Genomic DNA, 57,671 nt, shown 5'->3' with positions numbered 1-57,671 from the left:
TTATCAGGAATATCCTTAGTTACTATTGAGCCTGAACCGATAACGACATTATTACCGATTTTAACGTTTGGATTAATCACCACATTACCACCAATCCAAACGTTATTACCAATCTCAATTGGTTTACCATATTCGTACCCTTCTGTTCGAATCACAGGATCAATTGGATGACCAGCTGTATAAACTCCAACACGAGGACCAAACATGACATTGTCACCAATCTTTACTGGTGCAATATCTAAAAGGATTAGGTCGTAATTAGCATAGAAATTCTTTCCAATAGTCGTATTGCAACCATAGTCTGTATAGAACGGTGGTGTTATATAAGGCTTTTCGCCAACTTCTTTGAATAAATCTTGTAAAATTTCGGTTCTACGTGGAACCTGTTCTTCATCAGATTGGTTGAATTCCTTTAATAGTTTCTTAGCTTTTAAAAAATCCTTTTTAAGTTCTGGATCATGTGCAATATATAAGTCGCCAGCTAACATTTTTTCTTTTTGTGATCTCATCGTCATATTCCTCTATCCTTAAAAATTCATACATCAAGAATAACAATTTTTTGTCAAAAAAATACCCATTTACAAAAGCAAATAGGTACAATTCTTATGCTATCTAAAAACAGGTTTACTATTACGATATTGAATATCGTCTACTCCATCCAAAACGTTGCTATATCTAGCTGCGGCAAAGAAGTAGTCAGACAAACGGTTAACAAATTTAAGCACATAATCATTGATTGGTTCCTCTTGCATCAAGGCAACAATCTCTCGTTCGGCTCTTCTAGTTACAGTTCTTGATAAGTGTAAATTAGAGGCTGTTTTCGAACCACCAGGTAAGATAAATTTTTGAATGGCAGGAACTTTAGCAGAATAATCATCAATTTTCTTTTCTAACCAGTCAACCGCTTTGTTATCCTCTGTAAAAATAAATTCATGCTTTTTATCAGTAGCTGAAATTGCCAAATCAGTTCCACAGTCGAACAACAATTGTTGGATTTCCTGTAATTCATCTTTTAAAACTAAATTTTTCTCAGACAAATTAGCAATCACTACACCAACTAAGGAATTCAATTCGTCAATTGTTCCGTACGATTCAATTCTTTGGGCTGATTTATATAAAACATCATTACCAATAATTCTAGTTTTACCTTTATCTCCAGTACGTGTATAAATTTTCATATTTGATAGTCCTCGCTTAATAATTATTCTTCTTAACAACTATACCAAGAAATAATGTTTAAAAGATGACTATTCTTAGCATTCTCAACTTTATCTAGATATAATCAATTTATGCAACCGATATCAATATGGATGGGAGGTAAGTTTTATGCATGACAGTTTAACATTACAATTACTCGGGGAATTCATTGGAACACTAGTATTAGTTCTACTAGGTGATGGCGTTGTTGCCGCAGTTAGTTTGAAAAAATCTAAAGCTGAGGGTTCCGGTTGGATTGCCATTTCTCTTGGTTGGGGATTAGCCGTAACCTTAGGTATTTATTGCTCAGCCTTTCTAAGTCCAGCACATTTGAATCCCGCTGTAACTTTAGGAATGGCTATCGCAGGCGTCTTCAATTGGAGTTACGTAGTTCCTTACATGATTGCCCAAATCTTAGGAGCAATCGTTGGAGCCGTGATCGTCTGGATCAATTATTACCCACATTGGCAAGAAACTAAAGATTCTAAAGCTATTTTAGGCGTTTTCGCCACAGGTCCAGCTATCAGAAACTATCCAATGAACTTCATCAGTGAATTTATTGGGACATTTGTCTTAGTCTTTGCCCTATTAGCCTTTACTAGAGGTAAATTCACTCAAGGATTAAATCCAATCGTTGTAGGACTTTTAATCACTGCTGTTGGATTCTCACTTGGTGGAACTACTGGTTATGCTATTAACCCGGCCAGAGACTTAGGACCAAGAATAGCACATCAAATTCTACCAATCGCTAACAAAGGTGACTCTGATTGGAGCTACAGTTGGGTACCAATTCTCGGACCACTAGCTGGTGGAGCTATCGGTGCTTTAGCATATCTATTGATTCCTTAGTTCTGGTATTTTTAACATTACAAATATAGAAATTTTAAATCAAAAAAACAGCCTCCATTAAGTATTCAAGACTTTGCTTGAATACTTTAATAGAGGCTGTTTTTATTTTACTAGAACAAATCACCTTACAAAATTACGTATTTACCTCAAGTAAAATAATCAAAATACCATTTAGTCTGGAGTAAGAATTGGAAATGTGTTCAGCTATGACATTATTGTTAGCGGCTTTGCCGCTTACAATAAGGCTGATCTTAGAGATCCATAATTTTGCCAAAGGTAAAATTATTAGCTTCAAGTCACGCCCATAGTGTTCCAACGCATTTCCAATTCTTGCGGAAGACGGAAATTTAAGTATATTCGTACCTTTAATTATTAGTTATTATTCTTAAATAAATCATACTTTTGTTGGTAATTACCAAACAGCTTAATCCAACGCTTACCGACTAATAATAGTAGAACGGCAGTAAAGATAGCATGAACAACATCGAAATAAAAACTTGCTGCCAGAGAAGCCAAAATGCTCTGCCAACTAATTGGGTTCACAAAACCAATAATATAGTAAATATCCATAATCCAGCCCATAATAAAGCCTGATAAAAAGCCCCAGAGGACTAACTTCCAAGTAGAAATATCTTTTTTCAACATCAATCCTGATATCAAACCAATCAAACCTAAGGCAAACATTTGCCATGGAGTCCATGCGCCTTGGCCGAAATACATATTCGATGTTAAAGCGATGATTGTTCCCATCAAAAAGCCCGTTTCTGGTCCACTGACAATAGCTCCCAAAATTAAAATAAATAGTTCTGGTTTAACTGCTGGGATAGCCGCAAAGATAATTCTTCCCACTACCGCTAAAGCACAGATAATTGCTATAAAAACAATTTCCCGTGAAGTATGAGGTGACTTCTCAAACTTCCAGAAGTAAATACCCAAAGTTAAGATTAAAAATCCAAAAGAAAAGAGTAAATAGTTTTTACTCGAAAATACAGCCATTAAGGCTAATACTAAAATTGCTAAACCTAGCAATGAAATTGATTTACGATTCACTTCGTTTAATATCCTCCCACGATAAGGCTAATGGAAAAGTTTCCCTTAATGCCTTGTTAATTTCTGTTGTATAGAAAAACTTATCCTTGAAAAAGACCGTTGGCGTTGTGAATTGACTGATCTTACCATCAAACATCATCGCTATTTGATCGAAGAATCTTGCCGCAAATAATAAATCATGACTATTCACGAATACTGTCCCGCCAGTCTTTTGAAACTGATTCAACATTTGACCCAATTCTAATTTCTTATTAGGATCTAATCCTTTAGTGGGTTCGTCCAAGAACAATATTTGAGGGTTCTTGATGAAACCTAGAGCCAAAGCTAAGAATTCTTGCTGACCACCGCTCAAGTCATAAGGACTCGTCTTCTCCAAACCTTTTAGAGAAAACTTTTCTAACACTGCTTCAAAAGTAGTGTCACGCCTACTCAATTGTAGTTGATATTTGATTTCCTCAGCTACCGTATCCTCCATAAACAGGATAGCCGGATTCTGTGGTAAGACGAAAACTTTCTGATAGAAATCATTTTGAACCTTATGACCAGCAAACAAAATCTTGCCCGATTGAGGCTTCAATTGTTGCGTCATCGTCTTTAACAGCGTCGTCTTCCCCATCCCATTAGGCCCAATGACACAATAGGATTGACCTCTTTTCAGCTCAAAACTAACATTGTTGATAATCTGTGGACCATTGAAGTCAAAGCGAAAATTCAAACGTTTGATCTCCAAAATATTTTCAGCGGTAGTGTCGACCAAAATTTTGCGAGGAACACTCTTTAATGATGTCCTGTGCTGATTTATTAGGAGCCCAACCTCTTTATTGCTCAAAGGCAGTTGTTGGTCTGTAGGAAGATTCAGCTCCAAAATCAAACGATCAACTTGAGTCAAATAATTTTTGAGATGAGGATTTTGATAGATATCACGCAACCCTTTATCCACCGGTGCATCCTCAATCAAGCTGCCCTCTTCCATGACTAGTAATCTGTTGGCATAGCGAATTGCACGATCAATCTCATGCTCAACCAGTAATACCGTGACATTCAACTCTTCATTAATTTTATGTACCACCTGTAATAGCTTTTCAGCTGCAATGGGGTCTAATTGTGAAGTCGGCTCATCCAATAACAAGACCTTCGGCTTCAAAATTAAGGCACTAGCCAAGTTGACTAATTGCTTTTGACCACCAGAGAGACGTTTTTCATTGATATCCAACAAATCAATAATTCCTAAATAACTGGCAATTTCCGTAATTCGTAACTGAATCTCATTTTGACTGCAGCCTTGATTATCTAAGACAAACTTCAATTCATCCCGCGGGGTTTCCATGACCATCTGATTGTCAACAAATTGTGAAACATAGGCAAAATTATTATTGTTCAATGACAAGTCAGTCACCAATTCACCTGATAGAACTTTTCCCACCGCTAAATCAGCTAACATTTGTTTCAATAAAGTACTTTTGCCACTACCAGTTTCACCAATTAATACGACAAAATCCCCCGTTTGAACGGAGAAATCAATATTTTTTAACGATACTTTTTGACTGTTGTTGTATTTGAAGCTGTAATCTTTGAAATGTAAAATTTCCACCATAAGTAATTTACCCCTCCAAATATAACTGGTAATAAAATTAAAATCATGTTGATCAAAAGTAAAATAAGTTCTGAATTAGTAAAAATCAGTTGAACATCGATTGAGCCCAAATTAATGACTCCAACTTTACCAATAACCATCACAATATCAACAACCAAACCCGACACCATCAAAATTGATAACAGAAAATCGGCACCTCTGTATTCCAGCTTACCAATACTTTTTTGATGATTATTGAAACCACGCAAAATTAATGTATCTGAGACGTTCATAAAACTAGCGACAGCTTTATTCAAAATAATCTCCATTAGATCCATCGTCGACTTTAATTTAGATTGTTGTACCTCATTTTGAATTCGAAACTTTCTAATCGACTTCGTTTCATTATAAATTTGAATGATCCGTGGAATGAATTGAATCGTCAAAATAAAGATCAATGCTACATTTTTCAACAAACTAGACAACAACTCAAAGACTGTTTTTACTCGAATCAGAGCATTATAAATATAAAAAGCCCACAACAAATTTACAAAAGATATACCCAAAATGAACCCATTAAGCAGTGATTCTTGTGTGAGCTGAAACGAATAAAACTTCCAAAGTACATCTTCTCCACGTTGATTCAAAATTAGATTAAACGCAAAGGTCACAATAAAAATTACGCAAGAAAATTTAAAATATGTTTTTATTTTCTCACGGTTAACCAGAATAGCCATAAAGATTAAAGCTATTAAATTGATAAGAGAAATAATTGGATTATTAAAGAGGAGTGCTATTAGAATAATTCCCAGCAAGTAGACAAAAATTGTCACACTATTGGTTCTTTTTTGAAAGTTTAAAATCAGCTTATTCATCATCGCACCCCTTTTTCAATATTCCTATTTTAACTTATTCACGAAAAAAATCTATTTGATTCATTTGGATTTTTCTTTGTTATAATAAAAATCGTTGTACAAATCGAGGAGGAAAATAATGAAAAAGATTACAGCATTTTTATTGTCATTATTAATGTTACTAGGGGTATTCGCTCCAGCAACTGCAACAACCGTTCAAGCTAAGGCTTCCAAGAATATCAAAGTTACTTACACTTTGAAGAAGAACAAAAAGAAGATTGCCAAGAAAACTATCACATTGAAAAAGAATGCCACTGTTACTGATGGTCTTAAAAAGGGCTGGAAAGTTAACGACAAAGGCGGCTTTATCTCAGCTATCGACGGTCACAAACAAAATAACAAGAAGAAAATTTACTGGACATTCACTGTTAATGTCAAACAAGTTAACGTTTCAGCTGACAAAAAGAAATTGCACAACAAAGACAAAGTTGTTTTCAAATTATCAAAATATAACGGTTAATGATTAAATTGAAATATGAGATGAGGATAAATTTAATATCTTCATCTCATATTTTTTTGTGGAAATAAGCAATTTATTAAGTTAAGTTTTCTTAATAAAGATAATAATTCTCTTTCATTATATTAAATAGTGCTATTTTATACTTGAATAATATATTCGGAGGGATTAATTATGAATAAAAAGAAAATTGTTTTAGCCTCAACACTTGCTGTTTTATTAGCCCCATCTATTCTTAATAATTTACCTACAAATCAAACTGTTCATGCTGCCAATACTCAGCTAATTGGAACTGTCAGACGTGGTGGTGCCGCCACGGTTAATGCCAATGGTAATTACGTTCGTGGTGGTTACTTAGGGAATTTCACTTCATGGAGATTAGGTCAAAGAATCACTATCGGTGGCAATCCTTATTATGAAGTCGCAACTAACCAATACGTTGATGCCACAGCCATGAATATCAGCAATGGTACTCAAGTAATCAATCCTGTTCAAAAAGAAGTTTCCTATGTTAATGCTGTTAAATCTATCACTGACAATAATGCTACTGTAGTTAACGATAATGGTTACAGCTTAGGAGTTACCCTTCCTAATGGAACTTCATGGAAAGTCGACCAATACAAAGTTATCAACGGTTACCCATACTACCGTGTCGCTACTAACGAATGGGTCAAAGCTTTGAACTTCACTTCTGACAACAACGGTACAAGTAACACTAACAATACTGTTGCCAATACTACTGCTCAAAAGACCATTACTCTTCGCACTAATTCAGTCATCTACAATGGCTTAGGTCAAAACATGGGTAGAACTTTACCAACTAACAGTTCCTGGAAAGTAGCTCAAGAAAAAACTATCAACGGTCATCAATATTACCAAGTAGCTACAAATGAATGGATTCTAGCTACCGAAGATAAGAACACTTCTATCTTCAGTAACGGTGCAGCTACTGGTACTTTAACTAAAAACGTTCAATTATATAACACCGCTTCAAACTCCATGACTAGATCACTTTCAGCTGGAACTTCTTGGAAGATTTCTAGCGTTGTAGAAAATAGTGCCGGTTACTACTTTGCACAAGTATCTAACAACGAATGGATTCCATTAGGCGGATCAATCTTCAGTGATGGACTACTTCAACAAGAGTTAGCCAACTCAGCTACTTACGAACCAAGTTTTGCTATCAGTCTTTTCAAATAATAATCGCAAAAAAATAAGGCAGCCGTTTGGCTGTCTTTATTTATGTTCAATTTTCTCTTGGAGCTCATGATTGTTTAATACATCTGCACAATAAAAAGCTCGATTCTTATATAACTGTTGTTTAGCTTTATCATCATCCGCTTGATAGACTAGATAAAGATTGTAATTCAACTCATCTATAAAATAGGATAAATAATTATCATTGGCAAATTTCAGACCACGCTCCAAAATACTTTTTGCCGAATCAAATTGCTTTATTTGTAAGTAAGCCTTACCCACCATTTTGGCAAGAAAAATCACCTCTAAACCACTGGCATTATTAACATTAAGATTCTCTTTCAAAGAATTACTGATCAAGCTGAGATAATAATCAGCTTCACCGAAATGTTCTTGACGATAATATATCTTACCTTTGAATAAATATGACATCAAAGTATAAATATTATCTTCATCCGTCTTAGTTTCTCGCAAAACTTTATCAAAATGGAAAGAACTCAATTCAAAATTACCAGCTTTGAATTTAACAACGCCAAGAATAAAGTCACACTGTGCTCTATCTTTAGCTTTAATTTTATCTTGAATCAAAGCAATTTTGTCTTCAATCGAATCTAAATTACCTAAAAGAACATCTTTTTCGATATCATCCAAAATAAAAGTTTGTTCAGGTTTGGAATCACTGGAGAATTCACTAAAAATATCATTCAGAGAAAGATCCAAACGCTGACAAATTTTTATCAAGACATCCATTTGAGGTGTCATATTATGCTTTTCCATTTTGCTAATAGTATTTTGATTACACAAACCACTAGCCAAGTCGCTTTGAGTTAGATTCAAACTACGTCGTTTATCATAAATTACTGATCCTAAGAACACGTCTCTACCTCACTAATCATTATTACAAGTTAGTATAATTGTACCATTTGGAATTATATTTTACCTTTTAACGTAATTTCTTAATAAAGAATTTTTATATGATATACTACGTTGTTTGAGATTTTTATAAGAAAGGAAAAAAATATGTTTGACTCTTTACAAATTTTAGCAAATTTCGATTTACTCAGAGATATGAGTCACCATTAAATATAAAGTAAGGAGAATTAAAATTGGAACAATTTATAATACCGTCTTGGTTAGTTCTTGATTTTTCAAATACTTTATTAATGTATATATCAATATTTCTATTAATTCCTAACTTATACTCAAAAAGAAATGTAATATTATCTTTTTCTTTGAGTTTACTGTTTACTTTTATTGATTTTTATTTTCCTAATGCTTCGTTATTGCTTACTTTCTTTACATACCTCTTATTTTTAAAACACTCAAAATTGAATATAAATTTACCAATTCAAATCATTTTATTCTTGGTATCTTTTTTATTAACTTCCCTCACCCAAGGAATAGCTAGTTACTTTGTAATAAAAGTTTTTAACTTGGGATTTAGTGTTTATTCATTTACAACTTTATTAGGAACAATTCTACTAACATTAATAAACTATACTTTAACATTACTAATTATTATCATTCTAAAATTTATATTGCATTTAGACACTATTCAAAATATTATTCATAACAAGACAGTAACTAAAATGGCTCTTTTATCAACTATCGTAATAACCGTCTCTTATGCATCATTAATATTAATGTCTAGACATGAATTTAATCAATTAACCTATTTAAAAACAACATTATTAGTCAGTTTAATGTCTACTATATTTATAGTAATAGGAAGCATCATGTTGGTAATGGGATACATGAAAGAAGTGAGATCCAAATATGAAATTAGACATCTGAAGGAAAGAAATTTATACATTGAGGAACTTGAACGAAAGAATACTGAATTGAGAAGATTCAAACACGATTACAAAAATCTCCTTACATCATTATCGGTTTCATTAAGATCTAACAATTCTAATAACGATTCTATTCAACGGCTTCTTGATTATGCAGATAGTAATGTTGATATGACTTCAACCGTTGAAAATGCTAATTTATATCATCTTAATGACGATCTAGTTAAGGGAATTATTATTACAAAATTAGTAGCTGCAAAAAATAAGCATATTGAAACCAACTTTGAAGTAGATCAAAGTATCCTCATTCCTAAAGCTTTATCGGTTGAAATAACTCGTATTCTGGGAATTCTTTTTGATAATGCTATTGAAGCATCCCTATTAACTAACAATCCTGAAATAAGTTTTGCTCTTGTTGTATTTGATGGTTATCTAGAATTCATTATAAAAAACAATATTGCCTCATCTGAAAAAATCAATTTGGATCAAATTTACCAAACTGGTTATACATCTAAAAAAGATCATAATGGTTTGGGACTATCGACTGTTAATAAAATCATTCATTCAAATAGTAATCTACTCTTACAAAACAAAGTTAAAGACGGTTACTTTTCAACAATCCTAACTGTATTGGAAGATAAATAATGCTACTTAATATAATAATTTGCGAAGACGACAGAACCCTTAGAATGTACTATCAATTAATAATCAAGGATTACATTAAATCTCATCCGGACATTGATATGAAAATTATGTTATCTACTGGAAATCCTAATGATGTAAATATTTATTTAGACAACAATCCAAAAGAGATGAAATTCTTTTTACTGGATATTGAATTTCCTAATTCAAAAATAAGAGGTATAGATTTAGCCACTAAAATTAGAAAAAATGATTTGAACGCTAAAATTGTCTTCATTACGACACATGAAGAACTGATGCCAATGATTTTTGAACGAAAAGTAGAACCTCTGGATTATATTACTAAGGAAAAAGGAATTAATAATATTAAAAGAAAAATATACACTGATTTAGATATCACTGTTGAGCGATTAGTCAGACCACAGAATAAGCGATTAAAAGAATTTAATTTCCGAATTGGTTCAAAACAGTATAATTTCGATATTGATAAAATTAATTATTTTGAATCTCTAGAAAATACAACCAACGTATTCCTACATGCAATTAATCAAAATATCGAATTTCCCGACACATTAAAGGCTATTTCAAACAAAGTTCCTTATTTCTACCGGGCCCACAAAAGTTTATTAATCAATCCTGACAATATTCAGTCCATAAATAAACAAGAACGTAAGATTTACTTCAAAGATGGTTCATCTTGTGATATATCAAGAAGAAGGTTAGTTGATTTTTCTCGTGAACATCCGGATTTAATTGAAAGATAAAAAAGTCCAATTGCTTCTATACAGTAATAGAAACAATTGGACTTTTTGATTAAGCCAAACTAGCTTTTGGCAAAATATTAATAATGTATAGCAAGATAACGAAGACAACGAACAATCCGTACATAATTGGATTAATTTCTTTTCTCTTACCTGCGGCTAACATTGTAATTGGATAAACTAGGAATCCGAAAGCAATTCCGTATGAAATGTTATATGTTAGTGGCATACCAACGATTGTTAAAAATGCTGGTAATGCAATTTCGAATCTATCCCATTGAATTCCACGCATTGATTGTGCCATCAAAGTACCAACGATGATTAGTACTGGTGCTGTAACATTACTTGTTACGACTGACAACAATGGTGAGAAGAACATTGATAATGCGAACAATACTCCGACAGTGATTGATGTTAACCCAGTTCTACCACCGACAGCAATACCAGCTGATGATTCAACGTATGCTGTTGGAGGAGTTGTTCCAAAGACGGCACCACTGACCATTGAGATAGAATCAGCCATCAAAGCATGACCAATTCTTGGCATTTTACCATCTTTGTCTTGCATGACATCAACTTGTTCAGCTAATCCGATCAAAGTACCAGCAGTATCAAAGAAAGCTACTAATAGGAAAATGATAACTACGGCCCACAATTGAGGTTCCTTGATATCAACAATATGTGCCACACCAACACCAAAGGTTGGTTTCAAACTAGGTATTCCTGAAATAATATGTGCTGGTGCTGGAATTAATTTTGTTACCAAACCGGCAACTGTTGTGAAGACCATTCCGATAAAAATTGATCCTGGAACCTTACGTGCCATTAAGATTGCTGTAACTAATAATCCGGCAATTGTTAACAATGTGGTTGGGTTAGTAAATGATCCAATCGCAACAAGTGAATCTTTACTTGCTGTAATCAATCCCCCACCTTGTAAACCAACGAAGGCAATGAAGATACCTAATCCAGATGCAACCGCCAACTTCAAATCCTTAGGAATTGCGTTGATAACTACTTCACGAATCTTCATCAATGAAAGTACTAAGAAAATCAAACTGGCAACAAATACTCCGGCCATAGCTGTTTGCCAAGGGATTCCCATCGCAATAACAACTGAATAACTAAAGAAGGCATTATCACCTAAACCTGGGGCAATGGCAATCGGATAATTAGCCAAAATTCCCATTAAAACTGAACCAACTACGGCAGTTAATGCGGTAGCTGTGAAAAGTGATCCTTTGTCCATCCCTGAGTCTCCCAAAACTTGAGGATTAACAAACAAAATGTAAGCCATTGAAACAAAAGTAGTTAAACCAGCTAAAATCTCTCGTCTAACGTTCGTTTTGGCTTCTTCCAAGTGAAACAAGCGCTCAAGTAAGCTCAAGTTTCCCCTATTATCTAATGAATTCAATATAATTCGCCCCTTGTAAAATAATAAACTTTTGAGAACTCATATAGTATTACAGACTTTAAGTACTTTTTCAAGCTAAATAAAAACTTTTATATAGTTTTTCACTAATATTGTTCGTATTCAGTAATAATTTTATTTATTTATACTATTAATAAACATACTAAGGACCATTTTTCTTAATATTATCAGTTAAATTCAAAATATTCATTTCATGAACTATATCATGGATATATGAATATCTAATACGTATTTTACCGAACGATTAAGTTTTTATTAACATGGTCTATTTATTAAGTTAAAAAAATATGGTAGTGGTAATTTGTAATTGGATAATACATTAATTATAGGGAGATTAATTATGAATAAGAAAAAAATTGTTTTAGCTTCTACTCTTGCTATTTTACTTGCTCCTGCTGCCTTAAATACATTACCAACTACACAAATCGTTCATGCTGACACTCAATTGATCGGTACCATCAGACGTGGAGGTGCTGTTGCCGTTGATGGTAACGGTCACTTTATCAATGGTGCTGCCTTTGGTAACTTTACTTCATGGAAACTTGGTCAAAGAATTACTATCGGGGGTAATCCTTACTATGAAGTGGCAACCAACGAATATGTTGATGCCAGCTCTATGGATATCACACAAAATGGAAAGTTACTCAATCCAATCAATAATCAAATTTCCTACATCAACCGTGTTGAAACCGTTGGTAGTAAAGCTGCTACTATTGTTAATAATAATGGTGCTGCCACAGGCGTAACTCTACCCGCAGGATCAGCTTGGAAAGTTGATCAAGTTAGATACTTTAATAGTTATCCATACTACCGTGTCGCAACTAACGAATGGGTCAAAGCACTAGACTTTAATGTTGCATCTTCAGTAAACAATGATAGTCAGACTGTTACAACTACACCAACAGCACATCAACCAATTACATTACGTACAAACGCTACTCTATATAATGGTAATGGTGTTAGTCTAGGAACAACTCTACCAAAGGGTTCTTCATGGAAAGTTGCTCAAGAAAAGACCATTAATGGACATCAATACTATCAAGTTGCCACTAACGAATGGGTCCTAGCTACTGAAGATAAGAATACTTCTGTATTCAGTAAAGGTACTGCTACAGTTACTTTGGCTAAACCAGTTCAACTTTACGATACTTCAAGCAATTCAATGACTAGAACACTTCCAGCTGGATCATCATGGAAAGTCAACGCTACTGTTGAAAATAGTGCTGGTTACTTCTTTGCTAAAGTTTCAAACAACGAATGGATTCCACTAGGTAGCTCAATTTTTACTGACAATGTCTTACAAGAAGAACTAGCTAACTCATCTGCTTACGAACCTTACTTTGCAATTAATCTTTTTAAATAATTGAATTGAGATGATTGAAGTTACAAAACGTCTCCTTAATTGGGAGACGTTTTTTATTTTTCTTTTAAAATTAATTATTAAGTCTATAATTAAATTAAAATAATTATAATTATAAAGGAAATACTAATGTTATTATCAAAATACTTTAAGCTGGCCAAATCTAAATCCCTCTTTTTACTAATTCTGATTCCAATTGCATCGGCCATTGAGATTTCCGTTTCATATCTACTTCAATTAATTACCGATACCGCTACCGGTAAAGGATTTTTATCCTATATCAACCTAGTTTCCGTCGTCATTATTTATATTATTGTTGATGCCTTAGTCTATTTTGCTTCATCATATCTTGAGCAAACGACCTTAAACGACATTATCAGCGCTATCAAGAATAAATTACTCTCAGCCATGTTTCGACAAAATACCGGTGTTGGTCACGATGTTAAAAAAGTAACTACCGACTACTACAACGATTTTACTTCCACCACTGACATTCTTCGTTCTGACTATCTTCAAGGCAGTATCAACTGTTATAAAGAAATTTGTCAATTTGTTATTGCGATAGTCTTATCACTAATGATCAAACCAGCTTTGAGTTTCGTCATTATCCTGCTCTGCATCCCCGGACTCTTCTTACCTTTCTTTCGACAAAAAAGTCTGAAAAAGAATAAACATCAATTGATTAATATCTCTGAAAAATATACTGGACGTTTACAAGATATCACCAATGGTTTGCGAACCATTCAGTTATTCAATCTCCAAAAAATTCTTACTCATATCTTTCAAAATCAAAACTCCGAACTATTAAAAAGTCAAAACAAAGATCAGTTGACCCGTAAACAGATTGGCGGTATCAGTCAACTTCTAGATAACTTCTTGTACCTAGGAACTTGGGTTGTAGGTATCTACTTCGTCCTCCAAAAGTCGATCACTTTAGGACAATTAGTTGCCTTTTCTCAACTGATGATCTTCATTTCCGAACCAATTCAATCCGCATCCGGTTTAATCGGTGACGTTTTAGGAGGCAAAGAAGCCGCTCAAAAAATCAATTCAAAAGTAAATGTTTCACCTGAGAAAAATAAATTCCTGACACTTCCAAAATTGAAATCACTCAATTACGATAACGTCTCCTTCAGTGATCAACAAAAGAATATTCTGAAAAACATTTCTATAAATTTTGATTCCACTAAACATTATTTACTAGTTGGTAAAAGTGGCAGTGGAAAATCTACCCTAATCAATCTGCCACTTAGTCATACTAACTTTATCGGTAGGATTCTTCTAAACAATTATCCCTTGAACCGTTACAGTTTGATTGATATATTTGAACAAATCAACTTACTAGAACAAGTTAGACAAAAAAAGTACCGTTACAACGTTCGTAACGGTACTTTTTCATTATTTAGCTTCAGAAATTTTAATAGTCCCATCAACTAAATCAGCTTGTAAATTCTTTACATCAAGATGATCGAGATAGTATTCAGCAACTTTATCTCTAATCTGTTGTTCGATAACTCGACGTAATGGTCTTGCTCCCATGGCTTCATCGTAACCTTCATCAATCAACCATTCCTTAGCTTCAGGAGTAATCTTCAAAGTGATATTCTTCTTAGCCAAGTTGGTATTCACATCATCAATCATTAGATCAACGATTTGATTCAAGTCGTCTTTGGATAGATGAGTAAATTCAACGATACCATTGAATCTATTCAAGAATTCAGGTTTGAAGTATGGTGCCAACTTATCCATCAACTTCTTATCTTTATCAGTATTATCACTGAATCCAGCATTGGAAGTTGCGATAATGATTGTATTCTTGAAATCGACCACGTTACCTTGACCGTCAGTTAAACGACCATCGTCCATTACTTGTAGAAGCAATGTTAAAACTTGTGGGTTAGCTTTTTCAATTTCATCTAATAATACGATGGAATATGGATTACGACGTACTTTTTCAGTCAAAGTATTGCCGTTATCTTCATAACCTACATAGCCAGCAGATGTACCGATCAATTTAGATACAGCGGTTAAATCAGAATACTCACTCATATCCAAACGAACGATAGCATTCTTATTACCAAACATATCTTTGGCCAACTGTTTTACTAATTCAGTTTTACCAACACCGGTAGGTCCGACAAATAAGAAACTACCAATTGGACGATTGCCATCATCAAAACCAGCACGGTTACGACGAATGGCACGTACAACCATATCTACGGCTTCGTTTTGTCCAATGACTTTGTCTTTTAATCTCTTACCCATTCCCTTTAAATGCTCAATATCATTAGCACCCATTTGAGAAACAGGGACACCAGTCAATCTTTGAACTGACTCTGCAATATCGTTAACTTTTGCTACTGGCTCATCAGAATTTTCGTCACCCTTATTGAGTTTAGCCTGAAGATCTTCAATTTGTTTCTTCAAACTAGCGGCCTTTTCATAATCTTCTTTCTTAGCAGCTTCTTCCTTATCCTTCTCAGCTTGTTTCAATGACTTTTCCAAACTTACTTTGTCAGTAACCGGATTTCTAGCTGCCAAGTGAGCAGCGGTCATATCAATCAAATCAATTGCCTTGTCAGGTAAAGATCTTTGAGGAATATATTGAACTGAATAATCTACAGCAGCCTTTAAAACTTCATCTGATAATTTAACATGATGATGATTTTCGTAGGCTTTACGTAGTCCCTTCAAGATAGCCAATGTTGCTTCTTTACTTGGTTCATTGATTGTTACATCGTTGAATCTTCTTGCTAGAGCAGCATCTTTCATGATTGTATTACGATACTCATCTTGAGTAGTTGCACCAATAATGGAAATTTCACCACGGCTCAAGGCTGGTTTAATAATATCAGCCAAACCCTTACTACCGGAATCAGAGCCTGAAGATCCGGCACCGATAATTTGATGAATTTCATCGAAGAATAATACTACATTGCCTGCCTTTTTAACTTCTTTCAGCAAATTTTGAATATTTTCTTCGAATGATCCACGATACTGTGTTCCAGCTTCAAGAGATGATAGATCAATTGAAATAATCTGCTTATCCTTGATTGCTTCAGGTACGTCACCTTTTACAATGGCCTGTGCTAAACCTTCAACTACCGCAGTCTTACCAACACCCGCATCACCAACTAAAATTGGATTGTTCTTAGTTCTACGACTTAAAACTTCTGCTGTTTCTTGAATCTCTTTATCACGACCAATAACTGGATCAAGAAGTCCTTGTTGAGCTTCTTTAGTCAAATTACGACCGAGCTTCTCTAAAATGGTACCTTTTTTATTTTTACTATTATCACTAATTGGAATATTTTGTCCTATAGTTCTTGCCTCTTGATATTTTGCTAATTCTTCTGGAGTCAACTCATGACCATTCACATAATACTTAGCCTGCGAATTACCGTTTTGTTGATTCATCAATCTATTAAATATTTCGTCCATATTATCGTTAAATGGATCGTCGTCCCAAAATGATCTTGCCATATATAAAGCCTCCTCACTTCAGATAATGCAACTCCAATTCACGCAGAACTTTCCACATTTCCGTATCCTGCGCCTTGGCAATTGCCTCTATATCGCGCAAATTGAGCGGTGTGGCGGAAGATTGTTTCTTATTAAAGGATTTATGCAAAGTCGTGTAACCATACCCACTTTTCTTTGAAATTACATAAATTGTTAAATGATTATCTTCTAAGTATGATTTTATATCTATTTGCATATCCTCAACCTCCACAACTACATTATAGCACGTTTGTGATATAGCACAAGTGTGAAGTACCACAAATGTAACATATTTTCAATATTTTTTTATTCCTGACCAAACGGTTCTCAATTCCTTATATATCAACAATTTGTTAGAATGAGGTTAATGAGAGGTGATTTAATGAAAGAACTATTAAGCACTCTAAGCCGATTAAATCATGTTTATGAACAACTTGATTTACTTAATTTCCGTGCCCACAAGGATCTGCCTTTGACTTTCAACAAGGCCGACAGCAAACAACTTTTACCTAAGAACAAACGTCTTCAATTCAGTTATTCTTACTTAAATAAAGAAAAAACACGTCTGACCAACCTTCTTCTGAATCAAGTGATTGATTTACGTGTTCCTGAATTCTCTTTAAATAAAACGATTCATCCTCAGCTGATCGATAAAGCTTTAAAACTCAAAAATATTGATGAAAATCACACTAAGCAAAAATTGAAACAACCTTCTCGAAACAGAAAGGTCAATAAACTCAAACAATTGATCGACAAGATTGAAGATGAAAATCTCAATCTCTGCCATGGCTATTTAAATCAAATTTATGTCATCCTCTTAATTCACCATCTCTTACCGATTGAACTACGTAAGCAACCTTACCAGGCTGGCGAATTGTTGCATAATAACGATTTTCGAACAAAATTGCTTCAATTTGATTATGACCGTTATCTTTATCAGGAATTTAAACCTGAAAATTACCTACGTTTTCTTATTTACACGCGGGTACGCCGTATGCTGGATTATGTAAAATCTTACGATGCGCGTGACATTATTCCCGAGGCGACTGAATGTGGTTTCTCCGGAATTGCTTATGAGATTTCCATTGATGGATTAAAGGAATGCTACGTTACATTCAAGGGAACCGAAGTTAATGTTGATTATACTGTCAGTTCTCGTAGCAAGCGTTTTGAAAAAGCCATTTTAGAAACCTATAAGGATTGGGATTATAATGTTAATGCCATTCTAGTTGGTAGCGACAAGAATCTCAGTCAACTAAATGTTGCTCGTGATTTCATGCGTTATGTTGAGGATAATGTTGCCTCACAAACTTTGATTTATGGACTAGGTCACTCTTTAGGCGGACATTTCGTGCAAACTTTACAATTGATGGATTACTGTTTCGATGGCGGCTACACGCTTAATTCAGCTCCTGTCAATTTAAAATTGATTCAGCATGTGAAACCAACACTTTTCTCTGATGATGTTTGGAAAAAAATATTTGCGCTGACAAATGATGATGATAATGTCAAATTTATCACACCTGAATTATGCCAACAGATCAATCGCCTCTTGCCACATGACTATTCACAGATTATCAATGAAGTTTTCGAACAAGACATGACACAAGTCTTTTACGAATTACCTTTCACTATCTGGATTGGTCAAAAATGGGAATACAATTTAAGCAATTGGAAATATCCATTCAAAAATCATCCTCGGGCATACCTAAACAGTGGTGAAGTTCATGCCTATCAGAATTTCTTTGAACAGTTATTTGCCTACCTATCCAGTTCAAAAACAAGTCGCCAAGTTTTAAGAAATAGTGTCAGTTTTATCCGTTTACGTACTAAAATTCTACGCAACAATATTAACGATCCGCAGACGGCTAAATACTTTTTCGACTATTCTAATTATCTTTATCAGTCTGGTGCTTTTAAAGATCAGCCCCAAAAGGTTGGTCAAGAATTTATTGAACAAAATAATTCCGTCATCCGAGGTTCGTTACGCGAATGGCCTTTCTTAAAGAGCATAAACACTGATATGTTCAAGTTAGCAACCTACTTCCACGTTATAGATGGCGCTAAACATTTCCTTAATCGCACGCCTAATAAATTATAATTCTTATAATAAAATTAGAAAAATACTTGATATTCAAATTATGAATGCCTATAATACAGTCATTAAACGTTGAAGAAAAAAGTAGAAATCCTGAATTCGCTAAGTGAGTCACGTTAAGTGCAAAGTGACCGTAACAGGAATTTCGAAAATCATTTCCGAGTTCGAGGCCGAAATGTAGGTTTTCGTGGTTGCCACCATTATCTGGCTAGCGGATGACTGTCCGTTAAGTGAGTGAGTATTTTTTGAATACTCAAAAAAGGTGGTACCGTTCTACTTGAGCCCTTTTCCTTAGTTGGAGAAGGGCTCTTTTTTTATAGTCTCTTAGTGGCTTTGCCACTTTAGAGACTATTATGGGGGCATCCAAAGATGCCCGTATTCCTTTTATAATCTTTTAGTGGCTTTGCCACTCTAGAGACTATTATGGGGATATCTTTAGATATCCGTATTCCACGCCTTTTGATTTCAAGCATTTAAAGGCAACCCATAACGTAGAAAGAAAATCTTCATTCCAGACATCTATATTATTCAAAAAGGGGCGTGTATCACATGCAAGACGATTTTAATTATAATTTTTCAGGGGAAACTAAACCCAAACATAAAGTTTGGCATCTATTGATTGTCAGTTCATTGATCTTTGGAATGTTCTTTGGATCAGGTAATTTAATTTTTCCAATTCATTTAGGACAACTTTCTGGTAATAACTGGTTCCCGGCAGCTTTGGGATTTGCTGTTTCTGGGTCTTTATTCCCACTACTAGCCATCTTGGCGGTCGTTGTTACTAAGAGTGACGGCCTCTATGATTTGGCTCGACCAGTTGGTAAATATTATGCTGCTATTTTTTTAGTTCTTGTTCATTTAACAATCGGACCATTCTTCGGAACACCAAGAACTGCTGCTATGGCCTATGAAATGGCGGCTAAGCCGTTCTTACCCGCAAAATTCAATACTATTGGTATGTTCTTATTCACAGCCCTTTTCTTCGGATTAGCTTACATTTTAACGGTACATCAGAGTCAATTATTAAAATATGTTGGAAAATATCTCAATACGATTTTCCTAGTTTTATTAGCAATTATTTTCATCGTGGCTTTTCTAAAACCTATGGGTGGCTTGAACCATATGCCAACCTCAGCTTATCAAACTAATCCTTCCGTCAATGGTTTACTTGAGGGTTACAACACCATCGATGCTGTTGCTCTGTTAGCTTTAAGTGTTACCTTTGTTCATGCCGTTAGAGGTTTAGGATACAAGGATAAAGAGATGTCTCGTTTAACTGCTAAAGCTGGTTCTTTAAGTATCAGTTTAGAAATTTTAGTTTATTTCGGATTAGTACTACTAGGTGCCTTTAGTTTAAATAAAATGAACTTATCAGCTAACGGTGGAGATGCCCTCTCAGGTATTGTTAATTATTATTTTGGTAGCTTCGGTACAGCCTTTCTCGGTGTTTTAGTTACTTTGGGAGTTTTCACCACGGCTATGGGATTAGTTGCTTCATTCTCACAAGATTTCCACAAGTTATTCCCTAAAGTCAGTTATTTAGCTTGGTTACGAGTTACAACTTTCCTATCATTTATCGTCGCTAATGCCGGACTTGATAACATCATTGCTTGGTCATTACCAGTACTGATGCTTCTGTATCCTTTATCATTGGCTCTAATTTTAGCTTCCTTAACTGTCCACGCTAAACCATATGCTGGTGTAGTATACAAAATGACCATTGCATTCACTATTCTACCTGCTATCTTCGATATGTTGAATGCCTCACCTGCAGCTGTCACTAACCTAACTTTTGTCAAATTGGCTTTGAGATATTATCATCAATACATTCCATTGGCAAATTTAGGATTGGGCTGGGTCACATTGACATTGGCTGGATTCGTATTAGGATTAGTTGTCGGAAAATTGGGTAACTTAGCAAGCATCAACAATACCGTTGAAAGTCGAGATTAAAATGAATTTTGAAATAGTCAAAACCAATCAACAAACTGATTTTAAAGCCATCAAGGAAGTTTATTATCAGACTTGGAATTACGCATATATCGGTATCGTTCCACAATCGTTTTTAGATCACTTAACAACCGATATCTGGCATCCTGAAAAACGTGTCAACAATACCTTAATTGCTATCGTCAATGGAAAAATAGTCGGTGTCTGTAGTTATGGACCTGCACGTCGGAAAAATTATGTCGGTTATGGGGAAATCTATTCAATTTACGTCTTACCTGAATTTCAACATCAAGGCATTGGTCAAAAGCTCTTCCAATCTGCCCTAAATATCTTACAAAAGGACTTCAATAAATTTTATCTGATTGTTCTAAAAGATAACCTGATTGCTCAAGCTTTTTATGAAATGTTTGGATTCGAATCTACTGAAGAAAAATTGGTTGAACATACTGCTTATGGAAATTTGGATGAAATAATCTTTACAAAATAAAAGGAATCACTATGACGTTTAAATTTCATAGTGATTCCTTTTATTACATCCTGGTCCCGGCTACCATAATTGTTCCTAGTACAAGAGCAATGAATCCAATAATTCCAAATGGAATTGTTATTCCACCCCAAGCTGGTTTATTAGCAATTGCCCGAATTTTAAAACTAATCGTGGCAATACCCGCAAAAATGAAACCTATAGCAAATATTCCAATACCTATATTCAATAACATATTAATTATCTCATCTGCTTTCTTTTTGATAATTATTTTTACGATACATCAATGGCGATATTCCAACTTTCTTTTTAAATTGTTTGGAAAAGTCATTCAAATCATAGAATTTCAATTTTTCAGCAATTGTTTGAATTGAATCATCCGTATCGCGCAATAACTTTTGAGCAACACTGATCTTTTTAGTACTAATGAATTCACTTATTGACATGTTCATTTCAGCTTTGAAATCTCTCTGGGCTCTGGCTGGATTACAATATTGATTAGCATGAATCAAAACATCTTTTACAGTAACTTTATGATAAATATTAGTATTAATATAATAAATAATATCCAAAGTTGGTTCCAAGCGGCTTGAGAAAGATAGATTATCCACTCTCATCAATAAACTAAAGTCATATATTATTCTCTGAACCCACTCCAAATAGTCCTTCACAGGCTTATTTTGCAATAAACTATGATACTTCTGTTGCAATTCTAAAAATGGATAAATTTCAACATGATTCTGAATACCTTCATGTGCTAAATCATCGACAAAACTATGCATTTGAGCAGTTATTTGAGTTATGGTCAAATACTTCATTAAGTCAGTATTTCTTTCAAAATTTTCTTTTATAAATTTAAATCCATCTATTAAGTCACCTCGACGATAATATCGAAGAAAATCCCTTTGAATATATCCCAACAATATAATCGCTTTCTTTTCAGGTCTCTGGTGAACATACGATTTAAGATGACCTAAATATCGCGTATAAACCAAATCATCCATCGTCGCAATCTCCCCTTCCATTTATAGTAATTGTATTTTACAAGTTTACTGAGGCTTAAACCAGAACCAAGTTTACAATCAAGCCAAAAGTGTTTGCAAAGAGGAATTATACCGAGATGAAATATTCGTGTAGCAATTTTAGTATCAAATAGACAAAAGATAGCTAAAATTTTACTAAGAATTATTGGTCGACAAAAAACCTCACATCTTTCGACGTGAGGTTTAATTAATTTAACTTATAAAATTATAGTCTCTTGTTTAATTCTTCGCCAAGTTCTTCATAACCAGGACGGCCAAGTAGACCAAACATGTTCTTCTTGTATGCTTCAACACCTGGTTGGTTGAATGGGTTAATACCGTTCAAGTAACCAGAAATACCAACAGCAATTTCAAAGAAGTACATCAAGTAACCTAAGTTATAAGCATCTTGTTTTTCAATGTGAACTGTCATAACTGGAACGCCACCGTCAGTATGTGCAAGAACAACACCTTCGTAAGCCTTCTTGTTAACAAAGTCCATTGACTTGTTTTCCAAGTACTTCAAACCATCAAGGTTATCTTTTTCAGCAGGAATCTTAACATCATGTCTTGGTTGGTCAATCAAAACAACTGTTTCCATAAGGTTACGACGACCTTCTTGGATATATTGACCTAATGAATGCAAGTCAGTTGAGAAGTTAGCTGATGATGGGTAGATACCCTTTTGATCTTTACCTTCAGATTCACCCATCAATTGCTTCCACCATTCACCAAAGTATTGAACGTTTGGTTCGTAGTTTTCTAGCAATTCTGTTGTGTAACCTTTACGGTACAAGATATTTCTCAAAGCAGCGTACTTGTAAGCATCGTTCTTTGTTAGATCAGCTGATGAGTAGTCTTCACGTGATTGTGCAGCACCTTCCATCAACTTATCGATGTCAATACCAGCAACGGCGATTGGCAATAGACCAACGGCTGTAAGAACTGAGAAACGACCACCGATATCATCAGGAACAACGAATTCTTCGTAGCCTTCAGCATCAGATTCTGTCTTCAAAGCACCCTTAGCACGATCTGTTGTAGCGTAGATACGGCCCTTAGCACCTTCAACACCATACTTTTCAATCAACTTAGCTTTCAAAATACGGAAAGCGATTGAAGGTTCTGTTGTTGTACCAGATTTTGAAATAACGTTAATACTGAAATCACGGTCACCGATAACATCAAGAAGATCAGCTAGGTAATTTGGAGAAATTGAGTTACCACAGAAGTAAACTTCTGGAACATCTTTTTCATTCTTAACGTTATAGAATGATGAACTTAAGAAATCAATTGCAGCACGTGCACCTAAATATGAACCACCAATACCGATTCCAACAAAGACTTCTGAGTCTGATTGGATCTTCTTAGCAGCTTTCTTAATACGGGCAAATTCATCCTTGTCATAGTCAACAGGCAAATCGATGAAACCACGGAAGTCAGCACCAGCACCAGTACCCTTACGTAATTCATCGTCAGCAGCTGTAACAAGAGCTTGCATTTCGCCAACTTCATTCTCATGAACGAATTTGTTCAATTTTGAATCATCAAATTTAATTTGTGTCATTTTCTCTCCTCCATATATATCGTCAAAACTAGATTAATCATTTTTGAAGAAAATTTCAAATTTTTATTAGCTTTTTTATCCATTTTCCTACAAAATATAAAAAATATCCTACCGCAGCGCCGAGAGTATTAAAGATAACGTCATCAATATCCGTTACACCAGTGTTCAAAATAAACTGAAGCGTTTCAATCGAAGTCGAGATCAAAGCGCCAATTAGGACAACTTTTAGAAATCCAAAGTGTCTTTCTGTAAGCGCAGGTATAAATATTCCCATTGGTACGAACCACACAATATTACCATATAAATTATAAAAAAAGTCGACTAATGATTGACCATTTAATAATTTTATCGTTTCTACTAGTGGAATTATATTAATTTGGGATAACGGCCGATGCCAATAAAACTTGAATTGCCAAATGAAATAGCCATCTCGAAAGACTGTTAAAGCAAAAAGTAGGAGAACATAGAAGACAAATACAGTTAGGCCAAATTCACGGCCAAAGGTTGTATTTTTCTTTTTAACTTTTACCCATATATACCTAAGGATAACGAAAAATAAGGTATATAATATTGCTTTATCCACAGCATAAAAAGAAAGCCTAATCAATGGAAAATGATTGAATCTTGACGCATACTTTTCAAAAATGTATGTATACAACGGTCCTAAAAATATCATTTTTCTTATTCTTCCCCACTTTTTACCTATAACGTATTATACTAACAATTAAACAATTTATTTAGTACTTAAATAGATTTTATTAAAGAATTTTTACAAATAAGGAATTATCAATGAATAGATTAAAAAATTTCTTGAGTAAACGATTAGGTTTTCTAACCCTTTTAGTCTTTACTCTCTGGCTCAAAACTATTATAGCTTATTATACTGATTTTTCTCTAGGCGCAACGGACCCGTTACAACATGCGATTTTGATTTTTAATCCTATCGCTACCTCCGTTATCTTACTCAGTATATCGTTGTATGTCACTCGCCCAAGAATCTCTTATATCGTTATGGGAGTGATATACGTTCTTGAATCAGTTCTTCTGTATGGAAACGTGCTTTATTACCGCGAATTAAGTGACTTCTTATCTTTCAACACTATCACCAGTGCTTCAAAGGTTTCTAAAGGCCTTGGTGGCAGTGCCACCAGTCTAATCCAAGCTCACGATATCCTTTATGGTTTAGATTTTATTATTATTGCTATTTTGTTATTTACTCACTTTATTAAAATTGATCCTCGTCCCATGAAAAAATTGACTGCTGTAGCGACGACTATGTTGGGTATTTTCTTATTCTCATTCAATTTAACCGTTGCGGAAAGCAATCGTCCTCAACTATTAGGAAGAACTTTCGATCGTTCTTATATTGTTAAGTATTTAGGCTTAAATACTTTTTTAGCCTATGACTCAATCAAGACAGTTCAAAATAATCAAGTCCGTTCCGAAGCCGTTGGTACCGATATGGATGATGTTTTAGCTGATGTTCAAAAGAATTACGCTAAACCGAATAAAACTTATTTTGGTAAAGCTAAGGGTAAAAACATTATCATTATTCACTTGGAAAGTTTCCAACAATTCCTGATTAACGACAAAGTTAACGGTCAGGAGGTAACGCCGTTCTTAAACAGTCTTTATGACGATAAAAACACAATGTCATTTGATAACTTCTATCACGAAGTAGGACAAGGACGGACTAGTGATGCCGAGAATATGCTAGAAACTGGTCTCTTTGGTTTACCAGAAGGATCACTCTTCACCAAACTAGGAAGTGACAATACTTTCCAAGCTGCCCCGGCTATTTTGGGACAAAAAGAAGGCTACACTAGTGCTGTCTTCCATGGTAATGTTGGAAGTTTTTGGAACCGTAATTCCGTTTACAAAAATATGGGTTATAATTATTTCTTTGATTCCAGTTACTTTAATAAGAGTGATGATTCAATGTTGGGATTCGGTATGAAAGATAAATTAATGCTTTCAGAAAGTGTGAAATATCTTGAGCAATTGCAACAACCGTTTTACGCTAAATTTATTACTGTAACCAATCATTATCCGTTCCAATTAACTGATGAAGATAAAGACGATTTTACTCCACCGGATACTGACAACAGTACTGTTAATGGTTACTTTGAAACAGCTCACTATTTGGACAATGCCTTGAAAGAATTCTTCAACTATTTAAAGAGCAGTGGAATTTACGATAATTCAATGATTGTACTTTACGGTGACCACTATGGATTATCTGATAGTCAAAATACTGATCTAGCACCTGTTTTAGGAATTGATTCGAAAGATTGGACCGACTTCAATGATTCACAAATGCAAAAGGTGCCTTTCATGATTCATATGAAGGGACTCAAGGGTGGTATTAACCACACTTATGGTGGTGAAATTGATGTCTTGCCTACACTACTTCATTTAGCCGGAATCAATACAAAACAGTATGTTCAATTAGGAACTGACCTACTTTCAAAACAACATAATCCTATCGTAATTTTCCGAAACAAGAATTTTGTCACCCCGCACTACACTGTCTTAAAAGGCAATAGTGATCAGCCTGAGGTTTATCGGAATAAAACTGGTGAATTAGTCGACCTCAGTCAGAATCCGATTCTCAAGCAAAAGGTTAAAAAATGGCAAGAATATGTCAACGTCAAACTTAAACTTTCAGATACTATTAACAATAAGAATCTTTTGAGATTCTACACGCCAAGTGGATTCACACCGGTTAACCCTAAGAATTATGATTATCAAAACGAAATTCAAAAACTTGTTCAAACGCGTAATGACTTAGGTCTAAAATCAACCAGCGTCTATTCGCAAAATAATAATAAGTCGACAACTAGTCTATATACCACCGATGCACCTGAATTAAACGGTGATCGTACTTATATTGATAGTTGGTCTAGCATCTTAAAAGAAGATTCTGAAAATAAGAGCAACAATTCTACCTCCAACAAGTAAAGTCAGCTTAGAGCTGGCTTTTTTTATTGGTCCAGATAAAGTATTATTACGTAGTGAACTAATTATGTTATGAGGAACTTTTATGAAAAAAATTAAATCCGTACTAAATACTAGATTAGGATTTATGACCTTTTTAATTCTTTGTCTATGGTTAAAAACCATCGTTACTTACTATCTCGATTTTTCTTTAGGTATCGAAAACTTTTTACAGCACTTTTTATTAATTGTTAATCCATTCGCTACGCTGGTTTTATTGATGAGTGTCGCGCTCTATTTCAATAGAGGAATTTTATCTTACATTGCCATGGGGATTATTTATATTGCTGATTCAATTTTTATTTACAGCAATGTCTTATACTTCCGATCATTTTCTGATTTTATTTCCTTCAATTCCATTACTGGTGTCGGTAAAGTCGCCAAAGGTCTTGGTACTACAACTTTAGGTGTTGTCCAAGCACGTGATGCCATCTATCTAATTGATATTGTCATTATTGCACTTCTGTTTATTTTCCACTTCATCAAGGTTGATCGTCGTCCTTTTAGAAAATTGAATGCCGTAGCCACAACTTGTTTGGGCTTAATGCTATTTTCAGCCGATTTGGCGGGTTCTGAAGCTAATCGTCCCCAATTATTAGGAAGAACCTTTGACCACTCTTATATCGTTAAATATTTAGGAATAAACGCATTCCTACCATATGATTCGATTAGATCGGCTCAAAATGACCAAGTGCGCTCAACTGCTACTGAATCAGAGATGGATAAAGTCCTTGATTATGTCCATCAAAACTATGCAGCGCCCAACCCAACTTATTTCGGTAAAGCTAATGGCAAAAATATCATCATCATCCATCTGGAAAGCTTTGAACAATTCCTTATCGGTTTGAAAGTTAATGGTCAAGAAGTTACACCGTTCTTGAATAAGCTTTATCATGACAAAAATACTATTGCTTACGATAACTTTTTCAACGAAGTTGGTAGCGGTCGAACTAGTGATGCCGAAACAATGCTAGAATCTGGACTATTTGGCCTTCCTGCGGGTACTTCTGTCTTTACCAAATTGGGAACTTCAAATACCTTCCAAGCAGCACCCGCCATCCTTGCACAAAAGAAGGGTTATACCAGTGCTGTTTTCCACGGAAATGTTGGTAGTTTCTGGGATCGTAATTCTGTTTATAAGAATATGGGCTACAATTACTTCTTCGATAAAAGTTATTACGACACTAAAAATCCTGATACCGCCTCACTTAACACTTATGGTATTAAGGATAAATTGTTGCTGTCTGAAAGTGCTAAGTATCTTGAACAGATGCAACAACCTTTCTATACTAAATTTTTAACCGTTACTAATCACGTTCGTTATCAATTTGCTGACGAAGATAATGATAATTTCAAATCTACCGATCTTGACGATGACGAAATTAATCAATATTTTAAGACCGCTCATTATTTAGATAAATCTGTCGAAGAGTTTTTCAATTATTTGAATGATACTGGACTGTCAAAAAATAGTATGATTGTACTTTATGGTGATCACTATGGTCTTGACAAGAACAGTAAAGGCGATAGTCAGCACAAAGAATTAGCTACTGGTCTCTTTGGTCAAGATCCTGACACTTGGAGCAAATTCAACGAAACACAGTATCAACGTGTACCTTTTATGATTCACATGAATGGTCTTAAAGGCGGAATCAAACATACTTACGGTGGCGAAATTGACGTCTTACCAACAGTTCTACATTTGGCCGGAGTTAACACTAGTCAATACGTTCAATTAGGAACAGATCTACTATCGAAACAACATAGTTCCGTTGTAGCCTTCCGAAATAAGAGTTTGATTACACCGAAGTATACGGTCTACCCTAATGATTCTGGTAGTCCAACCGTTTATGAAAACAAAACCGGTCAAGAAATTCCTTTGAAGGATAATCCAAGATTAGCTATGCAGGCCGACAAATGGTTGGAAGATGTCAGTCTAAAATTAAAAGTTTCTGACAACGTTAATAACAAAAATCTCTTGAGATTCTATACACCAACAGGATTCATCCCTGTTAATCCAACTAATTACTCTTATCAGAATCAAGTTCAACAATTGGTCAAACGTCGTGATGAACTAGGCGTTAAATCTACTAGCATTTATTCTCGTAATGGCAACAAATCAACTACTAATTTGTATAATACCGATGCTTTGCAATTACAAGATGACCGTTCACCAATCGACAGTTGGTCATACTTAGGTAAAAAAGAGAAATAATCACACCAACTAATGTGGTTGAAATATGCCGTCGTCCGCAAAAAATCCGTAGGCCGCTGGAACGTGGTGGACACGACTTCAAGCTAATAATTCCGCACTTCGTACGGAATCATGGATCTCGAAGCTCGGTCTTTTACTAATCTTGCTACGCAAGCTAAGTAAAATCACACCACTGAGGGCCTACAGATTTTTTACTACCGACTAGTTAGTTGGTTCTAGTATTTTTAAACCTAAAAATATAGAAATTTTAAATTAAAAGAACAGCCTCCATTAAATATTCAAGACTTTGCTTGAATCCTTTAATAGAGGCTGTTTTCATCTTACTGGACTAAATTATTTTACAAAATCACGTATTAAACATACTTACCTCAAGAAAAATAATTGAAATGTTATTTAGTCTGGAGTAAGAATTGGAAATTTAAGCGTATTCACATTTTAAAAAAATTTGAAAGGGATTAAAAAGAGTGCTCACATCAAATCTGATATATTTCAGTTTGCTGTGAGCACTCTTTTATTTTAAATCTAGGCAAAATCTTTTAGACTTAACGATTACTGCCTTCTTTATTTTCATTTGGTTTATGTTCATAACCGTCGTCAAAGAGCGTTACGGTAAAGGTCGTCCCTTCATTTTCCTTACTCTTAACTTCAATTTCACCACCATGATTTTCAATCAATTGATGAACGATTGATAGTCCTAAACCAGATTCTCCATACTTACGGTTCTTACGTGAAGGATCAGCTTTGTAGTAACGATCCCAAATGTTCTTAACTTGGTCTTCCGACATCCCTATTCCGGTATCAGAAATGGTAAAGACAGAGGCGTGACGATTTTCTTCACGAGTTCCACTGACAAAAATTTTGCCATCATTAGTAAACTGAATTGCATTTTGAATAATATTGAACATAACTTGAACAAAACGATCGTAATCAGCGAAGGTCTTTAATTCACCATCATACTTCTTCAAAATCAATTCATCGCCAGATCCAGCAGCCTTCTTCTCCAATTGTGAAGTAATATCGGTTAAAGGCTTATTGGCGTCAAAGACTCGCTTAGCCATTGTTATTTGGTTAGTCCGAATCTTCTCATAATCCAAATTCTCATTAACTAATCTAATCAAACGTTTTGTTTCATTCCTCATCAACTGGATACTTTGACCTTTAGACTCTTCAGGGATAGCATCATAAGCCAATCCCTCTAATAGTCCATTAATAGTCGTTAGCGGCGTTCTCATTTCATGTGATGCATCTGCCATGAATTCCTTCCGTCGTTGTTCCTGACGCTTAATTTCAGTATCTGAGGCTTCTAGAGACTTAACCATTTGATTAAAGTCCTCTGCCAAATCATCTAGTTCATCGCGACCTTTACTCTCGATATGAACCGAGAAGTCATTATTAGCAACTTTCTTCGTCGCACTACGTAATCGATTAATTCGATTAACCTGATATCTCGAAAGTAAGAAACTCAAAATAATTGCCGCTAATAGCGAAATCAAGAGTGCAAAATACAGACGACTATTAATCTCACCAATATTAGTCTGCAACTCGGAAACATCTGATCCAGCCCAAACGGCCGCAATTAACTTTCCATTTTGGAACCACGGCGTTAGGACATAAACATAACTTCGGTTATCATCCTTTCGCAATCGCGGATTTCCATCAGTGTCTTGCAACTTCTGCACATTACGGATTGTCTTGCCTTGCTTAAGTTTCTTCCAATAAGAATCTTTCAAATGTAGTTTTACATTAGTTGGTGGCGTTGGGTACACTTGGTCGTTGTTGTAGTCAAAAATAGCGAATTGCACGTTTCTTTCTGACAAGACTTGTTCAACCGTTCGAATATTGTCACCAGTAATATTATGAATCTGTCCTGTTTTAGGATCAGTCTTCAAAGCAATCTTTTCCAGATTACCAGCATAGCTTTCCAAACTCTTGTAAGTCCGATTATATTCCCAGCTAGTTGAGGCACTCGTAACTGAATATAAAATGATCCCCAAGGTCGTTAAGATAACAATCAAAAAGCTTAGCATATTTTGGTAAATTAATTTCATTATGCCTCAGCCCTTGCAGTTGTATCGTCAAATTTGTAGCCCACGCCCCAAACAGTTTCAATAACTTGTGGACCTACTTTTTCAATCTTTTGACGCAATTTCTTGATATGGGCATCGACTGTTCTTTCTTCTCCAAAATAGTCGTAATCCCAAACTAATTCTAGTAATTGTTCACGTGAAAAGACTTGCTTAGGCTTGCTAGCTAGAGTCTTCAATAAATCAAATTCCTTTGGTGTCAAATCAGGAATTTCTTTATCATTTAAATAAGCTTCACGCGTGCTTGAGTTGAGCTTAAAGAAACCAGTATTGATGTCGAACCCATCATCTGCTTCTTCCACCGTTGCATTAACGCTCTTGCTCTCAGCTAATTTTTCAGCCATATTTTCATCACGTCTGTGAATAGCCTTCATACGAGCAATTAAAGTGATAGGACTGAATGGTTTTGTGACATAATCGTCAGCACCAAATTCTAGACCTAATACTTGATCACTTTCGGTATCACGGGCAGTTAACATAATAATTGGTACAGTTTTAGATACTTTACGGATCTCTTTAGCAACTTCCATTCCGTCTTTTCCTGGAAGGTTCAAATCTAGGGTGATCATATCCCAATCGTTAGGACTAGCATTGAACATATCGACGGCTTCGTTACCATCATATGCAAAACTGGCATCCCACTTTTCCTTTTGGAAGAACATTCCCATCATTTCGGAGACGGACTTGTTATCTTCAATCATTAAAATTTTCATTAATATCACTCCATCTTTTCTTTAAAACTTGGTAATATGTTATAAGTATACAAAATTTATTTAGGTTGGTGATCTTTTGCAAACAAATTATAAGGGAACTGTTTTCTTCGACCTCGACGGTACACTTCTAAACGCCCATTCAGAAATTGATGCAGACGTTGCACAAGCTACACGTGAACTCAAAGAAAATGGCTATTTACCAGTCGTTAACACTGGACGTGCTCCAATTGAAATTGACCCAGTGCTTAACTCAACTGATATTGATACATATATTACCTTGGATGGAGCTTATGTCCAATCTCAAGGCAAAGTAGTTTACGAAAACAATATTAAACCAGACTTAATCGAAAAGCTTCTTAAACAAGCTAAAAAATTCGGTGACACTGTTAGTGTTCATTCAGCTGATCAATCATATCTTAACGAAGTTAACCCTTTTGTTGAAGATTTTTACAAAAGTGTTCATTTAGAACTACCTGAAATTGATCCTGATTTCTACAAATCTAACAAAGTTCCTATGATTGTTATCGTTACTGAAGGTGATGGCTCCAATTATCAAGAAGTCTTCGATGATCTTACTTTTTATAAGACAGGTCCTAGATCAGTTGATACTGTCAATAAGGGTGTTTCTAAGATGAGTGGTATCAAACATCTATTAAAGGAACTAGACCTTGAAGACAAACCAACTTATGCCTTTGGCGATGGTAATAATGACTTGCCAATGCTTGAATTTGCTGATTACAGTGTTGCCATGGGTAACGGTTTAGACTCGGTCAAAGCCATTGCTTCTTATGTTACCACTGAAAACGTTAACGGTGGTATCGTTAATGGTCTAAAACACTACAATTTAATCTAATACTCAATAACTTTTTGCGCTTAAATTAAACAAAAGCAGGTAATCAAAACACGATTACCTGCTTTTTTACTATTTAGCTAAAACAACGACTTTTCCCATCATGTGTCCTTCTTCAACTAATTCTGTGGCTGCTTTAATATTTTCAACGTTAAATCCATGGAAAACTTTAGTAACCGTTGACTTAATCATGCCACTGTCTAAACCATCAGCGAGTTTCTCTAAATAAGCCCCTTGATCAGACATTGAGTCTAACTTGAACTTAGCCTTGGTGAACATCCATTCCCAAGCAAAGCTAACTGATTTTTGTTTTAAATCACCTATTTGTGATTCACGTAAATTAGTAATAGTTGCAAAAGTACCAAATGGTTTGATCAATTCAACAATTTCTTGCCAGTGTGGATCGTTGTTACTTAATCCAACAATATAATCAATATTTTCAATTCCCAAATCGTGCACTTGCTTAATTAGATCTTGATGATGGTTAACCACTAAATCGGCACCCAAGTCCTTGACCCACTTTACCTTTTCCGGAGTTGAAGCTGTAGCAATAACTTTTAGACCAGCCAAATGAGCCAATTGAGTAGCAATAGAACCGACACCACCGGCTCCATTGATGATTAAAATTGTTTTTTCACGATTATCGATAACTGGGTTGATATTTAGTTTTTCAAATAACAATTCACTAGCTGTCAAAGCTACCAATGGCATAGCGACACTTTTTTCAATCGAAGTTTGTGCAGGTGCATGAGCCACGATTCTTTCATCAATCAATTCATATTCTTGATATGAGCCATCACGAGTGTAATCACCGGCAAAAAATACTTTGTCACCTACTTGAAAATTCTTAACGGCTTCGCCAATTTTTTCAACGACACCGTAACCGTCATAACCTAAAATCTTAGGCTCTTTTAATTCAGTATTGATACCTTTACGTGTAGCAATATCAACTGGGTTAACTGAGATACCTTCGATTTTAACTAACAAATCTTTACCTGTAGGCAATTCTTCTGCTTTATCGAATTCTACAAAACTATCTTGTCTATTATTAGTTACTCCAAATGCTTTCATTTATCTAACCTTCTTTTTAATAATTATATTTTACAATAAGAAGATAGTTAATTAAATTTTTGACCCCCTCATGATAATAGAAAACAAACAGCCAGCAACTCAATTTGTGAGTTACTGGCTGTTTTTCAGAACTAATTCAATTAACCAATGATTTCAACAGTAGCACTAGTAATTCCATATGAAGGAATCATACTATTTGGCATTGCCATATCAATTTGATAAGGATTGTCATAGGCAAATGTTCCTGTATCGTTAACTGTTCGATAGAAGACATCCCCTTGAGCTGTAGTAATCTTCAAGCTTGATCCACGTGGAATAACACTTAAATTAGTAGCAACCCCTGAATAGCCCATATCTGATCCTAAAACTGCAGGATCATAAAAACTAATTTTAAAAGTACCAACACTCTTACCAGCTGTTTGCATTTCTACAGGTGGTTCTGAAGCAGCTTGTGTAATTGCTTGTTGTGACTCTTCAACTTGTTCTGGCTGTGATTCTTGAACTGGCGCGTGATCAACATCTTGTTGTTTTTGTTCTGTTTGAACTTGTGATGCAATCTCGTCCATGTTCACATTTGGATCTTTTTCACTATTTTCGATTCCAGGCATAAATTCCTTATTACCTGATAACACAATTTTTTTATTTAGTTTATCGGCATTTTCATCGACTCTTTGGTTTGTTTCCAAATTAGTCAGTGTTTTTCTAAAATCCGTTGCATTACTTGTTTGGTCTGCTGATGAATCTGCGGCATAAGCAACTGTATATCCCATATCCCCAGTAACGATCAAACTAATGATAAGTAGTGCTTCTAATTTAATTTGCTTTAACAACTAATCTCTCCCCGGTTTTTCATTTACCAGAGGAAACTATACAAGATAAATATTTCAATCATATTACGAACAGAATAAAAAAATTCAGTTTGAAGTTGTTTTTGTAACACTCCTGTAATTAAGGTCATATTATTGCAATTAAAATGTTACATTCTGCATACTTATACAACTGTCGATAAATCGTGAACACACATGTAATTCTTTTGCAATCGTTTTCTTACAGAATAAATTTATTTTTGTTTGCGAGAACAAATATTTGTTGATTATTCTTTTTTATGATAATTTAAAAACATCAAAGGTTACGGAGGAATTTCATATGTCAGAAAAAATCGCTGTTTTAGTGGGAAGTTTACGTAAAGGATCATATTCAAAGCAAATCGCTAAGAATCTTGCTAAGCTTTTCCCTAGCCAATACGAACCAGAATTTATCGAAATTGGTAATTTACCACTATATAATGAGGATATTGATACACCTGAATCAGTTCCAGCAGAATATACAGAATTCAGAAATAAAATTAAAAATGTTAAAGGTGTTTTATTTGTAACACCAGAATACAATCGTTCTGTTCCAGCTGCATTGAAGAATGCTCTTGATGTTGGTTCAAGACCTTATGGACAAAGTGCTTGGGACATGAAGCCAGCTGCTATTGTCAGCGTCTCACCCGGTGCTATCAGTGGGTTTGGTGCCAACCACCATCTACGTCAATCACTAGTATTCTTGAACATGCCAGTTCTTCAACAACCGGAAGCATACATTGGCAATGTGACAAATATTCTTGATGAAAACGGCAATGTTGCTGAGGGAACTGTCGGATTCTTACAAAGTATTGTTGATGCTTATGTTGACCTATTAAACAGATATTAATATAATGTTATAATATTACTTTCGGTACGTAATCAGTCTATTGCAAACAGTTTATCACGTATCAAAAAAGAATAAGGGTGTAGAAGTTAATTTTGATTTCTACGCCCTTATTCTTTTTTTGTGTAAAATGCCGTCGTCCGCAAAAAATCTGTGGGCCACTGGAACGTGGTGGACACGACTGAGGGTCCACAGATTTTTTACTACCGACTAGTTCCCTAGTTCTAATATTATCAAGTAAAATTGCAATGTTTCGAGATTTTTAGATCTACATAATTTAAATAAAAATTTCAAATCAAAAGAACAGCCCTATTAAATATTCAAGATATATGTTCTATATACTTGAGTATTTCCTAATAGAGGCTGTTCTTATTTATTATTCAAATTTTACAATGACACTACCTAGCAAAGCAGAATTTAGTCCGGAGCAACAAGAAAATTGGCTCAGCCATGAGATTCCCTTAGCAATTTATTGCTTAGGGAAAGGTCGAGCTTAGAGATCCATTATTTTGCACGAAGTGGGAAATAATTAGCTCTAAGTCGGCCCATGGCGTTCCAGCCAAATTTTCTTGTTGCGGAGGACGGCATTTTAACTAAACTTCAATTTCAAAACTGTTCTTAAAATATTGATTGCAGATTTTTGTAAATCACCTAAGTACAAAGTATTGTTATCTTTCCACTTTCCTGTTAACAAGACGTGATCATCATCAACGATTTGAGCTTCTCCAGTATAAACCCAAGTTTGGATTTGCTTATTCAAATTAGAATTGCTATCAACTCTAACTTTTACTAACACATCCCCATCGGCATCTAATACGAAGTCGTTCCACATTTCTGTTCTCTTGATGCCCTTAGTTTTAATATCAAGTTCTTCTTTAATTTTGATATTGCCCTGATCATCAAACTCTGGTCCAAAATCACTAGCTGCACAGAGCAAATCTTCCTTGGAACTTCCAGGCATAATTAAATCATTTCCAGCATGCATGCTTTCTTTAGGATCAGCGGAACTGAACCAATCGGTCATTACTAATCCCTTGAAATGCCATTCATCACGCAAAATATTCGTTAATAATTCAAAATTAGCACCTGAGAACGTTCCATTAACTTGATTGTATGAAGTCATCATTGCCACTGGTTGGCCTAATTTCACAGCAATCTCAAAATTACGCAAATAAATTTCACGTAGAGCTTGTTCACCAATTAAACTATCTCCGGAATTACGGAAACTCTCTTGGTTATTGCCAATAAAGTGTTTCAAGGTTACTCCAATTGTCTGGTGATCTTGTACCCCTTTAGTTTCTGATGCAGCAATCGTTCCAGAAAGATATGGATCTTCAGCAAAGTATTCAAAATTACGTCCACCTAGTGGATCTCTGTGAATATTCATTCCTGGAGCTAACCACAAATCAACTCCAAACTCGACCATTTCTTTACCAATGGCGAATCCAACTTTTTTAACCAAACTCTTATTCCAAGTCTGAGCCAATGCTGTTCCAATAGGCCATGCAGTTGCATAATGTGTAATTGTCTGACCGTTTCGTTCAAAGACTGGCTCTATTCTGATTCCAGCAGGTCCATCGGCCATAACTAAAGCGGGAACCCCTTTATGATCGATCATTCCAGTTTGTCCAGCAGCACCAGGTAAAATATCTGACGAGATACCAACCACACTATTCTCTTTAGTTGAAAGCTGTCCTTCGACTAAATCAACTAATTGCTTAGTAGATAAACTAGCCACAAATTCAGCCAGCTCGACATCACCATTATTAACGTCATCAAGTGTTTTTCCAGCAGCATTGCGAACTTGTTCTACAACTTCGTCTAAACCTTTACCAGGCAATGGATTTTCATCATTGATGAAAGTTGTAACATCAGATTTTTCTTGATATTGGATAAATTCAGTTTCTGGGAAATTATTAGCTTTCAAAATAAAACGTGGTACGTCAGTCACATTCTCCAATTCAACTTTGTTCTCTGTAAAGACAGTTGGATCAGTTTCCGGCTTCATCAATGAATCAACTTTTTTCAAAATAACTTTTTCATCAAGTTTAAACGAAGCAACGACTTTCGTATTACGTGAACTGTTACCTACTCGCAAAAGATAAGTCCCAGGCACTAGAACATAAGCTCCTAATTCATCATCGAAAACACTTAAATCACTCGTATCAATTTCAAAATCCACCTTCTGTTGCGCATTAGGACGCAATACAGATGTTTTTTCATAGCCAATTAAATCTTGATAAGGCGTAGGAATTCCCGTCTGTGGCTTAGAAACGTACACTTGAACGACTTCACGACCAGAATACTTATTGCCAATATTTTCGACATTAACACTTAGCTTAATTTTTTTCTCATTAACATTTACTTTTTGTGCTTTTAAATAGAAATCAGCGTAACTCAAGCCGTAACCAAACTCATATCTTGGTTTAACGTTGAAGCTATCAAAATAACGATAACCAACGTAAATACCCTCAACGTACTTAGGATTCTCCATACCAAAATTTTCTGAAGTTGGATAATCATCGTATGAATAAGCCCAAGTATCTGTTAATTTACCAGAAGGTGTTGTTGTACCGTCAATAATATCAACGACCGCATCTCCAGTTGTCATTCCCAATTGAGAAACGAGAACAACACTATCCAACAAAGGACATTCATCAATAAAACTAGTATCGATCACACCACCAACATTCAAAAGCAAAATGCTGTTAGTGTAATATTCACTCATTCGTTTAATATTTGAAAGTTCATTATCAGTTAATTTAAAATCGCCAGCTTCATTTTTACGATCATAATTTTCGCCAGAACTTCTTGAAATAACATAGATTCCAGTTAAACTATCTTCAAATTCACCGACTTCTGGGTCATCAAATTTAAAGGCTGGTGCTAATAAAGCTAAAGGATCATCTTTTAATTTTTCATCATGTGACTGTTTTTCTTTTTGGTAATAGCGATTCAAACGGTTCAACCAAGCCTTAGTAGTAACCGTGAAACCATGACTCTCTAGTCCATCCAGAATACTAACCATATTTCGTTGATTAACATCACCAGAACCAGTACCACCTTTGATTGTGGCAAAAGCCCCACTTCCGTACAAAGCTACTGTTTTATTTTTAATCGGTAAAGTAGCATTACGATTTTGTAATAAAACAATACCTTCTTCAGCTGCATTTTTAGCTAATTCTTTATTTTCTAATTCTCTTTGTGAAATAACGTTTTCCATCGCGACATTCTCCTTTGGTGGAAATGTAATTACCTTAATTTTACACTTTTAAATAATTGATTAAAAAGTAATTTCATAATCATTATATGTATTCTTTCAAATAGAAACATTATTAGTATGATTGAATTACAAAAAAAGGCCAGACACTGGCATGTCTGACCTTGAGTAACACATAGTTTTTTTATATATTCAGGCGATGACATTAAGATTTTTGGGACTGAAGATTGCCGTCTTCAGTCCTTTTTAATGTCCTCATTTACAAAAAAATAATAGCCCGAAATTTAAATTAAAGTCAACTGTGTTCTTAATCCTAATATTAGCGAGTAAAAACGCAGCATCTTGAAATTCTTAACTCCACATTATCCAAATGAAAATTCTAAATCAAAAGAACAGTTCACTAGTCTGGAGCAAAAGTTGAAAATGCGGTCAGCTGTGAAATCATTGTTAGTGGCTTTGCCACTTACAATGAGGCCGGACTTGAAGATCCATTATTTTGCACGGAGTGTGAAATAATTAGCTTCAAGCCGTGCCCACAGCGTTCCACCAGCATTTTCAACTTTTGCGGAAGACGGTAATTTAAACGTATCCCTAATTTATTCTATTTCTTAAAGAAAAATCGTCTCAAAACATATTTATGAATAACAATCATAAGAAAAATGACAACAACACCAATGATTATTTCACTAACTACAAAATTGCTTCCTAATACACTTTGTAAAACCCTAAGTAATGGATCATTCAAACCAACAATCAATAAAATAATAATTATTATATCCAACGTATAAATATTCATGGCAACCCCCTGATAAGAAAATATTATCATACTCATAATCATGTATAATATAGTAAGAAAAAATTTTGAGGTGAAATTATGCTTAAAGATAAACATATTGCAATTTATGTTACAGGTGGTATTGCAGCTTATAAATCATTGAACATTGTCCGTGCATTGATTAAACAAGGTGCTCAGGTTCAAGTTATTATGACTAAATCAGCACAAGAATTTGTTACACCACTAACCTTCGCTACCTTGAGTCAAAGACCTGTTATCACTGATAATTTCAAACCCCAAACCGCTACTGATGACTTTATTCCTCATATTAAATTGGCACTGTGGACCGATTTAGCCGTAGTCGTACCCGCAACTGCCAATATTATTGGAAAAATGGCTAATGGCTTAGCTGACGATATCGTTTCTACCAGTTTGCTGGCAACTAAAGCACCCAAATTGGTTTTCCCAGCCATGAATACCGATATGTATGAAAATCCTGCCGTTGAGCATAATTTACAAACTTTAAAACAAATGGGAATTCAAATAATTGAACCCGAAACAGGCTTTTTGGCCGAAGGAATGACTGGCAAAGGCCGCTTGCCCGAACTTGATGTCATAGTTAAAGCGATTCAAGAACAGTTTGCTGAGAAAAAACTGAAGGGTGTTAAAGTTGTTGTAACTGCTGGCGGAACTAAGGAAGCTATCGATCCAGTCAGATTTATCGGCAATCGTTCGTCCGGTAAAATGGGCTTTGCGATGGCTAAAATTGCCCGTGATCTAGGAGCTGAAGTAACCTTAATTACCACTGTGGCAGCACCATTTGGTGGTATGAATATTATCCAAATACAAACTGCTGACGAAATGATGAAGCAATTAAAAGATGTTTTTCCCACTACTGACGTTTTAATCATGGCTGCCGCTGTTGCCGATTTTAAACCAGTTCATGTAGCTGATCAAAAGATCAAAAAGAATGATGATGAAGATATTTTCACTATCAAATTAACTAAGAATCCCGATATTTTACAAACTATCGCCGCTACTAAATCCAAAGATCAATTTGTTGTTGGCTTTGCTGCTGAAACTCAAAATCTTTTAGAAAATGCTGAAAAGAAGTTAGCTAAGAAGAATGCTGATGTAATCTTAGCTAACAATGTTGCTCAAGTCGACGCCGGTTTTAACGTTGATACCAACAAAATTACCCTTTTACAAAAAGGACATCAGCCTTTAGTTTGGCCATTAATGTCTAAGGAAGATGTAGCCAAAAAATTCTGGAAATTCTATTTAAGTAAGTAAAACAAAAATGCCCTCTAGAACTAGGTAATCACTAGTTTTAGAGGGCATTTATTTCATTGTGGATTCTCCGAATTACTGTAGTAAATAGGTTCTGGCACATCGAAATCGTTTTGTTGTAACCAAGTACTAATTTGATCACCTAAATTCTGTGCCATCTGACTGGAAACCATGATTTGTTTCTTTGAAATATGATTAATGTGGACTCCCGCACTGATAGTGCAACTTCCCGGTAGACAAGGTTGAATAATTTTTCCAACACGAGTGGCTAGAACATCATCCTTATGAAATCTGCCGTCGTGACTAGGATATCGTATCGTCTGCATATCAATATTTTTCGTTAGAGTCGTGATAGTTCCAATATGAGGATTATCTCCACCCGTTATAGCGATAAATAAATCTTTACCAATGATAGTAATATCAGCTGTCATAGTGTAATTTTCTTTGGTAACTGAGAATTTCATTAAATTCCCTCCCAACGTCCGCCAATTGCATTGTCAATTCTTAAAGCATCTAGTTCTTTCATTGTTTGATGATCAACTAAATCTTGAATGGTTTCAGGATGATTATAAAATGCCGGAATTGGTGGAATCATTTGTACACCCATTTTCGATAACTTTGTCATGTTTTCTAAATGTATCGTATTTAAAGGCGTTTCTCTTGGTACCATAATCAACTTACGTTGTTCTTTCAGTGTGACATCAGCTGCTCGTGAAATTAAATTGTCACCGATACCTACTGCAATACTGGCGACTGTCTTCATACTGGCAGGAACGATTACCATCCCATCGGTTAAGAATGAACCACTAGCAATAGTAGCACCCAAATCATTATCACTGTAAAAGTAATCGGCTAATTCCTTAATCTCAGCTAAAGACATTTCTGTTTCTAACTGTAAATTTTTCTTAGCCCAAGCACTGAAAACAACATGTGTTTCAACATTCTCAATTGCCTTCAATTTTTTCATCAAATCAATTGCATAAATTGTGCCTGAAGCACCAGTTACACCAATAACAATTCTTCTTTTACGAGCCATCTTCACACTTCCTTATTTCAAATATTTTTGCCAGTCATCGACTTCCTTAAACTGAGCACGGACAAATTGATCTTTCATATCAAATGGTACAGTACCATCAATAATTGTCTTGGAACTCATACCACGGAAACGAATTGACTTAGGATCATATTGTGGTCTTTCAGATGGATCCAAAGGATGATTTCTCATACCTGGTAAAACCATAATATCCTTGTCGCCTTGGAATCTAGTATTCATTGTCCAAACAACATCGTTCATATCAAAGATGTCGACATCTTCATCAACTAAAAAGACTGTCTTCAATTCCTTAAAGGCTGATAGAGCTAAAATAGCTGCTTGTCTTTGAATACCTTCATCGGCTTCATTATCCTTGTGAATTTGCATAATAGTCATTAACTTACCGCCACCTGCTGGAGGATTATAAACGTTAACAACTTTTCCAGGAATAGCCTTGTCAACAAGTTCAAGAATACTTGCCTCAGTAGGAATTCCAGCCATGGAAACATGTTCTTCACTAGGACCAATTGTTGTCTGCATAATTGGGTTATCTTTACGGTGAGTGATAGCCTTAACTTTTACCACATTAACGGCTGGATTAGCATCACCATTGTAGCCTGGGAATTCAGGCATAGCTTTGCCAGTGTGTGTATTGATATCTTCTTGCATAGTTTGGTTAGGCATAATTTCGGCTTCAACTACGTATTCGGCACGAGCAATCGCCTTTTCATCAATTGTTTTGGCGTTAACGAGTTGAACTGCTTGATTACGCAAAGCACCGGCAATATTCAATTCGTCATAACCAAGTGGAGTTGTAGGTGGCTCAAAAGTTGCCCCAATGGTAATAGCTGGATCCAAACCAATATTAATTGTAATAGGCATAGGTTTATCTAGTTTTTCAAATTGTTTCTGGAAGTGTCCAATGTGACGACCACCAGGCATGATATACATACCAATTGTATCTTTGTCTTCCAAAACCATACGGTGAATCGTAACGTCTGTCATAGTCTTATCGGGATCTGAACCCAAAACTAATCCCATAGTAATATATGGACCAGCATCGTATTCAGTATTAGTTGGAGCTGGCAAAATCTTTCTGATATCGAAATCTTTGTCAGTAGCCTTATGAACAACTTCTTGTACAGGAGCTTTGTCAGAATCCACCATTACTGGAGCAACAGGATGTTCCACTGAATCCTTTAAAAGACGTCCCAAAGTCTTATAGTCATGATGCAAAATCATCCCATCACGCTTACGACTTGCCATCGCACCGATGAATACTCTTGTTCCAGGAAATCCTTTGACATTGTTGAACATCATTGCTGGACCCTCTTGAGTAGGACGTTTAACCGTTCCACCAGCACCGATATAACGGTAAACTCCTGAAAGTTCTGCATCCGGATCAACCTCAACATCAGTTTCATGATATTGACCAGGTTCTTTCTTTAATTCATCAATAACTCTTCTTAAATCATATGGTTGTTCTGACATTTAATTGCCTCCTCTTTGTCTTAACAGTGATTATTATAGGAGGGATATTAAGTGCGAACAATTCATGTTAATTTAAAAAGCATTCCATAATGGAATGCTTTTTTGAGAAATATTATAAAATTGATTAAAAAGCTTTTTAATTGGATCTGTATCCAAAAAACTGAATCATTACCGGAGAAATATTTGAAATTCCTATTGTCTTTTTAACACCTTCATCATCAAATCCCGACCAGCTGATATCGCCAAAATCTGGAATCTCTCTACTCCCAAACAATCTAAAAGCTTCAGCCATTTCACCCGCTTCAAAAAGCATATGTCTAAAACCTCTGAATCCATATTTAATAGTTGTTCTAAACAACGAAAAACAGTAACAAATCATTAAATCAGACGGTAATTTTTTATTTTCGTCATATGGATATATATACTTTGCCATTTTATTTAATTCTTGGCCACAAGAAACATAAATTAAATTTTGGGTATCATCATCTAAAACATATATGCCTCGACTTAATTTTTCAACAATATTATCTTTCGTAACAATAAGTATGGGAAAAATAGGATAAAGGGCTCCAGCGGACCCATAAGATCTATGATTAGATTGATTTCCTTTGCAAAACGAGAGAGAGATTACTTTAAGTAAATCTTCCCTTTTCATGGGAATTCTTTGAAACTCTCTTATACTCTTAATACCATATCCCTTCATTAATTTTATAGGCTTAAGTTGATTATCATGTGTAAAGAACGGAGACGTATTTTGAACTAACTCATATTTAAAATTCTCCTTTTTTTTCTTTCCATGTTCCATGGTATTCCAAACTCTTTTATATTTTAATAAGTCTGACGAACCAATATCATTATTATCAATAATATCTATAATTTTATTTTTCATTTTCTATCAACACTTTCATGTATGGCGGCGTATATATAATTAATGCTGCTAAAAACATTATTAAACCAAGTACAATTATTAGCGGTCTTAGCCCCACTAGTTTTAATAAAAATGGACTTGTTATTCCAGCTATCGGATTGGCGATTGAAAAAATTGTCAATACTGCCCCCACAGTTTTTCCAATATCAGATCTAGAGGCTGACATTTGTACGGCCGAAAAATAAATTATTGCCGATATACTATTAAAAAAGCCGTACAAAATCCATATAATTCCTACTAGAACCACATTAATGATACTTACAAAAGGTACTAATGAAAGCAAACCCAACAAAAATAAAGAGAAAGCTTGTCCAGCAAGATATATTGGATAAAAATGTAATTTACCAATTTTTTTTCCTAATTTTGTCAGAACAACTGTTCCAACAATTCCCCCAATCGTTAAACCCATATCTATAAAGTTGTATGTAAAAGAATACTTACCATATATATCAACACTAAACTTGGGCATCAAAAGCCATATGGTCCAATAGCAAAAATTAGTTACCAAAGCAATTGGTATCATTATGCTTACTAAATGATTTTTATATATAAGGAAAATACCCTCTTTTATTTTTGATTTTAGCCGAAATAATGATATATTATTACTCATTTTAGGTTTATCGTCTGCCTTTATTCTCGAAAGAGAAATAAAAGAAATAATGACAGATATCACAACACAAACCAAAGAATATTCTGGATCTTTCATCATAACCATAATTACTGAAAAACCGGATGATACAATTGATGATACTTGTGATGCTAGAGAAACCCATGAATTTGCAGATACAATATCTTCATCATTTTGTATAAAGGTTGGAGCAATAGACTCAGTCAATGGCATATAGACAATATTTAGACAGGCATTCAATATTACAATAGTTATAACAATATAAACATTACTTCCACCCATCATCAATATAGTTAATGCAATTATTAATGCAATTATTCTTATAAAAGCAATCATTCTTAATAATTTTAATTTACTTGATCGATCAACGATATATCCACCCATCATCGAACCCAGTACAGCAAGCATCGTTATCGTACCAATAGTCGATACAATTGATTGGTCTTTAGTAATTCTATATAAAAACCAATAGGCGTATGTTATAAAAGCGGATATAGAGAAACTACTAATAAAATCACTGAAAACTATTAACTTAATTTTCTTCATATATTATTCACCTACCAAAATGGAACTGTGCCTAATTTAAGAGGTTTGTCCGTTCGTAAAATTAATCTAGATACAAACGGTGTAGTACTTAACAATGTCTCTGGTTGTAATAATGTACTATAGGCTTTTATCGTATATCCATTTTTATTATTAATTGTGGAGAAATATGTTTGAGTTTTTTTCATTAACTTTTCTATGCTATATTTTTGAATATTATTATCTAACCTACTATTTGTCCTAGTTTCTAAAATATGTTTGTAGGTTTCCTCAAACCTCAACATATTTACGTTAATCTCACCATTCAATGCTTCCCACATATGTCCTCTATATGTGCCAACCGCTTCGAGTATTGCATGTTTACACGAGTATTCCAAACTAAATGATGTCCCTAATCCTAGTGAAATGTTAGGATATTCATTTGAATAAATAACACATAATATAGTAATCACTTTCCATTCATTTGGTATTTCAAATAGATCTACCCCCTTTACATTTGGAGAAATTTTGATTTCTTTTATCATTCTTTTAACAAGCTCTAACTGAGTTGTATTAACATCGAATAAACCATTTCCTTTATGCCACCAACTTGCAAAATCATCTCTCTCAATTAATTCCATGATTCCTTTTTCAACTGCAATTTTAAATTTATTATCATGAGCATAGCCACTATAAGTTATCCAACTTAATCCCTTCTTAAGGGGTAAAGAAATTGATATAGCAGCTGGAATTAATACTTTTTTACCATCCCAACGTGTAAAACATACGTATCTAGAATCATCACTACTGTACCAATCCACATCATTTTGGTTTTTACTATTCCACTCAGAAGGAATTAAACTTAATGGAATTATTTTATTTTTTTTTGTATAGGGCTTCATTTCATTAATAATCAAATTTGCAGATTTTTTTATATCATTTTGTTCATAGAATTCTTGCCTGACCTTTTCCGTCAAATGATCCACATCTCCGCCAAAAATTGTAGCTGATGGTCTAAAGCTTTCATCAATTGGCATTCGCATACTTGTAAATTTGGGCATACCCCACTTTTTTAAAATTTGTATTTTTTCCATATTTTTCACCAATAAACAAAAAATGCGGGAATCATAATGATTCCCGCATTTTACGCGTAAATCTTTTATGCGTCTTGTGCTTCTTTTTTTTGTTCATTTTCCAATACCGAATACTCTTCATACGATATTTCTTTTCCAGTTAGACTCGTATGTGTTGAATATTCAATTAAACAGAAACTTGTAATCTCTGTTGATACTTGACTAATTTTAGTAAGAGCTGATGCTGTCAAAGCAGTAATTTTATTATCTGCATCCCTTATTGATAATTGGAGTTTTCCCCTCATAGCATCTTCCTTTACTGATTCTTTGGAATATTCAGTTAACAAATCTTTTAATACATTTCTTAAACTTGAAATTTTAGAATTTAAAATCTTCAAGTATTCCAAATCTCCATCTTTTTGAAGAGCAAGTTTTACTTGATCAAATGATTCCGATTTTCCTGGCATCATTCCCATTTTGTTCCAAAATTCATAAGCTCTATCTTGGTCTTTTTGACTATATGGATCAACAAATTCCTTATGTAATTCATTTTGTCTATATAGCGGCTGTAAAGTTAATTGCATTTTTTGTATTTTTTCTTCTGCAGACTTTGCGGACACAATTGCCCTTTCAAAATGTTCTTGTGATGACTTTAAATCAATAAGTGATTCCCTTGAATCCGTACGCTCATTTAACACTAAACTTTCAACATACGAATTTGCTTTACCAAATTCTGTTTGAATATCAAAAATAGACTTTGTAACTTCTGCGTACTGTCCAGCATACTCTAGATTTTTTTGACCATAATGAGAATAACCGCAATTCATACCACCCATGATAAAATCTCCTTTATCTTTACATTATTTGATGAAATAGAATAAAATTCACTCTCAAAGATTAATTTTAAAGTCGTTATATTAATATAAACCTAATTAAATTAAATTAATTTAGATTTCGCGCGAACGATTTTCATTTGATATTAGAGTGTTTTTAAAATTTATCATCATCAACACCACAAACATATCACCTTACCTTTAATTATTCAATAGTTTTATTATTATTTAATTAATATCATTAAAAGTATTATAATGTAACTAAAATTATTAGAGGAGGATAACATGTTACAAATCTCTAAAGGAATTATTTCAATCAACGATAATATTCTATTTACGTTCCCTAATCTAATAGTTCATTCTGATGAAATTATTGGAATCGTTGGTGATAACGGTGCAGGTAAAACTACATTTTTTAATTATATAATTGAAAATATTCGAAGAAAAAAAATAATTAATTTTAACGGAACTTATTCTTTAGTTAAGCAAATTCAACCCACAGATGATATGAAAAGTGGCGGAGAAAGAACTAAAGCCACAATAATTGAATCCTTAGAAAGCCATCCCGCTCTATTAATGTTGGATGAACCATCTACAAATCTAGATACAACTCAACAAATCTGGTTGAAAGATATAATAAATTCCTTTAATGGGACATTATTATTAATAACTCATGACGAATCTCTTTTAAACTTGGTCAATTCCTTGTGGATAATAAATGATAAAAAACTAACCGTTTATAACGAATCATATAGAGAATTCTTACTAAATAAAGAAAAGAGTTACAAAAAACAGCTAACTTCTTACAAACAACAACAGATTCAAATATCTAAATGGAAGAAACAAATACAAAAGCGTGAACAACGAGCCGAACGACTAAAAAAAGGAAACGGTAGAAAACTATCCTCATCCGATAAAAAGGCCGCCGGAATGACTAGCCACGATGCTATGGAAAAAAAGATGCAGAAAAGTGCAAAAACATTAGAAAACAGAATGAATCGCACTATAAAAGTACAACGTCCTAGAACAGTGAAGCCAATTAAATTCGTAGATCCAAATACTAAACTTCTTGATAACCGGACAGTCTTAAATATTAAAGATACGACAATAAAAATAAATGATCGTATTTTAATCGATGACGTGAATTTAAAACTTAAATATGGAGATCATATCCAAATTACCGGTAAAAATGGCAGCGGAAAAACTACTATGATAAAAATGGTTCTAAGACATAAAGAGAAATTTTTCCTAAATCATATTAGTATTGGTTATTTTGACCAAAACCATACATCCTTAGCAGACAAAGACAAAGTAAATTCATTGATACGAGCATCATCTGATCAGAATTCACAAACAATTTTTGCTACCTTTTCATCACTAGGAATAAAAGAAATTCTGACAAGAAGAGTCTCTGAACTAAGCGGCGGTCAAAGGGTAAAATTACAACTGGCAAAAATATTACTAGGTCCACACCAATTACTGATTTTAGATGAGCCTACAAATTACTTAGACTTACGGGCAAAGAAGGGACTTGAAGATTTCCTTATTAATTATCCAGGAACAATTATTTTAATTAGCCATGACATTGATTTCACAGAAAAATTGAATTTTAAAACTTACAATATAAAAAATAAAAAGCTTCTAAATCCAATTTTGAACAATCATTACTCTAGTTCTGAAGACGATAATCTACTTTTGCTGAAACAACGACTTGGAACATTCATTGCCGACCCCAACATTAGTATGGAGGAAATAAAAGATTTGCAAAATAAAATAAAAAAATTGGAAACTAACAGATAATGAAAAGTGTCTAAAATATAATTAAAGAATGGTATAAAACCACGAAAAAAGGCAAAACAAATAATCCTAGTAATCAAATACAATTACTAGGATTATTGTTTCAATGCTTGAAGATTAAGTATATTTGTCTCACCTCCACAATTTACTTTTTATCTTTTTTCTTAGGTAGTTCCAATTCAAACACCAAAGGATTGGAATCTGGTGCAATTCTTAAATTTAATTCCTTCTGGGCTCTAGTGACACCAACATACAGAAGACGACGTTCTTCTTCAATGAAAGCCGAATAATTCTCAATCTCATTGTACATTGTGTAGAACATTTTGAATTCTTTATTTTTATTCAAAGTCTTATCCAAATTAATTGGGTTGAAAGCATTGTTATTGGTAATATCACGATATTTTTCAACGTGAGCTGTCTTCAAGGCATTCTCCAAATATTTAAAATCGTGATTATAAACTATTTTCCATTTCTGTACAAACTTATCCATTGGCATTTCAGGTGGGAACCAACTATTCAAAATTTTACTGTTACGATCAACTTCTTTATCCGTTAATCCATAGAGATAAACATACTTGAATTCCAATCCCTTTGCCTGATGCAATGACAAAAATTGGATACGATTATCCTGTTTGCCTTGCTCAACTCGACTCGTAAGAATCTCTTTTTTATTTTCCTCTGCACTAAAGAAATCATCAATATTAGGATACTTCTCTAACTCTTCCAACAAATACTTCTTAATATCGTTAACTTCATTTTTCGACATGAAATTCTTTTCTTCCATGTAATCAAAATATCTGTCAGTTAATTTAGTCGTGGCCTTATACAAATCTTTAATCAAACTCTGCGACAATTTTTGCTTCGTAGCTTCATTGTCTGACTGTTCCATCTGTTTTTTAAAACGTTGAACACTATTGAAATAGACTTTAACTCGCTCATCAGTCCGTTTATAAGGTGTGTTAGTCGTCGCATTGTACTTCTCAGCACCCTTAAAATACTGACTCAAAGTTTCAAATTCAGCTTCAGCTTGGGCCTGAACTTTTTCAGTGTGATCTTTATAAGCTCTGAAACCAATACGATTGGCCTGATTGCTGAAGTAGGAAAACTTGTCCTGCCACAAAGATCTCATTAATTCAGTCACAATTCGATAGACAATATTATTCTGTAAGATAGCTCCAATATTATTGATATCCGCATAAATCTTTTGATTAGCCAACCAATCAGCCAGCAACATTCTTGAAGAATTGTAACGAACCAAAATAGCAATATCATCGTTGTTAATTTTAGGATCATTAATTTGTTTGACCAGACGACGTAACATCTTGGAATCACCACTAAAACCTGACTTCTTCGTACTATAAAGAATAAACTTTCCCATATCCTTCTTGCCAGACAATAAATCCTTATCCAAACGAACATGATTCTTTTTAATCAGTGGAATAACTCTTTTCAAAATTTTCTCACCGGTCCGATAATTCGTTGATAAATTTTTCTTTTGAGCCTGTGGTAAAAGTTTCTTATAGTTCAAAATGAATTGTGGATTACTACCTCTGAATGAATAAATACTCTGATCATCATCCCCGATAACAATCAAATGTTGCATCGTTTCTGGACTCAATAATTGTGAAATGATTTTCCACTGTAAGTTGTCAATATCCTGAAACTCATCAATAACCGCAATCTTAAAACGGGCCATAATCTGTTGATAATACTGCAAATATTCTGGCACCTGCATACTCTTTAATAACAAAAGCTTCATATCGTTAAAGTCAATATAGCCATTACTATGCTTTAATTCCTGATATTTTTTAATCACATCAATATAATCTTCAAAAAAAGTTTCGTTGTGATTTTGTCTTGAGTATTGACCCATAACTTTAACCGCTTCACTCAAAGGTTTGCCGACGCACTCATTAGGTAATACACCGTCACTAGTCAAATCTTGATTGATCAAATAATCATTCAAATCGAACATTTCTGACAACATCTCATCTTTGGTAATAATATTACTAGGATGTTTGATCTGATCCGATAAGTCTCGAATAAAGTAGCGATAAGATGTTAAAACCTTTGCACTACGATATTCAGGATTCTGCCGTAATAATTGATAAAACAATGCGTGAAAAGTGGTAAATTTCGGCTTGCCACTGGATAAATTCAGTCCACTACCCTGCAACTGGTCAACAAAATTTTGATAACGTTGGCCCATGTCAATTTTAGATTTGTGTGAAAAAGTAATTCCTAAAATTTCATTGGGTTCCGTCTTACCTTCAGCTATCGCAATCAAAGCCATCAAAATAAAAATAGTCGTCTTACCTGAACCGGCACAAGCGTTGACTAATAGTGGTCTCATAAAATCATTATTCAATATAGCAATCTGTTCATTTGAAAATTTCATTTTCAAATTTGATTCCATCAAATTAATTATTTCAGTTGTTGATAAATCTTGGATATTGTCGTCCCCCAATACTTCTACTTAGCTTGTAAAACTTTTAAATTTGTTTGGATATATTTCCAAAAGAGATTATTAGCACTAGAATGTTCACCCTTAACTCGGATAAAACATAATTCATTAGCAATATTCGTTGTCAATGGAACAATCGAGAACTCTTCACTGTCAAAGTTCTGAGCTGTCTTTTGCATCATAATGGAAATTCCCATATTGTTTTGGACCATCTGCATAATTAAATCGACTCTGGTTCCTTCATACGCAATTCTTGGCGTGAAGTGAGCCTGACGGCAAAGTTTTATAACTGGATCATATAAGTTAGTCGATTTTCCTAAAATCAAAAACGGATCATTCTTCAACTGAGAAATAGTGAGTTTTTCCGATTTTGCCAAAGGATGCTTTTTAGGTAGAACCGCTACAAATTTGTCCTCTTCAGTGATAATTCTTTCTAAATCAGAATCATCAAAATCAAAAGTTCGAGCAAAAATTATTTCACACTTACCTGATTTCAATGAAGTAAATAAATTGTAGCTTTCCTCTTCTCGTAGCTGCATATGCACTTCAGGATGTTTCTGTAAAAATTGTGTTATTAAAGTAAAACTCTGATAACTAGGCATTGTTGGAATGGTGTGCATTTCAATTGTCAAATTTTTAGCTGCCTGAAAGTCGTTTAACTTATTACTTAATTCGTTATAGTCCAATAAAATCTTCTTCGCATAAGGTAAAACAATTTCGCCTTGTTGCGTCATTTCAATTTTGCGATGGGCACGCTTGAACAATGATACACCAAGTTCCTTTTCTAATGCCATGACCTGTTTAGAAATATTGCCTTGAGTGGTAAAAAGATTCTCAGCCGTATCAGTATAATTCAGTGTTTTTGACAAATCGACAAAAATTTTGAGCTTTTGCAAATCCATTCCTCATGCCTCCCATTCCATTTTAGAATACTATATCACAGTTTTTGAATTGTTCATTGCCCTACTAAATCCTAAAGTTGGAAATAGTTAAGTATTTGAAAGGGGTATTACGACTATGCCAACTGGTGTTATTATCAATGCTGCTTCAGTCTTATTGGGTGGCTTACTTGGCGGGTTCTTAGGTGATAAATTTAGTGAACAATTCAAAAATGATATTACCTTGATTTTCGGTGTTTGTTCGATGGGAATGGGTATCTATTCAATCGCACCGATGAAATATATGCCTGCTGTTATCTTTGCTTTAGTAATCGGAACTGGAATAGGTTTGTGGATGCATTTGGGTCAATGGATCAATAAAGGTGCTGTTGAAATGCAGAAGCCTATTTCAAAATTATTCCCTAATTCTAAGACAGAAATGTCCCATGAAGATTTCGTCAATACTTTAGTTACCGTGATTGTACTCTTCTGTGCCAGCGGTACTGGTATTTACGGAAGTTTGGATAATGGGATGACTGGTGACACAACTATTTTGATTTCTAAATCTGTTTTGGACTTCTTTACAGCTGCTATCTTTGCCTGCAACTTAGGTTACGTAGTTTCTATTATTGCTATTCCACAATTTATTCTCTTCTATATTTTATTCTTACTAGCACGTTTCATTTTCCCACTCACAACGCCAAATATGATTCTTGATTTCAAAGCTTGTGGTGGTTTTCTAATGCTGGCAACTGGTTTCAGAATGGTAAAACTCAAGATGTTCCCAATAGCAGATATGATTCCCGCGATGGTTATCATTATGCCTTTGAGTTGGATCTGGGCTAACTGGTTCTTGCCTTTGCTGTAAATTATATTCTTCGTAAGTTTGATTAAAAATAATGGCATCTATTTAGAATAAGCGTATGTTTCTTACGTTTCTAAATGGATGCCGTTTTTATTTTCCGAAATATTTGAAACAAGTATACAAAAAATAAATAGAACTTCTCTACAATTATCTACAAGGAATGAGAGGAGTAAAAGTTTTGAAAAAAGTAGCGATGCTTACGCTAGCTAATTTTTAAATTTATTGGGTACATTCCAAGTTAAACAGTGAAGTGAGCCACCAAGCACCGATATATTTCCTACTTTGACGGGAACTACTGGTTTATTAGTTTGAGCTTGAACCATTTTTAGAACCGAATGATCCCGCTTAAGTCCATACATGGGAAAATAAATTGTGTGATCGGTTTCCAGCATATTAATGTATAACCCCTTGGCCGAAGCTATCTTAGAGTCGTATTGTCCCTTGCTCGTATAGGCCGACGGCAACACGATAAATTTCATTTCAGGAATCTGTTTTTTTATCTGTCGTTCAATTTTTTGTAAGAATCCAGGTTCATAACTGAAATCATTGATGAACATTTTATTCGGACTAATGAATTTTACCATCCCATCGCTATGTCCTAAAACGTCTCCAGGTTCAGTCGAAATGTAGACTACTCGTCTCACCTTTAATTTATCTTTCAATTCTGAAGTTATTTCGGTCTTGGTCCAATCGGGATTATCCTGAAATACTTTTTTGGTCAGTACTACAGTTTGATCGCCATCCCACTGAACATTTCCACCGTCCAAAACTAAGCTGGATTGACTATATTTGTATCTTCCTTTTAAAAATTTTTTAAAGCGATTATTCAAATATCTACTATCACACTTTTTTAAATAACTAGGCGAATATTTAAATTTCACCATCTTTGTCGTAATGACCGGAGCAACATCCCGTAACCAAATATCAGGATAATAGAATTTCAAAACAGAAAAAGAATCACCTTTATTCATTTTTCGTGAAAAATCATAATTAAATTTCTTCAAAGAATCATAGAATGGTTGATAATAATCGTCATTTTGATCTGGCATACTAGTATAAATTGTTTCAGCCGACACCAAATTATTAGTTCCCAAAATTGTTAACAATGCTGTTAAAGTTGCAATAATAATTTTTTTCATGACTCCGACCTCTTTTCACAAAGAGTATAACAGCAGCTTTCTTTATATATTTATATAAAAAATATATAGCCGATCTGGCACCAAAAATTAATGCTTGACAGTACAGACTATATATTTAAATAAATAATATAAATCTAATCAAATTTTCCAACATTGACTTCTGTTGACCTTTTAAATAAGTTAATCTGAAGACGAAATGGATTTCAATATTCCGCGATACATCCAAAAATAAAAACGAGGGGTACTGATTTTGAAGAAAACAGTAACATTAATCGTTGCTATAATAGTTTTATTATTAGGCGGTTTCACTACGTATTACATTAACAACAAGGCCAATAATATTACTCACGAAAAAAAGATTTCTAATGTTAAAGAAAACATTTCTCCCCAAAAAATAAGTAAAACCGAAGCAAAAAAGATCAACGATGCATTCTATAGTCACAAAATTACAAAAGCAGGTGGAGAATCATGTTTTGTTGGTGAATACCCTTCGACTTTTCCAAAATTGATTAACAAATCTGAATTAGTGGTTGTTGGTAAAGTAGTCGGACTCAAAAGTCATGTTTCTGATAACTTCCCTTATACCACTGTGAGCTTGAGAGTCGATAAAGTTTTAAAAGGTGACAGTAAAAAGCTGCATAAAACCATTCCAATAGAAATCATGGGTGGAAATATTACTAGAAAAGAAGATGCAGCCGCCCACAACCTTAAACCCTCTGATGATAAAGATCCTAATGAAATTATCACCTTAGAGTTTACTCGCTTACCTAGAGCTGGCGAAAAAATGGCAGTGGGACTTACCAAAATTCCTAAAGGAGTAAACGGAACTCAGGGAAAATCTTGGAGTGCAACTTATGTTGAAAAGAGTACCTTCTTTCAAGACTCCGATGGCAAATACCGCCGAGAATCTGAGGTACCGCCAACTACCGATAACGGTACTCATGATCTGACTGGACAAAAAGAAGATGAACTAATGAATAATGGAATGAATGATTTAATTAATAAATCTCAAAATAAAAAAACAAATTAAATAATGTATCTATTCACGATAAAAGTATTACTTTATATCCAATTTCTTCTTGTTGTTCCTTTCACTTTGCTAAGTAATCGCTATAAACTTAATGACCTCCATCAAGCGCTCAAGGTATATGAGTTCTTGATGGAGGTCTTTCTTTTGGAACTATGTCTTAATATTAGAATCAAGGAACTAATCGGTAGTAAAAAATCTGTGGGCCCTCAGTGGTGAATTTTACTTAGCTTGCTTAGCAAGGTTAGTAAGAGACCGAACTTCGAGATCCATAATTTCGCACAAAGTGCGGAATTATTAGCTTGAAGTCGCGTCCACCACGTTCCAGCGGCCCACAGATTTTTTACGGACGACGGCATATTTCAGTTACATTAGTCAGTATCTAGTTACAATTAAGTTTGAATAAATAGATGCATTTTTATTTTTATATTCAGTTAGTTTATAATAAATTATAAATAAACTTACTTAGGAGAATTTAATTTGAAGAATATAAAATTAATTGCAACAGATATAGATGGAACACTTTTTGATTCTAATCACGAATACAATATCCAGCGCTTAAATAATTATATTAACCAATTGCATCAACAAAATATTAAATTTTCCGTAGCCAGTGGTAATAGTTATAGTCACCTCGAACAGATTTTCCAACAAACTGAAAATATCGATGCTATCGTGGCTGAAAATGGTGCTCAAATTCTAGTTGACGGTAAAACTATTTACGAAGACACTTTGAACAATGATGAATTATTTGATATTGATAAAGAATTGAATAGTAACTTAAATATTATCAGTCTTTGTTTCTCCGGTGAAAATGGAACTTACGTCAATGCAGATTCCCCACAGACCAATGATTATTACATCAATAACCTTGTCCGACTTGATAATATGAATGACATCGACGATAAAATTTTCAAAATGAATATTCGAATTGACGATGAAGAACTCGACCCCACAGTCAAATATATTAACGATAATTATGGAGACAGTATTCACGCCGCCGTAAGTGGCTTTGGTAGTATTGATATCATCAGTGCTCACATCAACAAAGCCACTGGTATCAAGGAGTTGTGTGATTACTACAATATTTCTACTGAAAATGTCATTTCTTTTGGCGATAACGGTAATGACTTGGAAATGTTACAAGAATCTGGTATCGGTGTTGCCATGAAGAATAGTGGTAAACACATTCAAGCAGAAGCTGACATGATTTCTGTAACCGACAATGATCATGATGGTGTTCTCAACACCATTGCAGACGTACTAAGCCTTGAAAAATAATCAGATTTTATGAACATGAAGACCACTAGTCCTAAAACGGATTAGTGGCCTTTTTTTAATGGAGAAATTTATTTTGAATCTGTCCATTTTTGATGATCTGTATATTCCAATTTAATCTTTTGTCCGTTCTCATTTAAACGTTGGGCCTGTTGTTCTCCCCAATAAGACATTGACCCTAGAACCTTTGCCAAGGAATAACCGTCAGGTGTCAATGAATACTCAACATGTGGAGGTATCTCATTGAATACTTTTCGAGTAATAATTTTATCTGCTTCTAACTGTTTTAATTGTTCAACCATTACCTTCGCAGATATACCTTTTACACGTCGCTGTAATTCCAACGTTCGCAAAGGTCCATCCAGTAAATGACAAATTATTAATGGTTTCCACTTATTTCCCATCACGTTCAGCGCCAATAAAGCACCATTGGTAAATTCATTTTCTTTTTTTACCACAATTTTCCCTCCCTCAACACTTACCTGCAGGTAAATAACCCACTTTAAAGTGCGTTCTAGAATAATTTTGACAATGATTTATGATATTAAATATCGTTACTAACTTAACAGTATATCAATCGAAAGGTTATAGGTCTCAAATAATTAATTATGGAAAATATTCAAGGTAAAACTATTATTATTACTGGTGCTTCAAGTGGTATAGGAAAAGCCACTGCCACTAAATTGGCTGAGAATGGTGCACAACTAGTTCTAGCAGCCAGAAACGAAACGAAACTACAAGAACTTACAAATGAGTTGGCAAAAAAATTCAAAATTAAAGCCATTTATAAAGTTACCGATGTTACTCAAGAATCTGATATTAAAGACTTAGTTAACTTCACCATTACCAATTTTCATAAAATTGATGTTCTATTTAATAATGCCGGATTGATGCCCGTCTCACTACTCCGAGATGGTAAATCAAATGAATGGGAAAGAATGATTGATGTTAATTTAAAAGG

50 protein-coding genes and 1 other annotated feature (2 of these 51 running past the window's edge) are annotated in these 57,671 nt (G+C 34.4%); of the genes, 20 read left to right on the top strand and 30 right to left on the bottom strand.

What is annotated here, in order from left to right; genetic code table 11:
- Window positions 1-509, bottom strand: the 5' portion of a protein-coding gene (locus LKACC16343_RS11595; RefSeq protein WP_056951845.1) for a sugar O-acetyltransferase. Its footprint begins 100 nt before the window's first position; the window shows 509 of its 609 coding nt (coding positions 1-509); it begins with the start codon at window positions 507-509; the stop codon falls past the left edge of the window.
- 99 nt (window positions 510-608) lie between these two features.
- Entirely contained in the window at window positions 609-1,178 is a 570-nt protein-coding gene (locus tag LKACC16343_RS11590; protein WP_056951843.1) for a cob(I)yrinic acid a,c-diamide adenosyltransferase, read from the bottom strand.
- Window positions 1,179-1,326: 148 nt separating this feature from the next.
- Between LKACC16343_RS11590 and LKACC16343_RS11585 the strand changes: the two genes are divergently transcribed.
- A complete protein-coding gene (locus tag LKACC16343_RS11585; RefSeq protein WP_056951840.1) occupies window positions 1,327-2,046 on the top strand; it encodes an MIP/aquaporin family protein in 720 nt (239 codons plus the stop codon).
- Window positions 2,047-2,418: 372 nt separating this feature from the next.
- Here LKACC16343_RS11585 and LKACC16343_RS11580 read toward each other — a convergent pair whose 3' ends face one another.
- From LKACC16343_RS11580 to LKACC16343_RS11570, 3 genes are read right to left on the bottom strand one after another with little or no spacing between them, the layout of a single operon-like run.
- Entirely contained in the window at window positions 2,419-3,096 is a 678-nt protein-coding gene (locus tag LKACC16343_RS11580) for an ECF transporter S component (protein ID WP_056951838.1), read from the bottom strand.
- A complete protein-coding gene (locus LKACC16343_RS11575; protein WP_056951836.1) occupies window positions 3,086-4,690 on the bottom strand; it encodes an ABC transporter ATP-binding protein in 1,605 nt (534 codons plus the stop codon). Before LKACC16343_RS11575 ends, LKACC16343_RS11580 begins: the two co-directional genes overlap by 11 nt.
- Window positions 4,624-5,544 (bottom strand): energy-coupling factor transporter transmembrane component T, encoded by a 921-nt coding sequence (locus tag LKACC16343_RS11570; protein ID WP_056951834.1) that lies wholly within the window; start codon window positions 5,542-5,544, stop codon window positions 4,624-4,626. The genes LKACC16343_RS11575 and LKACC16343_RS11570 overlap by 67 nt, the downstream gene beginning before the upstream one ends.
- A 118-nt stretch (window positions 5,545-5,662) precedes the next feature.
- Here LKACC16343_RS11570 and LKACC16343_RS11565 point away from each other — a divergent pair, with 118 nt between their 5' ends.
- Window positions 5,663-6,043 (top strand): DUF4430 domain-containing protein, encoded by a 381-nt coding sequence (locus LKACC16343_RS11565; RefSeq protein ID WP_056951831.1) that lies wholly within the window; start codon window positions 5,663-5,665, stop codon window positions 6,041-6,043.
- A gap of 171 nt (window positions 6,044-6,214) precedes the next feature.
- A complete protein-coding gene (locus LKACC16343_RS11560; protein ID WP_056951829.1) occupies window positions 6,215-7,240 on the top strand; it encodes an SLAP domain-containing protein in 1,026 nt (341 codons plus the stop codon).
- Between the two features lie 36 nt (window positions 7,241-7,276).
- Here the strand turns inward: LKACC16343_RS11560 and LKACC16343_RS11555 are convergent, their stop codons facing one another.
- Window positions 7,277-8,113: a helix-turn-helix domain-containing protein gene (locus LKACC16343_RS11555; protein ID WP_056951827.1), complete on the bottom strand. Its 837-nt coding sequence runs from the start codon at window positions 8,111-8,113 to the stop codon at window positions 7,277-7,279.
- Window positions 8,114-8,982: 869 nt separating this feature from the next.
- Between LKACC16343_RS11555 and LKACC16343_RS14375 the strand changes: the two genes are divergently transcribed.
- Both LKACC16343_RS14375 and LKACC16343_RS11545 read left to right on the top strand, forming a co-directional pair.
- On the top strand, window positions 8,983-9,675 hold the full coding sequence (locus LKACC16343_RS14375) for a sensor histidine kinase (RefSeq protein WP_162255716.1): 693 nt from the start codon (window positions 8,983-8,985) through the stop codon (window positions 9,673-9,675).
- Window positions 9,675-10,436, top strand: coding sequence for a LytR/AlgR family response regulator transcription factor (locus tag LKACC16343_RS11545; protein WP_056951823.1), 762 nt, complete (start codon window positions 9,675-9,677; stop codon window positions 10,434-10,436). The genes LKACC16343_RS14375 and LKACC16343_RS11545 overlap by 1 nt, the downstream gene beginning before the upstream one ends.
- A 49-nt stretch (window positions 10,437-10,485) precedes the next feature.
- Here LKACC16343_RS11545 and LKACC16343_RS11540 read toward each other — a convergent pair whose 3' ends face one another.
- Window positions 10,486-11,850 (bottom strand): NCS2 family permease, encoded by a 1,365-nt coding sequence (locus LKACC16343_RS11540; protein WP_411762954.1) that lies wholly within the window; start codon window positions 11,848-11,850, stop codon window positions 10,486-10,488.
- Window positions 11,851-12,205: 355 nt separating this feature from the next.
- Between LKACC16343_RS11540 and LKACC16343_RS11535 the strand changes: the two genes are divergently transcribed.
- Both LKACC16343_RS11535 and LKACC16343_RS11530 read left to right on the top strand, forming a co-directional pair.
- Entirely contained in the window at window positions 12,206-13,228 is a 1,023-nt protein-coding gene (locus LKACC16343_RS11535; protein WP_056951819.1) for an SLAP domain-containing protein, read from the top strand.
- A 126-nt stretch (window positions 13,229-13,354) separates the two neighbouring features.
- Window positions 13,355-14,662: an ABC transporter transmembrane domain-containing protein gene (locus LKACC16343_RS11530; RefSeq protein ID WP_056951817.1), complete on the top strand. Its 1,308-nt coding sequence runs from the start codon at window positions 13,355-13,357 to the stop codon at window positions 14,660-14,662.
- On the opposite strand, the gene LKACC16343_RS11525 is transcribed toward LKACC16343_RS11530, so the two are convergent.
- Both LKACC16343_RS11525 and LKACC16343_RS11520 read right to left on the bottom strand, forming a co-directional pair.
- Window positions 14,624-16,708, bottom strand: coding sequence for an ATP-dependent Clp protease ATP-binding subunit (locus LKACC16343_RS11525; protein ID WP_056951815.1), 2,085 nt, complete (start codon window positions 16,706-16,708; stop codon window positions 14,624-14,626). The genes LKACC16343_RS11530 and LKACC16343_RS11525 overlap by 39 nt on opposite strands.
- A gap of 13 nt (window positions 16,709-16,721) precedes the next feature.
- Window positions 16,722-16,943: a hypothetical protein gene (locus tag LKACC16343_RS11520; RefSeq protein WP_056951814.1), complete on the bottom strand. Its 222-nt coding sequence runs from the start codon at window positions 16,941-16,943 to the stop codon at window positions 16,722-16,724.
- Between the two features lie 165 nt (window positions 16,944-17,108).
- Between LKACC16343_RS11520 and LKACC16343_RS11515 the strand changes: the two genes are divergently transcribed.
- From LKACC16343_RS11515 to LKACC16343_RS11505, 3 genes are all read left to right on the top strand, one after another.
- Window positions 17,109-18,827 carry a DUF6792 domain-containing protein gene (locus tag LKACC16343_RS11515; protein ID WP_056951813.1) on the top strand — a complete coding sequence of 573 codons (1,719 nt, stop codon included), beginning with the start codon at window positions 17,109-17,111 and terminating at the stop codon, window positions 18,825-18,827.
- A 60-nt stretch (window positions 18,828-18,887) separates the two neighbouring features.
- Window positions 18,888-19,114 (top strand) — a binding site (T-box leader).
- Window positions 19,115-19,373: 259 nt separating this feature from the next.
- Complete coding sequence (brnQ, locus tag LKACC16343_RS11510) at window positions 19,374-20,777, top strand: branched-chain amino acid transport system II carrier protein (RefSeq protein ID WP_056951812.1); 1,404 nt, start codon at window positions 19,374-19,376, stop codon at window positions 20,775-20,777.
- Between the two features lies 1 nt (window position 20,778).
- Window positions 20,779-21,261, top strand: a complete 483-nt coding sequence (locus LKACC16343_RS11505) for a GNAT family N-acetyltransferase (protein ID WP_056951811.1) — start codon at window positions 20,779-20,781, stop codon at window positions 21,259-21,261.
- Between the two features lie 43 nt (window positions 21,262-21,304).
- On the opposite strand, the gene LKACC16343_RS11500 is transcribed toward LKACC16343_RS11505, so the two are convergent.
- The 4 genes from LKACC16343_RS11500 to LKACC16343_RS11485 all read right to left on the bottom strand — a co-directional run bounded on the left by LKACC16343_RS11500 (window position 21,305) and on the right by LKACC16343_RS11485 (window position 24,523).
- Window positions 21,305-21,493 (bottom strand): hypothetical protein, encoded by a 189-nt coding sequence (locus LKACC16343_RS11500; protein WP_056951810.1) that lies wholly within the window; start codon window positions 21,491-21,493, stop codon window positions 21,305-21,307.
- A 10-nt stretch (window positions 21,494-21,503) separates the two neighbouring features.
- Window positions 21,504-22,262, bottom strand: coding sequence for a helix-turn-helix domain-containing protein (locus LKACC16343_RS11495; RefSeq protein WP_056951808.1), 759 nt, complete (start codon window positions 22,260-22,262; stop codon window positions 21,504-21,506).
- A 244-nt stretch (window positions 22,263-22,506) separates the two neighbouring features.
- Complete coding sequence (locus tag LKACC16343_RS11490; RefSeq protein WP_056951806.1) at window positions 22,507-23,847, bottom strand: glucose-6-phosphate isomerase; 1,341 nt, start codon at window positions 23,845-23,847, stop codon at window positions 22,507-22,509.
- Between the two features lie 55 nt (window positions 23,848-23,902).
- Window positions 23,903-24,523 (bottom strand): VanZ family protein, encoded by a 621-nt coding sequence (locus LKACC16343_RS11485; protein ID WP_056951804.1) that lies wholly within the window; start codon window positions 24,521-24,523, stop codon window positions 23,903-23,905.
- Window positions 24,524-24,636: 113 nt separating this feature from the next.
- Here LKACC16343_RS11485 and LKACC16343_RS11480 point away from each other — a divergent pair, with 113 nt between their 5' ends.
- Together LKACC16343_RS11480 and LKACC16343_RS11475 are read left to right on the top strand one after the other, a co-directional pair.
- Window positions 24,637-26,808 carry an LTA synthase family protein gene (locus tag LKACC16343_RS11480; protein ID WP_056951802.1) on the top strand — a complete coding sequence of 724 codons (2,172 nt, stop codon included), beginning with the start codon at window positions 24,637-24,639 and terminating at the stop codon, window positions 26,806-26,808.
- Window positions 26,809-26,890: 82 nt separating this feature from the next.
- Complete coding sequence (locus tag LKACC16343_RS11475; RefSeq protein WP_056951799.1) at window positions 26,891-29,059, top strand: LTA synthase family protein; 2,169 nt, start codon at window positions 26,891-26,893, stop codon at window positions 29,057-29,059.
- A 542-nt stretch (window positions 29,060-29,601) separates the two neighbouring features.
- On the opposite strand, the gene LKACC16343_RS11470 is transcribed toward LKACC16343_RS11475, so the two are convergent.
- Both LKACC16343_RS11470 and LKACC16343_RS11465 read right to left on the bottom strand, forming a co-directional pair.
- Window positions 29,602-31,107: a sensor histidine kinase gene (locus LKACC16343_RS11470; protein WP_056951797.1), complete on the bottom strand. Its 1,506-nt coding sequence runs from the start codon at window positions 31,105-31,107 to the stop codon at window positions 29,602-29,604.
- A complete protein-coding gene (locus LKACC16343_RS11465) occupies window positions 31,107-31,856 on the bottom strand; it encodes a response regulator transcription factor (RefSeq protein ID WP_056951795.1) in 750 nt (249 codons plus the stop codon). The genes LKACC16343_RS11470 and LKACC16343_RS11465 overlap by 1 nt, the downstream gene beginning before the upstream one ends.
- Window positions 31,857-31,932: 76 nt before the next feature.
- Between LKACC16343_RS11465 and LKACC16343_RS11460 the strand changes: the two genes are divergently transcribed.
- Window positions 31,933-32,709 (top strand): Cof-type HAD-IIB family hydrolase, encoded by a 777-nt coding sequence (locus LKACC16343_RS11460; protein ID WP_056951793.1) that lies wholly within the window; start codon window positions 31,933-31,935, stop codon window positions 32,707-32,709.
- A 69-nt stretch (window positions 32,710-32,778) separates the two neighbouring features.
- Here LKACC16343_RS11460 and LKACC16343_RS11455 read toward each other — a convergent pair whose 3' ends face one another.
- Both LKACC16343_RS11455 and LKACC16343_RS14685 read right to left on the bottom strand, forming a co-directional pair.
- Window positions 32,779-33,777 (bottom strand): zinc-binding alcohol dehydrogenase family protein, encoded by a 999-nt coding sequence (locus LKACC16343_RS11455; protein ID WP_056951792.1) that lies wholly within the window; start codon window positions 33,775-33,777, stop codon window positions 32,779-32,781.
- A 140-nt stretch (window positions 33,778-33,917) separates the two neighbouring features.
- Window positions 33,918-34,607: a hypothetical protein gene (locus tag LKACC16343_RS14685; RefSeq protein ID WP_082604502.1), complete on the bottom strand. Its 690-nt coding sequence runs from the start codon at window positions 34,605-34,607 to the stop codon at window positions 33,918-33,920.
- A 316-nt stretch (window positions 34,608-34,923) separates the two neighbouring features.
- Here LKACC16343_RS14685 and LKACC16343_RS11445 point away from each other — a divergent pair, with 316 nt between their 5' ends.
- Complete coding sequence (locus LKACC16343_RS11445) at window positions 34,924-35,472, top strand: NADPH-dependent FMN reductase (protein ID WP_056951790.1); 549 nt, start codon at window positions 34,924-34,926, stop codon at window positions 35,470-35,472.
- A gap of 586 nt (window positions 35,473-36,058) precedes the next feature.
- Here LKACC16343_RS11445 and LKACC16343_RS11440 read toward each other — a convergent pair.
- Both LKACC16343_RS11440 and LKACC16343_RS11435 read right to left on the bottom strand, forming a co-directional pair.
- Entirely contained in the window at window positions 36,059-38,692 is a 2,634-nt protein-coding gene (locus LKACC16343_RS11440) for a glycoside hydrolase family 3 protein (RefSeq protein ID WP_056951785.1), read from the bottom strand.
- Between the two features lie 598 nt (window positions 38,693-39,290).
- Window positions 39,291-39,485, bottom strand: coding sequence for a hypothetical protein (locus tag LKACC16343_RS11435; RefSeq protein WP_056951783.1), 195 nt, complete (start codon window positions 39,483-39,485; stop codon window positions 39,291-39,293).
- 78 nt (window positions 39,486-39,563) lie between these two features.
- On the opposite strand from LKACC16343_RS11435, the gene coaBC reads away from it, so the two are divergent.
- On the top strand, window positions 39,564-40,757 hold the full coding sequence (gene coaBC / locus LKACC16343_RS11430) for a bifunctional phosphopantothenoylcysteine decarboxylase/phosphopantothenate--cysteine ligase CoaBC (RefSeq protein WP_056951782.1): 1,194 nt from the start codon (window positions 39,564-39,566) through the stop codon (window positions 40,755-40,757).
- Between the two features lie 53 nt (window positions 40,758-40,810).
- Here the strand turns inward: coaBC and lpdD are convergent, their stop codons facing one another.
- From lpdD to LKACC16343_RS11395, 7 genes are all read right to left on the bottom strand, one after another.
- Entirely contained in the window at window positions 40,811-41,218 is a 408-nt protein-coding gene (gene lpdD, locus LKACC16343_RS11425) for a prenylated flavin chaperone LpdD (RefSeq protein WP_056951780.1), read from the bottom strand.
- Window positions 41,218-41,790 carry a UbiX family flavin prenyltransferase gene (locus LKACC16343_RS11420; protein WP_056951778.1) on the bottom strand — a complete coding sequence of 191 codons (573 nt, stop codon included), beginning with the start codon at window positions 41,788-41,790 and terminating at the stop codon, window positions 41,218-41,220. The genes lpdD and LKACC16343_RS11420 overlap by 1 nt, the downstream gene beginning before the upstream one ends.
- 12 nt (window positions 41,791-41,802) lie before the next feature.
- Window positions 41,803-43,278 carry a UbiD family decarboxylase gene (locus LKACC16343_RS11415; RefSeq protein WP_056951776.1) on the bottom strand — a complete coding sequence of 492 codons (1,476 nt, stop codon included), beginning with the start codon at window positions 43,276-43,278 and terminating at the stop codon, window positions 41,803-41,805.
- A 136-nt stretch (window positions 43,279-43,414) separates the two neighbouring features.
- Entirely contained in the window at window positions 43,415-44,167 is a 753-nt protein-coding gene (locus LKACC16343_RS11410; protein WP_056951774.1) for a nitroreductase family protein, read from the bottom strand.
- Window positions 44,157-45,380, bottom strand: coding sequence for an MFS transporter (locus LKACC16343_RS11405; RefSeq protein ID WP_056951773.1), 1,224 nt, complete (start codon window positions 45,378-45,380; stop codon window positions 44,157-44,159). The genes LKACC16343_RS11410 and LKACC16343_RS11405 overlap by 11 nt, the downstream gene beginning before the upstream one ends.
- Window positions 45,381-45,391: 11 nt before the next feature.
- Window positions 45,392-46,450, bottom strand: a complete 1,059-nt coding sequence (locus LKACC16343_RS11400) for a YcaO-like family protein (RefSeq protein WP_056951771.1) — start codon at window positions 46,448-46,450, stop codon at window positions 45,392-45,394.
- A 65-nt stretch (window positions 46,451-46,515) separates the two neighbouring features.
- Window positions 46,516-47,265 carry a hypothetical protein gene (locus tag LKACC16343_RS11395; RefSeq protein ID WP_056951769.1) on the bottom strand — a complete coding sequence of 250 codons (750 nt, stop codon included), beginning with the start codon at window positions 47,263-47,265 and terminating at the stop codon, window positions 46,516-46,518.
- Between the two features lie 282 nt (window positions 47,266-47,547).
- On the opposite strand from LKACC16343_RS11395, the gene LKACC16343_RS11390 reads away from it, so the two are divergent.
- Entirely contained in the window at window positions 47,548-49,062 is a 1,515-nt protein-coding gene (locus LKACC16343_RS11390; RefSeq protein WP_056951766.1) for an ATP-binding cassette domain-containing protein, read from the top strand.
- 142 nt (window positions 49,063-49,204) lie between these two features.
- On the opposite strand, the gene LKACC16343_RS11385 is transcribed toward LKACC16343_RS11390, so the two are convergent.
- Both LKACC16343_RS11385 and LKACC16343_RS11380 read right to left on the bottom strand, forming a co-directional pair.
- Window positions 49,205-51,457, bottom strand: coding sequence for a UvrD-helicase domain-containing protein (locus tag LKACC16343_RS11385; protein ID WP_234032523.1), 2,253 nt, complete (start codon window positions 51,455-51,457; stop codon window positions 49,205-49,207).
- Between the two features lie 74 nt (window positions 51,458-51,531).
- The gene (locus LKACC16343_RS11380; protein WP_056951762.1) at window positions 51,532-52,425 is read right to left on the bottom strand and encodes a LysR family transcriptional regulator; all 894 of its coding nucleotides are present in this window, start codon (window positions 52,423-52,425) and stop codon (window positions 51,532-51,534) included.
- Window positions 52,426-52,540: 115 nt separating this feature from the next.
- Here LKACC16343_RS11380 and LKACC16343_RS11375 point away from each other — a divergent pair, with 115 nt between their 5' ends.
- Window positions 52,541-53,269, top strand: coding sequence for a DUF554 domain-containing protein (locus LKACC16343_RS11375; protein ID WP_056951760.1), 729 nt, complete (start codon window positions 52,541-52,543; stop codon window positions 53,267-53,269).
- Window positions 53,270-53,472: 203 nt separating this feature from the next.
- Here LKACC16343_RS11375 and LKACC16343_RS11370 read toward each other — a convergent pair whose 3' ends face one another.
- Window positions 53,473-54,405 carry an agmatine deiminase family protein gene (locus LKACC16343_RS11370; RefSeq protein ID WP_082604501.1) on the bottom strand — a complete coding sequence of 311 codons (933 nt, stop codon included), beginning with the start codon at window positions 54,403-54,405 and terminating at the stop codon, window positions 53,473-53,475.
- Between the two features lie 250 nt (window positions 54,406-54,655).
- On the opposite strand from LKACC16343_RS11370, the gene LKACC16343_RS11365 reads away from it, so the two are divergent.
- On the top strand, window positions 54,656-55,435 hold the full coding sequence (locus LKACC16343_RS11365; protein ID WP_056951759.1) for a hypothetical protein: 780 nt from the start codon (window positions 54,656-54,658) through the stop codon (window positions 55,433-55,435).
- 477 nt (window positions 55,436-55,912) lie between these two features.
- Window positions 55,913-56,713: a Cof-type HAD-IIB family hydrolase gene (locus tag LKACC16343_RS11360; RefSeq protein ID WP_056951757.1), complete on the top strand. Its 801-nt coding sequence runs from the start codon at window positions 55,913-55,915 to the stop codon at window positions 56,711-56,713.
- Between the two features lie 68 nt (window positions 56,714-56,781).
- On the opposite strand, the gene LKACC16343_RS11355 is transcribed toward LKACC16343_RS11360, so the two are convergent.
- A complete protein-coding gene (locus LKACC16343_RS11355) occupies window positions 56,782-57,168 on the bottom strand; it encodes a winged helix-turn-helix transcriptional regulator (protein WP_082604500.1) in 387 nt (128 codons plus the stop codon).
- A gap of 150 nt (window positions 57,169-57,318) precedes the next feature.
- On the opposite strand from LKACC16343_RS11355, the gene LKACC16343_RS11350 reads away from it, so the two are divergent.
- On the top strand, window positions 57,319-57,671 hold the 5' end (the start) of the coding sequence (locus LKACC16343_RS11350; protein ID WP_056951754.1) for an SDR family oxidoreductase. Its footprint extends 397 nt past the window's final position; the window shows 353 of its 750 coding nt (coding positions 1-353); the start codon lies at window positions 57,319-57,321; the stop codon falls past the right edge of the window.

The organism is Companilactobacillus bobalius (assembly GCF_002179915.1).
Taxonomy (GTDB): Bacteria; Bacillota; Bacilli; order Lactobacillales; family Lactobacillaceae; genus Companilactobacillus; species Companilactobacillus bobalius.
This window is presented reverse-complemented; position numbering and strand designations above follow the sequence as displayed.

Bases quoted from the DNA above. Each gene is read 5' to 3' on its own strand.
- LKACC16343_RS11590 (WP_056951843.1), bottom strand. From the start codon at position 1,178: ATGAAAATTTATACACGTACTGGAGATAAAGGTAAAACTAGAATTATT.
- LKACC16343_RS11585 (WP_056951840.1), top strand. From the start codon at position 1,327: ATGCATGACAGTTTAACATTACAATTACTCGGGGAATTCATTGGAACA.
- LKACC16343_RS11575 (WP_056951836.1), bottom strand. From the start codon at position 4,690: ATGGTGGAAATTTTACATTTCAAAGATTACAGCTTCAAATACAACAAC.
- LKACC16343_RS11570 (WP_056951834.1), bottom strand. From the start codon at position 5,544: ATGAATAAGCTGATTTTAAACTTTCAAAAAAGAACCAATAGTGTGACA.
- LKACC16343_RS11565 (WP_056951831.1), top strand. From the start codon at position 5,663: ATGAAAAAGATTACAGCATTTTTATTGTCATTATTAATGTTACTAGGG.
- LKACC16343_RS11560 (WP_056951829.1), top strand. From the start codon at position 6,215: ATGAATAAAAAGAAAATTGTTTTAGCCTCAACACTTGCTGTTTTATTA.
- LKACC16343_RS14375 (WP_162255716.1), top strand. From the start codon at position 8,983: ATGGGATACATGAAAGAAGTGAGATCCAAATATGAAATTAGACATCTG.
- LKACC16343_RS11545 (WP_056951823.1), top strand. From the start codon at position 9,675: ATGCTACTTAATATAATAATTTGCGAAGACGACAGAACCCTTAGAATG.
- LKACC16343_RS11535 (WP_056951819.1), top strand. From the start codon at position 12,206: ATGAATAAGAAAAAAATTGTTTTAGCTTCTACTCTTGCTATTTTACTT.
- LKACC16343_RS11530 (WP_056951817.1), top strand. From the start codon at position 13,355: ATGTTATTATCAAAATACTTTAAGCTGGCCAAATCTAAATCCCTCTTT.
- LKACC16343_RS11525 (WP_056951815.1), bottom strand. From the start codon at position 16,708: ATGGCAAGATCATTTTGGGACGACGATCCATTTAACGATAATATGGAC.
- LKACC16343_RS11520 (WP_056951814.1), bottom strand. From the start codon at position 16,943: ATGCAAATAGATATAAAATCATACTTAGAAGATAATCATTTAACAATT.
- LKACC16343_RS11515 (WP_056951813.1), top strand. From the start codon at position 17,109: ATGAAAGAACTATTAAGCACTCTAAGCCGATTAAATCATGTTTATGAA.
- brnQ (WP_056951812.1), top strand. From the start codon at position 19,374: ATGCAAGACGATTTTAATTATAATTTTTCAGGGGAAACTAAACCCAAA.
- LKACC16343_RS11505 (WP_056951811.1), top strand. From the start codon at position 20,779: ATGAATTTTGAAATAGTCAAAACCAATCAACAAACTGATTTTAAAGCC.
- LKACC16343_RS11500 (WP_056951810.1), bottom strand. From the start codon at position 21,493: ATGTTATTGAATATAGGTATTGGAATATTTGCTATAGGTTTCATTTTT.
- LKACC16343_RS11495 (WP_056951808.1), bottom strand. From the start codon at position 22,262: ATGGATGATTTGGTTTATACGCGATATTTAGGTCATCTTAAATCGTAT.
- LKACC16343_RS11490 (WP_056951806.1), bottom strand. From the start codon at position 23,847: ATGACACAAATTAAATTTGATGATTCAAAATTGAACAAATTCGTTCAT.
- LKACC16343_RS11485 (WP_056951804.1), bottom strand. From the start codon at position 24,523: ATGATATTTTTAGGACCGTTGTATACATACATTTTTGAAAAGTATGCG.
- LKACC16343_RS11480 (WP_056951802.1), top strand. From the start codon at position 24,637: ATGAATAGATTAAAAAATTTCTTGAGTAAACGATTAGGTTTTCTAACC.
- LKACC16343_RS11475 (WP_056951799.1), top strand. From the start codon at position 26,891: ATGAAAAAAATTAAATCCGTACTAAATACTAGATTAGGATTTATGACC.
- LKACC16343_RS11470 (WP_056951797.1), bottom strand. From the start codon at position 31,107: ATGAAATTAATTTACCAAAATATGCTAAGCTTTTTGATTGTTATCTTA.
- LKACC16343_RS11465 (WP_056951795.1), bottom strand. From the start codon at position 31,856: ATGAAAATTTTAATGATTGAAGATAACAAGTCCGTCTCCGAAATGATG.
- LKACC16343_RS11455 (WP_056951792.1), bottom strand. From the start codon at position 33,777: ATGAAAGCATTTGGAGTAACTAATAATAGACAAGATAGTTTTGTAGAA.
- LKACC16343_RS11445 (WP_056951790.1), top strand. From the start codon at position 34,924: ATGTCAGAAAAAATCGCTGTTTTAGTGGGAAGTTTACGTAAAGGATCA.
- LKACC16343_RS11440 (WP_056951785.1), bottom strand. From the start codon at position 38,692: ATGGAAAACGTTATTTCACAAAGAGAATTAGAAAATAAAGAATTAGCT.
- LKACC16343_RS11435 (WP_056951783.1), bottom strand. From the start codon at position 39,485: ATGAATATTTATACGTTGGATATAATAATTATTATTTTATTGATTGTT.
- coaBC (WP_056951782.1), top strand. From the start codon at position 39,564: ATGCTTAAAGATAAACATATTGCAATTTATGTTACAGGTGGTATTGCA.
- lpdD (WP_056951780.1), bottom strand. From the start codon at position 41,218: ATGAAATTCTCAGTTACCAAAGAAAATTACACTATGACAGCTGATATT.
- LKACC16343_RS11420 (WP_056951778.1), bottom strand. From the start codon at position 41,790: ATGGCTCGTAAAAGAAGAATTGTTATTGGTGTAACTGGTGCTTCAGGC.
- LKACC16343_RS11415 (WP_056951776.1), bottom strand. From the start codon at position 43,278: ATGTCAGAACAACCATATGATTTAAGAAGAGTTATTGATGAATTAAAG.
- LKACC16343_RS11410 (WP_056951774.1), bottom strand. From the start codon at position 44,167: ATGAAAAATAAAATTATAGATATTATTGATAATAATGATATTGGTTCG.
- LKACC16343_RS11405 (WP_056951773.1), bottom strand. From the start codon at position 45,380: ATGAAGAAAATTAAGTTAATAGTTTTCAGTGATTTTATTAGTAGTTTC.
- LKACC16343_RS11400 (WP_056951771.1), bottom strand. From the start codon at position 46,450: ATGGAAAAAATACAAATTTTAAAAAAGTGGGGTATGCCCAAATTTACA.
- LKACC16343_RS11395 (WP_056951769.1), bottom strand. From the start codon at position 47,265: ATGGGTGGTATGAATTGCGGTTATTCTCATTATGGTCAAAAAAATCTA.
- LKACC16343_RS11390 (WP_056951766.1), top strand. From the start codon at position 47,548: ATGTTACAAATCTCTAAAGGAATTATTTCAATCAACGATAATATTCTA.
- LKACC16343_RS11385 (WP_234032523.1), bottom strand. From the start codon at position 51,457: ATGAAATTTTCAAATGAACAGATTGCTATATTGAATAATGATTTTATG.
- LKACC16343_RS11380 (WP_056951762.1), bottom strand. From the start codon at position 52,425: ATGGATTTGCAAAAGCTCAAAATTTTTGTCGATTTGTCAAAAACACTG.
- LKACC16343_RS11375 (WP_056951760.1), top strand. From the start codon at position 52,541: ATGCCAACTGGTGTTATTATCAATGCTGCTTCAGTCTTATTGGGTGGC.
- LKACC16343_RS11370 (WP_082604501.1), bottom strand. From the start codon at position 54,405: ATGAAAAAAATTATTATTGCAACTTTAACAGCATTGTTAACAATTTTG.